Here is a 48900-nt window from a genome sequence, read left to right as displayed (position 1 = left end):
GGGGAGCGGGGTCACGGAGGTCGTCGGCCCACGCCCGCGCCTCGTCCTGGGTGCTGCCCAGGGTGCCCCGGTAGCGCAGCGCCCGCCCGAAGGTCCCCGTCACCGCGACCAGCCCCGGCGCGGGCGTGCCGGGCGCGAGGGCGTACCCGGCGCGGGTGGTGAGCACGGGCACCCCCTCCCCCTCCAGCCGCCGCGCCAGCGTGTTCACGGTGACCCGGTTCACCCCCAGCCGCGCTCCCAGGGTCTCCCCGGACTGGGGCTGGTCGGTCAGCAGGGGCAGCAGGCGTCCGGGCACGTTCAGCGTTCTAACGGATTGGCTGAACCAAAGGCAATGAACCGGGTTCAGAGATGGGGGTGGGCCAGCGGCAGGACCGGCGGCAGGGACGCGCCCGCCAACCGTGATCCCCGCGTCAGGCCCGGTCCGGGGGGTTTGCTATCTTCGGGGCATGACGATGGTCCGGCAGACCCGGCAGAGACAGGCGGTGATCGAGGTGCTGCGCGGGTCGCGGGCGCACCCCGACGCCGCGTGGATTCATGGCCGGGTGCGCGAGGCGCTGCCGCAAGTCAGCCTGGGCACGGTGTACCGCACGCTCGACGCCCTGGTGCGCGACGGGGTGGTGATCACCATCGAGCGGGCGGGACAGGCCACCCGCTACGACTACAAGCACGCGGGCCACGACCACCACCACGCGGTGTGCCGCGAGTGCGGGGCGATCTTCGACGTGGAGGCCGCCGCCGTGCCGGTGCTGCCCCCCTCGGCGCTGCCCGCAGGCTTTCAGGTGACCGACGTGCGGCTGGAGTTCATGGGCGTGTGCCCCGACTGCGGCATCAGGCCTCCGGTCACGGACTAGCCGGGAAAACCGTCCCGACCCTCCCGCGCTAGCCTGCCGGGATGACCGCTGCCCCCGCTGCCCCGCGCTCCCGCTCGCCCCTGCTCGCCTTTTTGCTGGGGTGGGGACTGGGGGCGCTGGTGCTGCTGCTGGTGCGGGGGGTGGGCTTTGCCGTGCTGGACGGTCCCTGCCAGGGCCGCACCGTGCTCGCGCTGCTGCCGCCGCTGCTGCTGGGGCCGGGGGGACTGGCCCTGACCGCCCTGAACTGGAACCGTCCCCGCCGGGCCGCGCTGTCGCTGGGGCTGGTCGTGGCCTCGCTCTTTCCGGCGCTGGCGGTGGGGGCCCGCGACATCGGCATCCTGCGGGCCTCGGGCTGCGCGGGGGGGTACGTGGTGGTGTCGCGGGGCGGAGAATCGGTGGCCGAACTCACCGTGGACGCGGGCACGACCCTCGACCTGACAGCGCGGGTGGGAGGGTACTCGGCGCAGACGCACCCCGGCGCCTTCGCCCTGAGCACCCAGACCACCGCCCCCGGCGTGAGCGCCACCTTCGGGCAGCCGCAGGCCGCCGCCGGGGAGACCGTGCCGCTGCGGGTCCTCATCTCGCCGCAGACACCCGCCAACACCTACACCCTGAACGTGCGCGGCGTGCAGCGGGGCGAGGCACAGAACTTCGAGGCGACGGGCACACTGACCCTCAATGTGCGGCGCTGATGCCCGGGGGGCGTGGCCGGGTCCGCCGGACCGGGGGCGGTAGGCTGGGGCCGTGAACGTGGCCGAACTCTCCAGCATCAGCCTCCAGACCTTCCTGACCATGCTGGTGGTGATGGACCCGATCGGCCTCGCGCCCATCTTCATCGGGCTGGCCGGAAACCGCCCCAGCTTCGAGCGGCGGCGGGTGGCGCTCAAGGCGACGCTGGTCGCGGGCGTCATCATCCTCTGCTTCGGGCTGTTCGGGCGCGAGCTGCTGGGGCACCTCGGCATCAGCCTCAGCGCGTTCCGCATCGCGGGCGGCATCCTGCTGTTCCTGATCGCGCTGGACATGGTCTTCGCCCGTCCCAGCGGCTCCAAGGAAACCCCCGAGGAGGAACAGGAGGCGCAGGAAAGGGCCGACATCAGCGTCTTTCCCCTCGCCATTCCGCTGATCGCCGGGCCCGGTACCCTCGCCAGCATCATGATTCTGGCCGGGGACGCGCACGGCAGCCTGCCGCTGCTCTCGGCGGTCTTTCTCGTGACCTTCGTGGTGCTGATGCTGTGCTACCTGGCCCTGCGCCTCTCCGGGCAGATCGCCCGCGTGATCGGCGTGACCGGCGTGCATGTGGTGACCCGCGTGCTGGGCGTGCTGCTGGGCGCCCTGGCCGTGCAGTACGTGGCCGACGGGGTGCTGGAATTCCTGCGCGGCGGCACCGAGGAGACGCTGCGCGGGTGGTGGAGCGCGAGAGGCTAACAGACTTGCGGTCACAAGGCTGAGGGGGTCGCCCTCCCCCACGCCCTAGAGCATTTGCCATAAGAATGCGGTGGGTTTCCGCATTCGTTGGCCGAGCGGACTTGCACAGCTGCGCAGCAGAGCGAGCGAAATGAAGAAGAGCATTGGGCAGTCGGGGAGGCACCTGGGGCGCCCTGCCCCGGGGGCCGTCATTCTGCCCAATGCTCTAAGCGACTTGGCGCAACATCTGCGCGGGGGGCTGACTTTAGAATGCTGCGCGTGAACCTACACACGAGCGTGACGGCAAAGGAGGCACGCGAGCTGAGGGCGGTCCCCGACCTCAACGCGCCGCGCGTGCTGGTGCTGAACGCATCCTACGAGCCCCTGCACGTCACGAGCGTCAAGCGTGCCATCACGCTCGTGCAGTACGGGGTCGCGGAGGTGCTGGAGATCGGCGGCGACGTGGTGCGCTCGCCCTCGACCGTGCTGCGGGTGCCCAGCGTGATCCGGCTGCGGCGCTACGTGCGGCGCCCGCGCGTGCATCCGGTGCCCTTCAACCGCCGCAACGTGCTGAGGCGCGACACCTACACCTGCCAGTACTGCGGCTCGGCGCAGGACCTGACCCTCGACCACGTGATGCCCCGGTCGCGCGGGGGGCGGCACGGCTGGGAAAACGTGACCACCGCCTGCCGCCCCTGCAACCAGCGCAAGGGCAACCGCACCCCCGACGAGGCCGGAATGCCCCTGCGCACCCGCCCCCGCGCCCCCACCTTCGGCGTCTACGCGCACGGGCAGTTTGCCCACTGGCAGCCCGAGTGGGCGCGGTACATCGGCCAGGGCTGAGTCGGGAGACCGGTGAGGAGGTGGGGGCCGGGGGGCCTCTGGTGCTGGTGCTCTACACACCCTCTCTCCCCGTGGGACCCGCAGAGCTGCTTGCAGAGAGGGCCCCGCACAGCGAGGGATGAGGCGGCGCGTCACCCGCCAGCCCCCCCACGCCGAGCCAGCACCCCCCGGCCTTCCGCCCTACACTGCCCCGCATGACCCGCGAAGAAGCCCTCGCGCTGATGCAGGCCCACACCCCCTCCGCGTCGCTGCGGCGCCACATGCTCAATGTGGAAGCCGCGATGCGCTGGTACGCCCGCCACTGGGACGAGGACGAGGACCTGTACGGGGTGACTGGCCTGCTCCACGACTTCGACTACGAGGCGCATCCGGACGAGCACCCAAGCTGGGGCGTGGCCTACCTGCGGGAGCACACCAGCCTGCCCGCCGAGGTGCTGGACGCGATCCTGGGGCACGCGGCGTACACGGGCGTGCCCCGCGAGACGCGGCTGGCAAAGACGCTCTTCGCGGTCGACGAACTGACCGGACTGGTGCAGGCGGCGGCCCTGATTCGCCCCGACCGGGACGTGCGCGGCGTGGAGATCGGCAGCCTGACCAAGCGTTTCAAGACGCGCTCTTTCGCGGCGGGCGTGAACCGCGAGGAGGTCGAACAGGGGGCGCGGGAGCTGGGGGTGGAGTTGAGCACCCACCTGGCCAACGTGCTGCGGGCGCTGCAGGAAGCCGCCGACTCATGAGAACTCGCCCGCACATGAAGGACTCATGGATGCGCACTCAGCGCCCGGCCATGTCTCCCGCTCAGACTGTGCTCAATTCAACTGTTGCTGACACAGCGACCTCAAGGAGACTCATGAACAAGACGCTGCTGACCCTGGCCCTGATTTTTGCCGCCCCCACTGCCCTGGCGACTGCCCCCGCGGCAGGCTACCTGCAGGTACAAGACGACACTGCCACCGATACCGGCACCACCGATGACTTCGGCGGCACCGTCGGCGAAGGCGAGGAAGGCGTGGTCGAGGACTTCGGCGAGAACGTTGATCAGGCTGCCGAGGAAACCGGCGAGGCGTTCGACACCACCGTTGAAGACGTCGACACCGCTGTGGACGAGACGGGCGACATCACCGGTGACGGTGTCGAGGACGGCATTGACCCCAACAACGACGGCGTGGTTGATGCCAACGCCGACGGTGTGGCCGATACCCGTCAGTTCCCCTGGGGCCTGCTGGGCCTCGCGGGTCTGTTTGGCCTGGCGGGCCGCAGCCGCCCCGGCCCGGTGCCCGTCGCCACCCACACCACCACCACCAGCACCACCGACCGCCGCTAACCACGGGGTCTGAAACCGCCTCCGCCTCCGGTCAGGGGGCGGTTTTTGTCCTGCTGCCCTGAGGACGTGGTGCCTGCGGGGCAGGGCCCCTCGGCAGCCTGGGGTGAGGGGGCGTGTCCAGACCTACCTGGCCGAACACCTTCTTCCGTTAGACGCTCTACACGACGAATTTGGCCTCCGGCAAGCATGTCCGGAGGCCGGGGCCTAGTTGTCCGGTCAGGCGCGGGGAGGAAACCGCACAAAGGTCATCCAGAACTCCTCGAAGGCGCGGATGGCCTGCAAGAAGTTCTCGAAGCCGACCGGCTTGACCACGTAGCCACTGGCGTGCCGGGCATAGGAGCCGCGCACGTCGTCGTCGGACTGGCTGGTGGTCAGCATGACGACCGGGATGGTGGCGAGGTCGGGATCGGCCTTGATCTCGCCGAGCACCTCCAGCCCGTTCTTGCGCGGCATGTTGATGTCCATCAGGATCACGTCGGGACGGGGAGCGCCCTCATGGTCTCCCTGGCGGCGCAGAAAATGCAGGGCCTCAACCCCGTCGCGGACCACATGCACGCGGTTGGGCACCCGCGCTCCCTCGAATGCCTCCTGGGTCAGCAGCACGTCCGGCTCGCTGTCCTCGACGAGCAGAATCTCGATGTGCGCGGCCTGGGGCGGCAGGTCGGGCGTCACGCGCTCCCCCGCCACTGCGGCAGCTGCAGATGAAAGGTCGTGCCTTCACCGGGAGCAGAACTCAGGGTGAGACGACCGCCATGCGCCTCGGCGATCTTGCGGCAGATGGCGAGGCCCATGCCGTTGCCGGGATAGGTCTCGCGGGGGTTGAGGCGCTGGAAGATCGCGAACACCCGTTCATGATACTCAGGTGCGATCCCTATTCCGTTATCTGTCACCCGAATGAGAACTTCTTCCCCCGCCAGAGCCGCAGTGACACGCACCCGGGGCGGCACGCCCTCCCGGTGGAACTTCAGACCGTTGCCCGTCAGGTTGGTCAGCAGTTGCACCAGCAGCCCCGGATGGCCCAGGACCGTCTGCGGCGCGTCCCACGTCAGCTCTCCGCCGGTCGCCTCCAGCAGCGCTCCGACATTGCCCGCCACCTGCCGCAGCGCGGCGTCGAGCGACACGGCGGTGGGCACGGCCCCGCTGCCGCCGTCACGGCCCACCCGCGCGAAGCCCAGCAGGTCCTGAATCAGCCCACGCATCCGCCCGACCGCCTCCACCATGAAGCCCAGGTACTGGTCGGCGCGGTCGTCGAGTTGCCCGTGGTAGCGCCGCGCCAGCAGTTCGGCGTAGCTGCCCAGCGTCCGCAGCGGCTCTTGCAGGTCGTGCGAGGCCACGTAGGCGAACTGTTCGAGTTCGGCGTTGCTGCGCTCGAGGTCACGCACGGCCGCCTCGAGTCCGGCGCGGGCCTGCTGGCGCTCGCTGATGTCCTGAAACATCACGACCGCCCCGCTCAGCTCTCCCGCCGCGTCATGGGTGGGGGACACCACGTAAGACACCGGGACCGCTTGGCCCCCCGCGTGCCAGAACACGTCCTCCTCGCAGCGGCGGGGCTGGCCGTCGTGCAGGGTCTGGTGGATGGGGCACTCTGCCAGCGGGTAGGCCGAGCCGTCCGCACGGCGGTGGTGGATCAGGGCGTGCTGATCGGCCCCGATCAGACGCTCGATGCTGTGGCCCAGCAGCCGCGCCGCCGCCGGGTTGACAAAGGTGGTGCGCCCCCGGCGGTCCAGCCCGAAGATGCCCTCGCCCGCCGCCGTGAGCAGCAGGGTGGAAAAGCGGGTCAGCTCGGCCAGCTCGCGGGTGCGCCCGGCCACCCGCCCCTCCAGCTCGGTGCCCCACGCCCGCAGGTGTGCCTCGGCGGCCTTGACCGCGCTGAGGTCCTGATTGACCCCCACCCACTCGCGCACCTGTCCGCCGGGAGACACCACCGGCACCCCCCGCGCCAGCATGGGCAGGTAGGTGCCGTCGGCGCGGCGCAGGCGGTACTCGGTCTCATAGAGACTGCGGGTGGACAAGGCATGCGCCCAGGCCAGCCCAGCCGCCGCCCGGTCCTCGGGGTGCAGGGCCATGAGCCAGCCCAGGCCCGCGTACTCCGGTTCCTGCTGCCCGGTAAAGGCCGTCCAGTCCGGCTGCGGCCCCCCGAAGGTGCCGTCGGCGGCGGTGGTCCAGACGATCTGCGAGGTCGCCTCCACCAGCGAGCGGTAACGCTGCTCGCTGCGTTCGAGGTCGTGGCGCAGGCTCTGCTCACGCGTCACGTCCGCGAAGACGGTCGTGACCTGCTTGGCCTGCTGGGTGCCGGGAATGTGGCGCGGCAGGGCCGTCACGTTCAGCCAGCGCGTCTCCCCCGCCTCGCCGGGCACCACGATGCCCAGCAGCACGCCCCGCTGCGGCTCACCCGTCTGCTGGGCGGCGCGGGTGGGTAGGTCTCCGGCCGAGAGGCGTTCGCCCGCCGCCGACACGACGTGCCAGTCCCCCCCCGCCGGAACCGCCCCGGTCATCTGCGCGAGGCTGAGGTCCAGCAGGCGCTGCCCCGCCGCGTTGGCCTGCAGCACCCGGCCGTCTTCCGCCTGCACCAGCAGCCCCAGGCCCAGGCCGTCCATCAGTTCCTCGGCAACTTCCAGCGGATGCCGCGAGTCACGCAGGTGCAGCAGCACGCCGCCCTCCCCGTCGGGGGTCAGGGTCGCCAGCGCCGGGGCCAGCGAGCCGGACAGGGNCGTCTTCCGCCTGCACCAGCAGCCCCAGGCCCAGGCCGTCCATCAGTTCCTCGGCAACTTCCAGCGGATGCCGCGAGTCACGCAGGTGCAGCAGCACGCCGCCCTCCCCGTCGGGGGTCAGGGTCGCCAGCGCCGGGGCCAGCGAGCCGGACAGGGCCACGCTGCGGCGCACCTCGGGCGCTCCTCCCCGCACCTGCGCGGCGGCCTCGGCCAGCAGCCCGGCCGTCTCCGGCGAGAAGAGGCCCCGCCAGCCGTCCGGCCCCGGCTCGCCCAGCCGTTCACGGGCAGCGGGGTTGAGCCACGCCGCCCTCTCCCCAGCCTCCCCAGCCAGCCGCAGCACGGGGTCTGGAAGCGCCGCGAGCAGCGCGGAGGCTCCTGCGGCTGGGATCACGGACACCGGGGCGCTCATCCGCGCAGGGCATACCCGACGCCGCGCACGGTCCGCAACAGGCCGTAGCCGTCGAGGTCGCGCAGCTTGGCCCGCAGGTTCGCCATATGCACGTCCACGACGTTGCTGCCCTCGGGAAGTCGGCCCTGCCAGATTTCCTGGCCGATCTCCTGACGCGAATAGACGCGGCCCGGCTGCCGGATCAGCAGCGCGAGGATGTCGAACTCCTTGGGCGAGAGCCGCAGTTCCTCGGCCTTGTAGGTCACCAGCCGCTTCTGGGGGTCCAGGGTCAGTTCGCCCATCGTGAGGCTCTCGGTGACCCGCTGGCGCAGCTGCACCTTGACGCGGGCCAGCAACTCGTCGGGATGGAAGGGCTTGATCAGGTAGTCGTCGGCACCGAGGCCCAGCAGCCGGACCTTCTCGTCGACCGTGTCGCGGGCGGTCAGCACGATGATGGGCACGGCGCTGTTCTTGCGCAGCCGCTGCACCACGTCGCCGCCGTCGAAGTCAGGCAGGCCGAGGTCCAGCAGGATCAGGTCCGGGTGGTCCTCGCGGGCCCGGATCAGGCCGTTCATGGCCGAGTCGGCGTGCTCCACCGCGTACCCCGCGTCCCCGAGGTCCATGCGCAGCACGTTGGCGATGTCGAGGTCGTCCTCGATCACAAGAATCCGTTGGGCACTCACCCCCTGATGATACCCGTCTTCATGGGCACTTCAGAAGAAATCGTGAGGGGGGCCGCATTCACTCCGCGCGGCTGCCGGAGGCGGGAAGCGCTGTGCTAGGCTGCGGGGACTGCGCCCCGCGCTCCCTTCTGTGGGCCGGGCCGACACAATCCGCCTCTTGTCCCTGGGCCATGCCCCGCGCCGTTTCGGTGCCTGGCCGCATCCCCTCGCCCCCGTGCCTGCGGCCCGCCGCTTTCCCAGCCTCCGCCGTGAGCCGGACCCCTTCCCGGAGACCCCATGACCAACCCCTCCCAGGGCGGCCTGCCCTCCCCCTCCCCCTCCGCTGGCCCTGCCGCTGCCCCCGCCCCGCACCTCGAAGTCATTCCGCTCGGCGGCATGGGCGAGATCGGCAAGAACATCACCGCCTACCGCTACGGCGACGAGATCATGGTCGTGGACGGCGGCCTGGCCTTTCCCGACGCCCACCAGCTCGGCATCGACCTGATCATTCCGCGCATTGACTACCTGCAGGCCAACGCCGGGCTGATCAAGGGCTGGATCCTGACCCACGGCCACGAGGACCATATCGGCGGCCTGCCGTACATCCTGCCCCGTCTGCCGAAAGTGCCGGTGTACGGCGCCCCGCTGACCCTCGGGCTGGTGCGCGAGAAGATCTCGGAATTCGGCATCAAGGACGGCGACGTGGACCTGCGCGAGGTCGACCTGAACGCCAAGGTCCGCATCGGCAAGCACTTCGGCGTCGAGTTCGTCCGCATGACCCACTCGATTCCCGACAACGCCGGGTACCTGCTGACCACGCCTGCCGGGACCGTGTTTCACACTGGGGATTTCAAACTCGACGAGCACCCCGCCGACGGCAAGCCCTCCGACCTCGCCCGCATCGAGCAGGCGGGCAAGGACGGCGTGCTGCTGCTGATCAGCGACTCGACGAACGCCGAGCGCCCGGGCCGCACCGCGAGCGAGGCCGAGGTCGCCAAGAATCTCGAAGAGCTGATCTCGGGGCTGAGGGGCCGGGTCTTCCTGACCACCTTCGCCTCGCAGGTCAACCGCATCCAGAACCTGCTGCACATCGCCCACCGCCAGGGCCGCCGGGTGGTCATGGAAGGCCGCTCGATGCTGAAATACGCCCAGGTCGCTCAGGCCACCGGGCACCTGGAAACGCCCGACCCCTTCCTGACCTCCGAGGAAGTCTCGGGGCTGCAAGACCAGCAGATCCTGTACGTCTGCACCGGCTCGCAGGGGCAGCCGATGGCGGTGCTGGGGCGGCTCGCGTTCGGCAACCACGCCAAGATCGCCCTGCGGCGCGGCGACAGCGTAATCCTCTCCAGCAACCCGATTCCCGGCAACGAGGAGGCGGTCAACCTGATCGTCAACCGCCTGTACGAGATCGGCGTGGACGTGTACTACCCGCCCACCTACCGGGTCCACGCCTCCGGGCACGGCTCGCAGGAGGAACTGGCGACCATCCTCAACCTCACGCGGCCCAAGTTCTTCCTGCCGTGGCACGGCGAACCCCGCCACCAGATCAACCACGCCAAGCTCGCGCAGACGCTGCCCCGGCCTCCCAAGCGCACCCTGATTGCCAAGAACGGCGACGTGATCCGCGTCGGCCCCGACGAGTTCAAGGTGACGGGCACGGTGCCCGCCGGAGCGGTGTACGTGGACGGCCTCGGCGTGGGCGACATCGGCGACGATGTGCTGCTCGACCGCGCCAGCATGGGACAGGAAGGCATCGTGATCATGACAGCGGTGCTGCACCCCACCCCGCACGTCGAGATCGTGTCGCGCGGCTTCGTGCGCTCCAACCGCGACCTCGACGCCCAGATTCGCAAGGTCGCGCTGGACGCCGTCGAGGGCGGCCTGCGCGAGAAGAAACGGCTGGAGGATGTCCGGGACGACATGTACGGGGCTGTGCGCCGCTTTGTCCGCAAGGCGACGGGGCGCAACCCGGTCTTGATCCCGATGATCGTGGACTGAGGGACGGGACCCCTCTCCCCGTGGCCTCGCAGCGCCCCTCTCCCCCGGGGAGAGGAGGTCTTTGCTCCACAAGCGAAGGGCCGGAGCCTCTGCCGCTCCGGCCCTTCGCCGTTCCACCTCAGTCCTGAAAGATGGTCGTTGTGGTCGTGGTCGTCGTCTCGGTTTCCACCTCGGGCTCGCGGGGGGCCTCGCCCGTCACCTCGTGGTGCTCGGTGTGGCGGTGGGTCTCGCCGCTCGGGGTCGTCACTTCGGTGGTTTCGGTGTGTTCCTCGTGTTCCCGTCGGGTCATGATCAACCTCCTGTGGAGTGGATTCGGTCTTCAGGCTAGACGGTCAGGGGCCGGGGGCGGCGGTCCTCTAAAGGCTCGCGCAAGGGCGCGGAGGAAAGCCCCCCGTCAGCGCAGTCTTGCCCACGTTCACCCCGGGAGCCCGTGCGATAATGCCGCCCATGAGCGTGATTCCCTACGTGATCGAACAGACCGGTCGGGGCGAGCGGATGTACGACATCTACTCGCGCCTCCTCAAAGACCGGATCATCTTTGTGGGCACGCCCATCGAGTCGCAGATGGCGAACACCATCGTCGCCCAGCTGCTGCTGCTCGATTCGCAGAACCCCGAGCAGGAAATCCAGATGTACATCAACTGCCCCGGCGGCGAGGTCTACGCGGGGCTGGCGATCTACGACACCATGCGCTACATCAAGGCGCCGGTCTCGACCATCTGCGTCGGCATCGCCATGAGCATGGGCAGTGTCCTCCTGATGGCCGGGGACAAGGGCAAGCGCATGGCCCTGCCCAACAGCCGCATCATGATCCACCAGGGCTCGGCGGGTTTCCGGGGCAACACGCCCGACCTGGAGGTGCAGGCCAAGGAGGTGCTGCACCTGCGCGACCGGCTGGTGTCGCTGTACCACAAGCACACCGACCTGCCGCACGAGAAGCTGCTGCGCGACATGGAACGCGACTACTTCATGTCGGCGGACGAGGCCCAGAAATACGGCCTGATCGACTCGGTGATCGAGAACACCCGCTCGCTGGAGGCCGCGCTGTGACCGGGCGCAGCAGCGGGGGCGCGGCGGGCGGGGACCGCTGCTCCTTTTGCGGGCGGCAGCACCCGCAGATCGCCCAGCTGATCGAGGCGCCGGGCCGCGCGGCCTTTATCTGCAACGAGTGCACCGACCGCGCCTTCGAGTTGGTCAAGCAGAACAAGAAGGCCGGGAGCGAGTTCACGCTTGAAGAACTGCCCACCCCGCGCGAGATCAAGGCGTACCTCGACGAGTTCGTGATCGGGCAGGACGAGGCCAAAAAAGCACTCGCGGTCGCGGTCGTGAGCCACTACCAGCGCCTCGCGCACCCCGACGTGAACCTGCAAAAAAGCAACATCCTCCTGATCGGGCCGACCGGCACGGGCAAGACGCTGCTGGCCCAGAGCCTCGCCGAGATGCTGGAAGTGCCCTTCGCCATCGCCGACGCGACCACGCTGACCGAGGCCGGGTATGTCGGCGACGACGTGGAGAACGTGATCGTGCGCCTGCTGCAAGCCGCCGAGTACGACGTCTCGGCTGCCGAGCGCGGGATCATCTACATCGACGAGATCGACAAGATTGCCCGCAAGTCCGAAGGCACCTCCATCACCCGCGACGTGAGCGGCGAGGGCGTGCAGCAGGCGCTCCTGAAAATCATCGAGGGCACGGTCGCGCAGGTGCCGCCGCAGGGGGGACGCAAGCACCCGCAGCAGGAACTGGTGCAGGTCAACACGAAAAACATCCTCTTTATCGTGGGCGGCGCCTTCGAGAGCATGGCCGAGATCGCCCGCGCCCGCACCAATGTCCGCGCGGTGGGCTTCGGGGCCGAGCACAAGGGCGAGGAGAAGGAAGAGCTGCGCTTCCTGCCGGAAGACCTCGTGAAATTCGGCCTGATTCCCGAGTTCGTGGGGCGTCTGCCGCTGGTCGTGCAGCTTCAGGACCTCGACGAGGAGGCGCTGGTCCGCATTCTCACCGAGCCGCAGGGGGCCATCGTGCGGCAGTACCAGGCCCTGTTCGGGTTTCAGGACGTGAACCTCGAATTTACCGAGGCCGCCCTGCGTGAGGTCGCCCACCGCGCCCGCGAGCGCAAGACGGGAGCGCGTGGCCTCCGCGCCGTGCTGGAAAAGGCGATGACCGACCTGCTGTTCGAGCTGCCGGTCGAGGGCCTGCGCGACCTGCGCTTCGACGCCCAGCACATCGACACTCCGCTGGCGTTGCTTGAGTCTGATGGACTCAAGAAGTCTGCCTAAACGCAAGAGAGATTACAGCGGTTTCCCGCCCACGTCCCTAGAATTCCGGGACATCGTGGGCGGGACTGTCTTTAGGGCTTCCCGCGTTAGACTCACCCAATTTCCGGTCTCCCGGCCGGTCCTAAGGAGCAAGCATGATCTGGGAACTTCCCGTTGTCGCCCTCAGAAATATGGTCATCCTGCCCGGCATCACCATGAACATCGATGTGGGGCGTCCCAAGAGCAAGCGGGCCGTGGATGAGGCGCAGAGCAGCGACCGCCGCGTCCTGCTGCTGACCCAACGCGACCCCCGCACCGACGACCCCACCCGCGCCGAGCTGTACGAGGTCGGCGTGCTGGCGGTTGTCAAGCAGGTCGTGCGGATGCCCGACAACACCTATCAGGTGCTGGTCGAGGCGCAGGAACGCGCCCGCGTGGAAGGCGAGGTGCCCAGCAGCTACCTGCGGGTCCGCGCCGAGACGCAGGCCGCTTCCCTTCCGACCGATGAAACCCAGGCCCGCGAGGTGCAGGTGATCGCCGGGGAGGTCAAGTCGGCCTTCGAGGAGTACCAGCGCCAGAACAAGAACCTGCGGCTGGACAACTACCAGCTCGAGGGCCTGAAGAACCTCACCGACGTGGGGGCGCTGGCCGACTCGGTCGCCCACCACGCCACCTGGACCCCCGAGGAAAAGCAGGAGGTCCTCTCGGCGCTGGACCTGCGGGCGAGGCTGGAGGCGGTGCTGAAGTTCCTGACCCGCGACACCGAGCGCTTCAACATGGACAAGAAGATCGCCGGGCGCGTCAAGGAGCAGATGGACGCCAACCAGCGCGAGTACTACCTGCGCGAGCAGATGAAGGCCATCGGCAAGGAACTCGGCGGCGGCGAGGATGGCCCGGCCGAGGTCGATGCCCTGCGCGAGAAGATCGAGGCCGCCGGGATGCCCGAGTCGGTCAAGGACAAGGCCCTCAAGGAGCTGGCCCGCCTGGAGCGCACCCCCGGCGGCAGCCCCGAGAGCACGGTCGTCCGCAACTACATCGACTGGCTGACCGACGTGCCCTGGAGCAAGCGCGACGAGGAGATCCTCGACATTGGGCGCACGCGCGAGATTCTGGACGCCGACCACTACGCGCTGGGCGACGTGAAGGACCGCATCCTGGAGTTCCTGGCGGTGCGCCAGCTCACCCACAAGGAAGGCGAGACCGAGGAGCAGCGCCGCGAGCGTGCCGCCGAGGAGCGCACCGACGACGCCGAGCTGCGGGCGCCCATCCTGGTGCTGGTCGGCCCTCCCGGCGTCGGCAAGACCTCGCTGGGCAAGAGCATCGCCCGCTCGCTGAACCGCAAGTTCGTCCGCATGGCCCTGGGCGGTGTGCGTGACGAGGCCGAGATTCGCGGCCACCGCCGCACCTACATCGGCTCGATGCCCGGCCGGATCATCCAGGCGATGAAGACGGCGGGCGTGACCAACCCGATCATCCTGCTCGACGAGATCGACAAGATGAGCAGCGACTGGCGCGGCGACCCCAGCAGCGCGATGCTGGAAGTCCTCGACCCCGAGCAGAACCACACCTTCCAGGACCACTACCTCGAGGTGCCCTACGACCTCTCACAGGTCATGTTCATCACGACGGCGAACACGCTCCAGACCATTCCCCGGCCCCTCCTGGACCGCATGGAGGTGATCCAGATTCCCGGCTACACCCAGCCGGAGAAGGTGGAGATCGCCAAGCGCTACCGGGTGCCCCGCCAGATCAAGTCGCACGGCCTGACCGGGCGGCTTACGATCACCGACGCGGCCCTGAACCGGATCGTGGAGGAGTACACCGCCGAGAGCGGGGTGCGGAACCTCGACCGCCAGATCAGCAAGCTGGCCCGCAAGGCCGCCCGCGAGCTGCTGGAGCAGCCCTGGGAGGGCCTGAAGGTGATCGACGCGGCGGACATTCCCGAGTACCTCGGCGTGCCGCAGCACCGCCCCGACCGGATGGAGAAAGACCCGCAGGTCGGTGTGGCGCAGGGCCTGGCCTGGACCAGCGTGGGCGGCACCATGCTGATGGTCGAGGCGCTGGCGACCCCCGGCAGCGGCAAGATCGTCATGACCGGCTCACTGGGTGACGTGATGAAGGAGAGCGTGGCCGCCGCCATCGCCTACCTGCGGGCCAACGCGAGCCGCTACGGCGCGGACCCCGACTTCCACAAGACGATGGATCTGCACGTCCACTTCCCCGACGGGGCGACCCCCAAGGACGGCCCCAGCGCGGGCATCACGATTGCCACCGCCGTGATCAGCGCGGTGACCGGACGCCCGGTGCGGCTGGACGTGGCGATGACGGGCGAGATCAGCCTGCGCGGGCGCGTGCTGCCCATCGGCGGCCTCAAGGAGAAGCTGCTGGCGGCCCACCAGGGCGGCATCCGGGAAGTCATCTTCCCGGCGGACAACGAGCCCAACCTTCAGGACGTGCCCGACTCGATCCGGGGCGACCTGCGGATTCACGCGCTGGAGCAGGTGGGGCAGGTGCTTGACCTCGTGCTGCTGCCCCAGCCTGAAGGCGAAAGCGCGACCATCCCGCCCACCCAGGGCCGGGACGTGACGCAGCCGGGAGCGTAAGCGCCTTCACAACTCAACGCACTGAGCCTCCGCTTCGGCGGGGGTTTTTTATGGGTCTTGGCGGTGGGCTTGCCACCTCTCCCGCAACGCCTCGAAATTCGCGTCGATCCTGGCCTGGGGCAGCGCCATCTGGGTGGTCGTGCCGTGTCCGATCTCGTCCCCCAGTTCGGACACCGCGCGGAGGTCGCAGACAATCCGGCGGCCCTCCATCCGGGTGAAGGTGGCGGTCACGGTGACGGTCATGCCGGGCAGCGCGGAGGCGGTGTGGGTCACGTCTATCTGGGTGCCGATGCCGCCCTCGCCGTCTTCGAGGAAGGGCAGGATGATCTTGCGCCCAGCTTCCTCGAAGTGGCGGGCCAGCCAGTAGGTCGCGTAGACCGGATGGACCGCGCCGAGTTCGGCAAACTGCACGGTCATCTCGTCCGTGACGGGCACGGTCAGGGTCTGGGTAAAACCGGGCGGGATGGGGCGCATGGGGGGAGGCTAGCAAAGCGGCGCAGGGGGGGTTGAGCGTGAAGGAATCCGCCCCGGCACGGTGTCCGGCGCTCCAGTCCCCCCCCGGTACACTGCCCGCATGATCAAGCTGCCTGACCTCTTCACCCTGATCCGGGAAGCGGCCCTGGCCTTCGGGCAGGACAAAGCACCCCGGCTGGCGGCGGCGGTGGCGTACTACTCCATCTTTGCCATCGCGCCGCTGCTGTTCTTCGCCCTCGCGGTCGCCAGCGGGCTGCTGGCCAACGTGGACGTGCAAGACCGGCTCTTCGATTTCCTGGCCGAGAACATCAACGAGAGCGCCGTGGAATTCGTGCAGGGCATCCTGCCGTCGGGCACCCAGTTGCAGCAGAGCAGCCTGATCGCCAGCGTCATCGGCTTCGGCACCCTGTTCATGGGCGCGACGGGCCTGTTCGTGCAGGTGCAAGACGCGCTGAATACACTGTGGGGCGCCGAACCCGGCCCGCTGGGTGGCCTGATGAACGTGGTCAAGGCGCGGCTCAAGGCCTTCGTGCTGATTCTGGGCTTCGGGGTGGTCATCATCGCCTTTCTGATCGGCAACACCTACCTGTCAGCCATCGCGCAGGACCTGGGCAACACCATCGGCATGGGGGCTTTTTTCGTGCGGCTGGTGACGCTGGTGGTGGCGGTGGGCGTGCTGACGCTGGTGTTCGCGGCGGTGTTCAAGGTGCTGCCCAACGTCAAGCTTCAGTGGCGCGAGGTCTGGGTGGGCAGCGCCGTGACCGCCGTGCTGTTCGGGCTGGGGCAACTGGCGATCAGCTGGTATCTGGCCCGCTTCGCGCCGGGCAGTGCCTTCGGGGCGGCGGGGGCGCTGGTGATCTTGCTGCTGTGGATCTACTACTCCGCGATGATCTTTTTCTTCGGGGCAGAGGTGACCTGGGTCTATTCGCAGAAGTACGGCTCGGGCGCGGGCGGGGCCGTCAGCGTCACCAAGAAGGAGGAGCTGATCAACAAGGGGGCCGACCTCGACCCGACCCCCTCCGAGCAGGAACTGGAGGGGCTCAAGCAGGCCGCCGAGCAGGGCAAGCCGATTCCGGGGCGCTGGGCGCGGCTGGTCCACGGGGTGCAGGAGCGCCGCGCCGACCTGCCCCCCCTGCCGCGCGTGCTGCCGCAGGTGCCCACCCACGCTGAGGGCCGGATGCTCCCTACCGTGCGCGGGGCGCTGTGGAACGCCGTGACCGCCGTGCTGGCCGTGCCCGCTGTGGTCGTGCTGCGGGTGCTGGGGCTGACGGGCGGACGGCGGAAGTAGCGGTCTGGCGGCGGGACGCGGGACGCGGGGGAGGCATCCCATCCGCGTCCCGCTCCCCTTTGCCTGTGGACTACACCCCCGGCACCGGGTAGGGCAGGGTGCCCTCGTAGATCGCGCGGCCCACGATGGCGCCGTGAATCCCCTCCTGGGCGAGGAGGCGCACGTCGTCGAGACCCGCCACGCCGCCGCCCACGATCAGGGTGTTGACCCACAGGCCGCGCACCCGGCGCATCAGCTCGCGGTCGAGGCCCTTCAATGTGCCGTCACGGGTCACGTCGGTGAAGATCAGGGTTTCCAGCCCGGCGTCGGCCAGCACCGGGGTCAGCTCGGCGACCTGCAGGCCGCTGCCCTCGGCCCAGCCGTGAATGGCGACCTCCAGCCCCCGGGCGTCGAGGCTCACGATCACCCGCTCGGGGCCGTGCGCGGCGATCAGGTCGCGAACCAGGGCCGGGTTCTTGACCGCAGCTGTGCCGATGACCACCCGCTCGACCCCCGCCTTCAGCAACTCCTCGGCGGCCTCCCGGTCGCGGAGGCCGCCGCCCACCTCCACCGGGACGCCCAGCTCGGCGGCGATCTGGTGGATGACCGTCCGGTTCTCCCCGCGCCCGGTCGCCGCGTCGAGGTCCACCAGATGCACCAGACCGGCGCCCAGGCCGACCCAGTGGCGGGCGGCCTCCAGCGGCGAGTCGAAATAGACCGTCTCGCGGTCGGGGTCGCCCTCATAGAGCCGCACGGCGCGGCCCGACTGGATGTCCACGCAGGGGATGATCAGGGGCTGGGGGCGGGCGGGGCCGGGCGTCATGCGGGTCAGGATAGCGGCCCAGGCGGGAGGCTCCGGGGGTACACTCCGGGGAATCGTGCGTATCGGGATCGTGACCGCCACCTACCTGCCGTCCCGCAACGGCGTCGCCACGAGTACCGCGCTGTATGCCCGGGGCCTGCGCGAACGCGGGCACGAGGTCCGCATCTTCACGCCGCGTCACCCCCAGGCCAGGGAACGCGAGGACGGGGTCTACCGCCTGAACTCGTCCTTTGCGGGAGCGCGGGCGCTGGGCGCTCCGGCCGACTACCCGGTGCTGCTGGCGCCGGGGCCGCTGCTGACCTCGCGGCTGCCGCTGCGGGATCTGGACGTGCTGCACACCATGCACCCCTTTCTGGCGGGGCGGCTCGCGCTGCGCTGGTCGCGCTTCTCGGGCGCCCCGGTGGTGTTCACGGCGCACACCCAGTACGACCAGTACCTGCACTACGCGCCCATGCCCGGACGGGTGGGCCGGGCGATGCTGCGCCCGCATGTGGCCGCCTTTGCTCGGCGGGTGGACACCGTGCTGGCCCCCGGCCGCGCGATGGTCGAGATGCTGCGCGAGTACGGCTTTTCCGGCGACGTGACCCTGTTTCCCAACCCGGTGGACCTCGCGGCGTTCCGGGAAGCGCGGGGGGAGGGGTTCCGCGCCGAGTACGGCGTCCCGGCGGACGTCCCGCTGGTCATGTACCTGGGCCGTCTCGCCGCCGAGAAGAATCTGGAGGCCATGCTGCGGGCCTTCGCGCAGGCGCAGGCGTCGCGGCCCGAGGTGCGGCTGCTGGTCGTGGGCGACGGGCCGGGGCGGGCGGCGGCGCAGGCGGTGGCCCCGCCCGGCGTGACCTTCACCGGACCCGTCCCCTACGCCCGCGTGCCGCAGGCGCTGGCCGCTGCCGACGCCTTTCTCACCGCCAGTACCTCCGAGGTGCTGCCCATGAGCATGATCGAGGCCCTCGCCGCCGGAGCGCCGCTGGTGGCCGCGCAGAGCCCCGCCGCGCTGGACCTCGTGCAAGAGGGCGTGAACGGCACGGTCACCGGGGCGACCCCGGACGCCCTGGCCGCCGGGCTGCTGGACGTGCTGCACCCTGCCCTGCTCCCGAAATTGCAGGCCGGAGCGCGGGCCAGCGCGGCGCAGTACGACCTGACCACCCGCGCCGCCGCGCTGGAAGCCGTGTATGAGCGGACGGTCGCGCAGGGCCGGACACGCAGCCGCCTCTGGAGCGGGCGGGGCGGCTGAGCCGCAGTCCGGGTGCCACAGTGACCAGGCCTGGCCCACACGGGCAGAGCGGGCGGGAAGAAGCGCCAGCCGGGAGAGAAGGTCGCACATCGAAGCTTCCCTGATTCGAGAACGGACCGGACGGAACCCGTCGCTTCTCCCTCTCGCCTCCGCTCGGACCCCCATCACTTCGTCAACGCTTCCATCGGAGTCCGTATCAGCCCGGCGCAACCTCTCCGCCGGGCCAGAGGAAAAACCCCCGCCTGTTCGCGGGGGTCTTGCTGGTGCCGAAGATGGGACTTGAACCCACACGCCTCGCGGCGCTAGTCCCTGAAACTAGTGCGTCTACCAATTCCGCCACCTCGGCAACCTCTTCGGTGTCTGCGCCCGCGCGGGGCGCGTTTCAGGGCTTGCTTACTTTAGCCGCGGCGGCGGGGTCTGTCAACCACTCAGGGCCGCTTCCAGAAACGCCCAGACGTCGGCCGCTTCCTCGATCACCAGCGCGGTGGGCTTGCCCGCCCCGTGCCCGGCCCGCGTCTGGATGCGCAGCAGCGTGGGCGCGTCGCCCGCCTGCACGCGCTGCAACTCGGCCCCGAACTTGAAGGAGTGGGCGGGCACCACCCGGTCGTCGTGGTCGCCGGTCGTGATGAGGGTCGCGGGGTAGGCCGTGCCCTCCTTCAGGTTGTGCAGCGGCGAGTAGGCCAGCAGGGCCTCCAGCATGGCCGGGTCGTCCGCGCGGCCGTAGTCGGACGCCCAGGCCCAGCCGATGGTGAAGTGCTGGTAGCGCAGCATGTCCAGCACGCCGACCTGCGGAATCACGGCCGCGAACAGGTCCGGCCGCTGGGTCATGCACGCGCCCACCAGCAGGCCGCCGTTGCTGCCGCCCTGAATGCCCAGGTGCGCGGGCGAGGTCACACCCGAGGCGATGAGGTGCTCGGCCACCGCGATGAAGTCGTCGAAGACGTTCTGCTTCTCGCGCAGCGTGCCCGCCCGGTGCCACTCCTCGCCGTACTCGCCGCCGCCCCGCAGGTTGGCCTGCACGTACACGCCGCCGCGCTCCAACCACGCGAGGCGCGAGGGGCTGAAAGCGGGCGTGAGGCTGATGTTGAAGCCGCCGTAGCCGTAGAGGAGGGTCGGATTCTGGCCGTCGTGGTCCAGGCCCTTTCGCGCCACGATAAAGAGCGGCACCCGCGTTCCGTCCCGGCTGGTGGCGAATTCCTGAGTGACCTCGTAGGCCGAGGCGTCGAAGGTCAGCGCAGGCTCGGCCAGCGGCTCAGGCTCGCCGCCGGGGAGGAGCAGGCGGTGGGGCGTGGTGGGGGTCAGGAAGGACGTGAAGCCGAAAAAGATCTCGGGGTCGTCCTCCTGGGTGCTCAGGCCCAGCAGCGAGCCGAGGCCGGGCAGCCCAATCTCGCGCTGGCGGGTGCCGTCGCGCCCGTACAGGGTGAGGCGGTGGCTGGCGTCCTCCAGCGTGACGGCGAGGAGGCCGCCCCGAACGGCCGCCACGTGGTCGAGCTTGTGCGGGCCTTCCGGGATGAGGTCGCGCTGCTGACCCGTGCCGAGGTCCCAGGCGATCACCTTCTCGCGCGGCGCGTTCTCGTCGGTCCTCAGCAGCAGCACGTCGCCCTCGCTGCCGACAAAACTGAAACTCGCCCGGAAGTCGGAGACGAGTTCACGCCAGGGGCCGTCCGAATCCAACGGGCGCACCCACAGCAGATTTTTGGGGTCGGTGCCCTTCCAGACGTGCAGCACGAGGAAGCGGCCGTCGTGCGTGACCTGCGGGCGGAAGCCCCAGTCGGGTTCGTCGGGGCGGGCGAGGACGAGGGTGTCCCCCGCCTGCGGAGTGCCGACGCGGTGGAACATCAGGCGCTGGTTTCTGTTCGCGCCGGTCAGGACGCCGCCCTCTCCCGGCGCGTCGTAGGCGCTGTAGTAGAAGCCGGAGCCGTCCGGGAGCCACTCGGCCCCGCTGAACTTGCTCCAGTCGAGGCGGTCCGGGAGGTCCTCACCGCTCGACACGTCGCGCACCTGCCAGGTCACCCAGTCGCTGCCGCCGCTCTGGGTGCCGTAGGCGAGCCGATTGCCGTCCTCGCTCACCGACGCCCCCGCCAGCGCCACCGTCCCGTCCGCGCTGAGGCTGTTCGGGTCCAGCAGCGTGCGCCACGGCCCGCGCGGGGTGTCGGCCACCTCCAGCACGGGCTGGTTCAGCAGGCCGGGATTGAACTGCCGGAAGTAGCGCTCGCCGCGCTTCCAGGGCGTGCCTTCCTTGGGGTAGTTCCACAGGGTGCTCAGGCGCTCTCGGTAGGCGTCGCGGGCGGGCAGGGTGTCCAGATACGCCGCCGTCACGCGGTTTTGCGCCTCCACCCAGGCGCGGGTTTCCGGGCTGTCGGGGTCCTCCAGCCAGCGGTAGGGGTCGGGCACGCGGACCTCGCGGCCCTGGGAGTCGGTGTAGACGTCCACGTGCTCGCCACGCGGGGACTGTGGGTACTGGGGGGTCACGCGGGGCATTCTGTCACGCCCGGACTGAGGTGGAATCGGCAGATGTACGGCACGGGCAAGGGGGCGAGGCCCTTAACCCCCGCCCCCTCCCCTGCTCCCGGCCTTACTTCACCAGGCCGAGCTTGCGAACCTCGTCGCGCTCCTCGATCAGTTCCTGGGCGGTCGCGTCCATCTTGCCCCGGCTGAACTCGCTGACCTCCAGACCCTGCACGATCTCGTACTTGCCGCCGCTGCAGCGCACCGGGAAGCCGTAGATCAGGCCCTCGGGGACGCCGTAGGAGCCGTCCGAGGGAATCGCCATGCTCGTCCACTCGCCTTCCGGGGTGCCCAGCGCCCAGTCGCGGATGTGGTCGATGGCCGCGCCTGCCGCCGAGGCCGCGCTGCTCGCCCCGCGCGCCTCGATAATCGCCGCGCCGCGCTTGGCGACGGTGGGAATGTAGGTGCCCTCGTACCACTCGCGCTCCACGAGGTCCAGCGCCGGCTGGCCGTTCACGGTCGCCTGCGAGAGGTCCGGGTACTGGGTCGAGGAGTGGTTGCCCCAGATGGTGAGGTTCTTGATCGCGCTGACGGGCTGCCCGGTCTTCTCGGCGAGCTGAGAAATGGCGCGGTTGTGGTCGAGGCGCACCATCGCGGTGAACTGCTTCAGATCGAGGTCGGGCGCGTTCTGCTGCGCGATCAGGGCATTGGTGTTGGCGGGGTTGCCCACGACCAGCACCTTCACGTCCCGGCTGGCGACGGCGTTCAGCGCCTCGCCCTGCGGCTTGAAGATGCCGCCGTTGGCGCTCAGCAGGTCGCCGCGCTCCATCCCGGCCTTGCGGGGCATCGCGCCGACCAGCAGCGCGTAGTCGGCGTCCTTGAAGGCGACCATCGGGTCGTCACTGGTCACGATGTCGGCCAGCAGGGGGAAGGCGCAGTCGCGCAGCTCCATCACGACGCCCTGAAGGGCCTTGAGTGCGGGCGTGATTTCCAGCAGTTGCAGGATCACGGGCTGGTCCTTGCCCAGCATGTCGCCGGACGCGATGCGGAAGAGCAGGCTGTAGCCGATCTGCCCGGCGGCGCCGGTGACGGCCACGCGGACGGGTTGCTTGGTGTTCATGGTCATGATGAATCCTCCCCAGGGTTGAAGTTTTTCGCCCAACAATAACGCGGAGGTCAGGCAAGAGGCGGGGGCGTTCCCGTGGGGGGGACAGGGGGGAGCGTTCAGGTTTCAGCCGTCAGCCGTCAGCCGAAGCTCTGCCGCTGATGGCTGATGGTTGACCGCTGAACGCTCCCCTCAAATCGGTGCGTCCTCCGCAAACCTCGGTTCTCTCTTCTCGCGCAGGCTCGCCAACCCCTCGCGCACGTCGGGGCCGGTGAAGCCCAGGAATTCGAGGGCGAGGCTGGTGTCGAAGGTCGGCCCCATCGCCCGCAGCCAGTTGTTCAGGGCGTACTTGGTCCAGCGGACGGCGGTGGGACTGCCCGCCGCGAGGGTGCGGGCGACCTTCCAGGCGCGGTCCAGCAGCTCGTCGTCGGGCACGCACAGGCTGACCAGACCGATGCGCTCGGCCTCCTCGCCGGAGACGGGCTCGCCGGTCATCAGGTGGTACTTGGCCTTGTTCAACCCGCACAGCAGGGGCCAGATCATCGCCGCGTGGTCCCCGGCGGCCACCCCCAGCCGCACGTGCCCGTCCAGAATCCGGGCCGATTTTGCGGCGATGCTCACGTCCGCGAGCAGGGCGACCGCCAGCCCCGCGCCCACGCAGGGGCCGTGGATGGCGCTCACGACCGGCTTGCCGCAGTTCACGAGGTTGTACACGAGGTCGCGGGCTTCCTTCCACACGCGGGCGAGCGCCGTGAAGTCCTGACTCATCTCCTCGATGAGCGCGAAGTCGCCGCCCGACGAAAAGCCCCGCCCCTCGCCACGCACCAGCACGCAGCGGATGCCCTCGGCGGCGTCGATATCGCGCCAGATGGAGGTCAGGGCGCGGTGGGCCCCGGCGTCCACCGAGTTGAGCGTTTTCTCGTTGCGCAAGGCGACTTCGAGGATGCCGCCTTCATGCAGGGTGAGGTGCAGGCCGGGGTAAGCGCCCGGCGCGGTGAGCTGCTGGGCAGTCAGGGAGTGGGCTGGCATGGGGGGAGGCTAACACCCCCCGGCGGCCCCCCCGAAGAGGCCACCCCGGACGGGGGAGCCAGGGCCGACGCTGGCGCTGGCTTCCCCCAAGGTGCCCCCCATGCGTATCGCCCTGCCCGCCCTGCTGCTTCCGCTCCTGCTCGCTGCCTGCGGCGAAACCCCCGCCTCAGACGCAGGTCCAGACGTGAGCGGCGTCACCCTGACGGTCCGCGACCCGGACCACGACGACACCTTCAGCCACCCGACGACCACCGACCTCCGCCCTACCCTCGGCCCTCTCGCAGGCTTTCCGCAGTCGGCCGCCGAACAGGCGGTGCTGGCGGGCCGGGGCACCCTGGACCTCCCGCACGTCACCGCTCTCAGGGCAGGCCGACCAGCCCCAGGGAATTGACCAGGGCCGTTCCCACCCCCAGTTCGGCCGCAAGCGCGGAGTCGGGGCGGCCCGGCTCGCCCGCGAACAGCAGCACCGGGCGGGCGTCCAGGCCCACGCCGCCGTGCCCGTCCAGCCGGGCCAGCACCGCCTCAAAGGACCAGTCCCGCGCCCACAGCCGCTTCAGGGCGTGCAGGGCAGCCGTGCCGGGCGCCGCCGCGGAGGCGGTTTCCGTCTCACGCTCGCCGGGCCGCCGCAGATGCAGGTTGCCCCCGGTGAGCCGGGCGTTGCCCAGCGCCCGGTAGAAGATCTGCACGGCGTCGTCCGACAGGGCACTCGTGCGAATCAGGTCGGCGGCGCGGGGGGTCAGCGTCTCCAGCAGGTCCTCGTCGAGCCGCGCCGGGTTCAGGCCCGAGAAGAGGCGCCGGAGCTGCTCGGGCAGGTTGTTCTCCCGGTAAAAGGCTTCCTCGTAGGCGGCGGGCAGCACCATTCCGGCGGGCAGGCGCCCGGCGTGCGCGGCCAGCCGGTGCGTCTCCGCGCCGACCACGGCGGCAGGCTGCCGGGCCGCCTCAGTCAGGGTCAGCATGGGCAGGAGCTTAGCAGGGCGCGGGAAAGGGGGTCAGCGGGCGCCGCGCAGAGCTTTGGGGAGGTAGCGCCATATTGGACGCAGCGACCCCAGATGCACGGTCCCTGCGCCTACAGCGACCCCGACGACGGCCGCCCAGAACGAGGAATCAGTCGAAAGCCAGATCGCATACAGGCTGAGCATGACAAACAGCGACCGGAAGGCACGCAGCAGTGCCATCACCACCCGTGCGCTGCGGGCAGGCCAGCGACGGGGAATGGCCCATTCCAGCGTGCCCAGCACCACCACTCCAGCCACATAGACTCCGTAAAGCGCCCATGAAAAGCCCCAGCCCACGAGCAGAGATACGAAGGGCAGGGACAACCCGACGAGAGCATCTAGGACGAGTCCGCCCAGCCCTCGCGAGTCTGCTTTCTGGTAGGCGCGGTTTGAGTGCAGCTCCTCCTCCTCCAACCGCGTGAAATGCGTCTGCATCAGCGCGTGCTGCACTTGCCCCACCGACCCCAGCGCAGTCAGCGCCGCGCCCTCCGGGTCAGGGTGCCCCGCTTCTCGCAGGGCGTCGGCGTGGGCGAGCGCGTGTTCCTCCAGTTCGCGGCGGATGCGGCGGGCGGTGTCGGGCGGGAAGGGGGCGGTTACGGCGCCGAGGTAGCGGTCGAGCGCTGGCGTGGTCATGGGCGAAGCTCCTTCAGGGCGAGGGTGCGGCGCAGGCGTCGGTCTTCCCAGGCGGTCCAGAGGAGGCCACCGAAGAGCAGCAGGCCCCACAGCGGGACGAACCAGGGCAGCGGGAGGTCGGCGCCCCACCACAGTTGCAGCGCATTGCCCATCCACAACATGAATCCGATGCTCCAGCCGGCCCACACGCCGCGCCAGAGCCTGCGGCGCTCGTCGGGCAGGTGGGCCGTCACGAGCCACACCAGCGCATTCAGCAGGAGCGTCAGCCCCGGCCCGACGAGCCGCCAGAGGGGGAAGGGGGCGGCATCCGCAAAATTCCAGGCGGTGAAGACCCCGTACAGCAGCGGCATGGCCCAGACGAAGACCAGGACACCCCGGCGCAGCGGTTCGTCTGCCAGCGTCTCCAGCCGCGCCGCACTCAGGTACGTTCGCCCCAGTGCCCGGCGCACGCGCTCCGGCTCGCCCAGTGCGGCAACCGCCTCGGCTTCGGGCTGCCCGGAATCCTGAATGTGGGCGGCGTACTCGGCCCGCACCCGCTGGGCGACCTCGGGCGGGAGGCCAGCGGTGGCAGCGGCGAGCCACTCGTCAAGGGTCATGCCCGGCCCTCCCCGGCCAGCAGAGTGCGGCGCAATCGGGCGTCGCGCTTGAGGAAATTGACTGCGGAATAAAGCAGCAGACCGGAAGCCAGCAGCCATCCAGCGGGTGTGCCAGTCACCTCCACCAACGTTTCCGGCACAAAGACGCTGAACACGAACAGGCTGAACAACCATCCCTGCCAGTGCCGACGCCGCAGTGAATGGAGCCGCTGCACCAGAATGAGGGCGGGGACATACAGCGCCAGCGGCCACCACTGGCTCGTCTCGCCCCAGAAGGCCAGCACCCAGAACACCGGAAGAAGCCTCGGCAGCCACTCGGACAGATTCCAGCCTGTCCGCAAGCTCCCCCCCGTCGCCACCTCCTCCAGTTCCTTCGCCGTCAGGTACAGCCGCCGCAGCCCGTCGTTGGTCGTCTCCGGGTCGCCCAGCACCGCCCGCACGTCTGCGCCTTCAGGCACTCCGGCGTCCTGAAGGTGCGCCCGCGTCTCCTGCTCCACGCGCCCGGCCACACCCTCCGGCAGCTCGCGGGTGGCCCGGTCCAGCCACTGATGCGCGTTCACGACGTGCCTCCCAGCACCGCGCCGACCGCCCGCACCCGCTGCTGCCAGTCGCCCCGCGCCTTCGCCAGCACCTTGCCGCCCTTCTCGGTCAGGCGGTACTCGCGCCGCACACGCCCGCCCGCCTCGCGCTCCTCGCTCTCGACCAGCCCCTCGGCCTCCAGCGCGTGCAGGGCCGGGTAGAGGGTGCCTTCCCTGGCGGTCAGCAGCCCCTCCGAGCGGGCCTTGATCGCCTGCGCGATGGCGTAGCCGTGTTCGGGCTGCCGCTCCAGCACGGCCAGAATCAGCATCCGGAGCTGCTCGCGGGTGTTCATGGGGACAGTATACCTCTCAACCCGATGTATCGGAATGAGAGGTACTCTGGAGGCGAATACTGCGGGCATGACCACGGACGACCGCCGCTTTCCCATCGGCCCCATTCAGGACCTGCCCGCGCGGGACCGGGCGGCGCTGGAGGCCGTCGCCGCGCGGATGGAGGCGACCGGGCGCGAGTGGCGCGAGGCCGTGTCGGGGCTGGACGCCGCCGGGCTGGCCCGCAGCTACCGCCCCGGAGGCTGGACGGTGGCCCAGCTCGCGCACCACGCGGCCGACGCCCATGTCCACGGCCTGAATCGGCTGAAATACGCGCTGACGGTGGAGGGGTACGTGATCCAGCCCTTCGCGCAGGAGGCATGGCTGACCCTGGCCGACGCGGCGCTGCCCGTGGAGGAAGCGCTGGCGCTGATGGACGCTGCGAATGTGCGCTGGGCGGCCCTGCTGCGCGGCACCGACGTGGCCCAGTTCGACCGCCGCGTCACCCACCCGCAGGAGGGCGGGCAGGACCTGTGGCGGCTGGTCGCCAAGCACGACTGGCACCTGCGTCACCACCTCGCGCAGGCGAGGCTGGCTCTGGCGGACTGAACCTCATTCCTCCAGGTGGGCGTGGTCGTTGTAGACGTGCAGGGTCCATGCGCCGCCGCGCCGCTCCAGCCGGGTTAGCCCGGTGTGCGCGTGGCGGTAGGGAAAGGGCAGGACGTAGCCGGGCTGCGGGGTCGCGGGCCAGCCGAAGAGGGTGCACAGCAGTGCCCGCAGCGCCCCCCCGTGGGTGAAAGCGGTGACGGTCCCGCCGGGCAATCCTTCGGCCCAGCCGCGCATCCGCTCGCCCACCGCCTCCAGACTCTCGCCGCCGCCGGGGGCAGGCAGGCGCCAGGGGTCGCGCTGCCACGCGGCGTACTCGGGGTCGTGCAGCACCTGTTGCGAGGTCGCGCCCTCGTAGCGCCCGAAGTGCAGCTCGCGCAGTCGGGCGTCGAGGGTCAGCGCCGTGCCGGGCAGGGCGAGGCGGGCCGTGTCTACGGCGCGGCGCAGGTCGCTGGCGTAGACGAGGCCGGGATCGCGCCCGGCCAGGCGCCGCCCCAGCCGCCGCGCCTGCTCCCGCCCCATCTCGCCCAGCGGGGTGTCGGTCCAGCCCTGCCAGCGGCCCTCACCGTTCCACGCGGTCGTGCCGTGGCGAATCAGGCGGAGCTGGAGGGCGCCAGGAGTCAGGGCCGGGCCTCCGAGTCGGGGTGGGCGCTGGCGGTGTCCAGGCCCTCGGCCAGCGCGGGCACGGGGCGGGGGGTACCGTCCTCGTCGATCGCCACAAAGACGAACAGGCCCGTGGTGGCGAGTTCCTGCTCGCCCGAGGCCATGTGCTCGCGGTACACGTCCACCTGAATGGTCATGGACGACCGCCCCACCCGCACCACGCGGGCGTCGAGGGCCACCGCGTCCCCCACCCGGATGGGCGTGCGGAAGTCCACGCCGTCCATCCGGGCCGTGACCACCGCGCCGCCGGGCCCCGCGTGCCGCACCGCCGCGACACTGGCCGCCTTGTCCATCAGCGACAGCACGAAGCCCCCGAAGGCCGTGCCCAGGTAGTTGGTGTCCTTGGGAAAGACCAGTTCCAGCATGCGGGCGCGGCTGCGCGGCGCGGGCGTTCGGGGCTGGGGCTGCGCGGGGGTCGGCTGGTCGGTCATCGCGCCCGAGTGTAGCGGCCGGGGGCACCGAACACGCTCAGCGGTGTGAACAGCAGTGTGAACGAATTGGGGGGTGGACAATTGACACCCCCCCGGCCCCGTGCCAGCATGCGGGCACCCACAACTTTGCGCGGTTCGGCGGCCAGGCCTCCTGGCAAACGCAAACTCGTGTCCTGCTCGCGGCAGCGGCACCGGAGGTTTTCCCTATGAAGAAGCGTCTTCTGGTTTCTCTGGCCCTCGCGCTCTCGGCAGCTCCTGCCCTGGCGCAGAAGGTGGTCAGCATCGGCTACAGCGGTCCCCTGTCGGGCGGCGCGGCCTTTTACGGCAAGGATGTCCAGAGCGGCATCGAGATGGCCATCAATGAGCTGAACAAGGCCGGGGGCATCACCGTGAAGGGTGAAAAGGTCACCTTCCGGCTGGTGTCGCTCGACGACCGCTACCTTCCCAACGAGACGGCCACCAACGTGCGGCGCCTGACCTCGCAGGGCATCGACGTGATCTTCGTGCCGCACGCGGGCGGGATTCAGGCGGTGCAACCGCTGGCGGTGCGCGACCCCAGCTTCCTGCTGGCGGCCTACTCCAGCGAGCCCGCGATTCTGGCCGCCAAGAGCCCGATGACCTTCATGCTGCCGCCGCGCTACGACAACTACGTGCAGCCCTTTGTGCAGACGCAGATGAAGGCCTTCGGCAAGCGGCTCGGGCTGATCGGCACCTCGAGCGCCTACGGCAAGCAGTGGACCGACGCGATCAGCGACGAGTGGAAGAAGCAGGGCGGCACGGTGGGTCGTGACAACGGCGTGGACTACAACACCACCGTGGACTACTCCAGCGCCGTGACCAAGGCCCTGGCCGAGCGCCCCGACGTGCTGTTCGTGGGCGGCCCCTCGCAACCCACCGCGCAGGTCATCAAGGCCGCGCGGGAACAGGGCTTCAAGGGCGGCTTTATCGTGATGGACCAGGCCAAGTTTGAGCAGATGGACGACGTGATTCCGCGCTCGTACCTCGACGGCAGCGTGGGCGTGCTGCCCACCATCGAGTATCCCGGCACCCAGGTGTTCCGCACCCAGTACGTGCGGGCCTACCGCAAGGACCCCACCAGCGAGGCCGCGCTGAACTACATGGGCATGAACATCATCGCCCGCGCGATGACCCTGGCCGGAACCACCGACGATCCCCGGGCCATCCGCGCCCAGCTCAACGCGGCCGCCAAGGCCCTGCCGCAGCGCCAGACGGTCTACCGGCTCGCGGGCGTGACCGCCGGGGGCCACGTGGACGCCGAGTTCGTGATCGCCAGTGTCAAGGGCGGCAAGTACAACCGCCTGCGCGTGACCAAGGTCTACAAGTAAGCCGCGTGGGGAGAAGCGGCCCGGACCCACACCCCCAGGTGCCTCTCCCCCGCCCTGCCCCGGCCGCGCCCTCCGCCCAGCGGAACGCGGCCCTTTTTGCTTCTCTCGCCTCCGTTCTGACCTCCCAGGAGACCCCACCTTGACCATCCTGTTTCAACAACTCTCCAACGCGCTGGCGCTGGGCGGCGTGTACGCCCTCGTCGCGCTGGGGCTCACGCTGGTGTACGGCGTGATGCGGGTGCCCAACTTCGCGCACGGCGGGCTGTATATGCTGGGGGCCTATTTCGCCTACGCGGCCCTGAACAGCCTGGGCGTGGGCTACGTGCCCGCGCTGATTCTCGCGGCGGTGGCGGTCGCCGGGCTCGCGGCGCTGCTCGAACGGCTGGTGTTCTACCCGCTGCGCAACGCCCCGCACGTCCACGCGATGATCGCGGCGATCGGGGTGCTGTTCTTCTTCGAGGCGGTCGTGCAACTGATCTGGGGCGCGGATTTCAAGCAAATCGCCGAACCCGTGCCCGGCATCCTGAATCTGGGCGGCGTGGTGATCACCTGGCAACGGCTGATCGTGATCGCGGCCTCGGTGCTGGTCATGCTGGGGCTGAACTTCTTCCTCAAGCGCACGCTGACGGGCGCGACCATCGAGGCGATGTCCCAGAACCGCGAGGGCGCCCGGCTGGTCGGCATCAACGTGAACCGGGTGGGCATGCTGACCTTCGCCATCTCGGGGGCACTCGCGGCAGTCGCGGCGGCCCTGATCGCGCCCATCGTGTCGGTCGCGCCGTCAATGGGCGAGGTGATGAACCTCAAGGTCTTCGCCATCATCATCCTGGGCGGCATGGGCAGCGTGCCGGGGGCCATCGTGGGGGCCTTCTTGCTGGCCTTCGCGGAGGTGTTCGGCGGCTTTTACATCAACCTCGACTTCGCAGACGTGATCGGGTTCGCGGCGCTGGTGATCGTGCTGGCGATTCGCCCGCAGGGGCTGTTCCGGAGGGGGACGTGATACGGGTGAGCAGAACTCTTAACGGGGAGGGCACCCGATGACCCGCTCCGGCTTCAAACCCGGCCCCCTGGTGTGGGTCGCCGTCTTCGCCCTCGCGGCGCTGCTGCCGCTGCTGCAGCCCGGCGGCTTCGTCCTCGACGTGGCGATCAACGTGATGATCTGGTCGATGGTCGCCTACGGCCTGAACGTGATGCTGGGGTACACCGGGCAGCTTCCGCTGGCGCACGCGGGTTTTTTCGGCATCGGGGCCTACACGGTGGGCATCCTGACCCTCAAGCAGGGGTGGAACTTCTGGCTGGCGTGGCCCGCCGCCATCGTCATCTGTGCGCTGGGGGGGCTGCTGCTGGGGCTGGTGGCCTTCCGGACGAAGGGCGACGCCTTCTCGATCTTCACGCTGGGCGTCGGCGTGATCATCGCGCTGGTCATCAACAAGTGGGACAGCCTGACCGGGGGCAATGACGGCCTGAACGGAGTGCCGCCCGCTTCGAGCCTGTTTGGAATCGACTTTTCCAGATCGGCCAACTTCTACTACGTGGCGCTGGCGGCCCTCGCCCTGACGGTCCTGATCGTGGCCCGGACCCGCCAGAGCGTCTTCGGGCGCTCGCTGGTGGCCATCCGGGGCGGCGAGGACCTCGCCCGGAGTGCAGGCATCGACGTCTACTCGCATAAACTCCGGGCGCTGATGCTCTCGACGGCGATCGCGGGGCTGGCGGGCGGCGTGTACGCGGCGTACGTGGGCTTCCTGGGCTCGGCGGTGGCCGGGCCGACGACCACCTTCACCGTGCTGCTGTACCTGCTGGTCGGCGGGGTGGGCACGCTGGCGGGGCCGCTGCTGGGCACCGGGATCGTGTACGTGGCGCTGCAATTTCTGAAGGGATTGCAGGACTACCAGTACATCGTGTTCGGGCCGCTGCTGGTGCTGCTGGTGCTGTTCGCGCCGCAGGGGCTGGCCGGGCTGTGGGACCGCGCGCAGGCGCGGCGGGTGCAGGCCCGCGCGGAACGGGCGGTGGACCATGCCTGAGCACCCGGGCACCCCCCTGCTGGAAGTCGAGGGACTGGGCATCCGCTTCGGCGGCCTCCACGCCGTGCGCGACGTGACCGCCAGCCTGCCGCCGGAGCGCATCACGGCGATCATCGGGCCGAACGGGGCGGGCAAGAGCACCTTCTTCAACCTGATCTCGGGGTTCTACGCGCCGACCTCGGGGCGCATCCGCTTTCAGGGCGAGGACATCACCCGCCTGAAGACCCATCAGGTCGTGGGGCGCGGCATCGCCCGCACCTTCCAGACGACCACCATCTACAAGGAACTCAGCGTGCTGGACAACGCGATGATCGGCCACCGGGTCCGCACCCGCTCCGGCCTGTGGGACGCCCTGCTGCGCACGGGCCGCGAACAACGTGACGAACGCGAGAGCCGCGACGGCGCGATGCGGGCGCTGGAGCGGGTGGGGCTGGCGGGCCAGGCGGGGCGCCCCGCCGGAGCGCTGACCCAGGAGGGCCAGAAGCGCGTCGGCATCGCGATGGCGCTGTCCAGTGACCCCCGGCTGCTGCTGCTGGACGAACCCGCCGCCGGAATGAACCCCGAGGAGACGGTCAACCTGATGGGCCTGATTCGCGAACTGGTGGGGGGCGGCCTGACGGTCGCCCTGGTCGAGCACAAGATGAGCCTCGTGATGGGCCTTGCCGACGAGATCGTGGTGCTGCACCACGGCCAGAAGATCGCGCAGGGCACGCCGGGCGAGGTCAGCCGCGACCCCGCCGTGATCGAGGCGTATCTGGGCGGACACGCGCACGGCGGGCAGATGGGGCAACCCGGCGCCGCCGGAAGCGGGGCCAGCGGGACGGAGGAGGGTGCCCATGCTTGAGGTGAGTCGGCTCAGCGTGAACTACGGCCCCTTCCGGGCGCTGCACGACGTGGACCTGACCGTGCAGGAGGGCGAGATCGTGGTGCTGCTGGGGGCGAACGGGGCGGGCAAGAGCACCCTGTTCCGGACGCTGAGCGGGATGCAGCGCCCCTCGGCGGGCACGGCGACGTGGCGCGGGCAGCCGCTCACGGGCGGGCGCCCCGAGTACAACGTGTCGCACGGGGTCTCGCAGTGCCCCGAGGGCCGCCTGCTGTTTCCCGACCTCAGCGTGGAGAAAAACCTGCGGCTGGGGGCCTTTGTGCACCGCCGGGACGCGGCGGGCACGGCGCGGGAGCTGGAGCGGGTCTATTCCCTCTTTCCCGATCTGGTGGGCAAGCGCAATGCCCCGGCCGGGAGCCTGTCGGGTGGGCAGCAGCAGATGGTCGCCATCGCGCGGTCCCTGATGGCCCGCCCCCAGCTGCTGCTGCTCGACGAGCCGTCGCTGGGACTGGCCCCGATGGTCGTCGAGCAGGTCTTTCAGGCCGTGCAGCGCGTGAACGAGGCCGGGGTCAGCGTGCTGCTGGCCGAGCAGAACGCCTTCGCCGCGCTGGGCATCGCGCACCGGGGCTACGTGCTGGAGGGAGGCCGCGTCTCGCTGCAAGGCTCGCAACAGGCGCTGCTGGGCGACGACCGCGTGCGGAGCGCGTACCTGGGGGTCTAGCGGCCAGCGTCCAGTCGCCAGTCGCCAGCAGGAGCGGCGCGTAACCTCCCCGTTACGCGCCGCTCCTCGTTTGCTGACACAGAGCCAGTACACTGTTTCTCAGTCGCCCCTCTCCGCGGATGCAGGATGGGGGGGGCTGAACTCCGGACGAGAGCACCGCCGTACCCGGTCACGACAAGACGGCGCAGGAGGTGTTCTGTGGCATGGATTTTGCTGGTGATCGCGGGACTGCTGGAAATCGGCTGGGCGATCGGCCTCAAGTACACCGAGGGCTTTACCCGGCCCGTTCCCACCGTGCTCACCATTCTGAGCATGGTCGCCAGCATGGGACTGCTGGGGCTGGCGGCCAAGACGCTGCCCATCGGCACGGCGTACGGGGTGTGGGTCGGGATCGGGGCGGTGGGCGCGGCGATTCTGGGCATCGTGCTGTTCAAGGAACCCGTCACCCTGGCCCGCCTGCTGTTCCTGGGCATGATGGTCGCGGCGATTATCGGGCTCAAGGTGACGAGCGGGCACTGAGCGGGCACGGGCACTGAGCACGGCCCGCCGCCTCTGCCCCCTGCCCTACCCCGCCAGCCGCAGGATCAGCTGCGCGAGCAGGATCTTGCCGATCAACGCGGCGGGGTACACCGAGGCGTAGCCCAGTTCGGGGACCTCGCTGCGGGTGCGTTCAGTGGCGTAGCCCAGCACGGCAGGCTGCGTGTTCAGCCCCGCCGTGAGGCCGGAGAGCAGGCTGTAGGGCAAGCGCAGCAGCCGGTAGCCGGTCCACAGCAGGGCGCTCGTCACGCCGAGGGTGATGGCGGCTCCCGCAAGCAGCAGGGCGAGGCCCTCGGCGCTGGCGAGCTGCGCGGCGAACCGGCCCCCGCTGCGCAGGCCCACCCCCGCCAGAAAGAGGGCCAGCCCGAACTGCCGCAGGGTCAGGTTGGCGCTGTAGGGAATGTTCCACACGGCGCGTCCGCTGCGGCCCAGCGCCCCCAGCGCCAGCCCCACCAGCAGCGGCCCGCCCGCGACCCCCAGCCGGAAGGTGCCGCCTCCCGGCAGCGGCAGCGGCAGGCTGCCCAGCACCAGCCCCAGCACCAGCCCCAGGCTGAAGGTCAGCAGGTTGATCTCGGAGAGGTGGCGGTAGGAGTCCCCGAAAAAGCGGGTCACCTCTGCCATCTGCCCACGCGGGGCCAGCACGCGCACCCGGTCCCCGAGTTCCAGCACCGTGCGGCCACTGGGCACGATGTCGCGGTCGCCCCGGCGCACACGGGTGACGGTGGCGCCCAGCCGCTCGTTGACCCGCAGCTCGGAGAGGCGCCGCCCCGCCACCCGTGGGCTGGACACGAAGATGCGCCGGAAATCCAGCACCGAACGGTCCTCGCTGAGAGACGGCCCCGCCTCCTCGCCCAGCACCCGGATCACGGCGGCCACGTCGGCGGGGGCGCCCGTCACCGACACGAGGTCTCCCACCCGCAGCACCGACCCCGCCTCGGCGGTTTCGAGGTGCCCGCCGTGCAGCCAGCGCCCGAACACCACCCGCCCGCCGTGCGCCCGGGCGAAGGCTTCCACTGTGAGGCCGCGCCCGTCGGTGACCCGCAGGGTCCGGGTGACGGGTTCCTCGCCCGAGACGCCCAGCGCCCGCGCCTCGGCGGCGTAGTCGGGCCGGAAGCGGCGCTCGAAGAAAAAGAGGGCCAGCATCACCCCGACCACGCCCACCGGGTAGGCGATGGAGTAGGCCACCACCGGGTCGCCCGCGCCGGGCTGCCCGGCGACCGCCTCGATCACGCCCGCGAGGGCCGGGGTACTGGTCAGCGCCCCGGTGTACAGCCCCGCTGTGAGCGCGGGGTCCAGGCCCAGCAGACGGCCCAGCGCCAGCGTCAGTCCCGCCCCCAGCGTGAGCAGGCCCAGCACCAGCCCATTGCGAATCAGCCCGGCCCGCCCGAAGGAGGCCAGCACGTGCCCGCCGCTCGCCAGCGCGATGGCGTACACGAACACGGCCAGCCCCAGTTCGTACACGGCGGGGTCGAGGGCGATGCGCGGGTCGAGCGCACTCACGAACAGGCCCGCGAACAGCACCCCGGCCACGCCCAAGCTGAAGCCCAGCACCCGCACGCCCCCCAGCGCGAACCCCAGCAGCAGCACCGTGAACAGGGTCAGGACCGGATTCTGGGCCAGCAGGTCGAGCAGGGCGGTCATGGGGCCACCCTACCGCGCAGGAGTGGCGAATCAGGAATCAGGAAAGGGGCCGCCGGACGCTTCACGCGGTCCGGCGGCCCCCCAGCCACGGGCGTCACTCCTCCCGGAAAGACCCCAGCGCCCGGAAGCGGGCCGAGCGCTCCGCCTTCAGCTCGTCCGGCCCCAGCGCCGACAGCTGCGCGAGGTGCCGCGAAACCGCCTCGCCCAGCGCCGCCGCCGCCGCGTCGGGGTCGAGGTGGGCGCCGCCGAGGGGTTCGGGCACGACCTCCTCGACCAGCCCCAGCTCCAGCAGATCGGGAGCGGTCAGGCGCAGGGCCTCGGCCGCCTCGGGAGCCTTGGCCGCGTCCTTCCAGATGATGCTGGCCGCGCCCTCGGGCGAGATCACCGAGTACCAGGCGTTCTCCTGCACGAGCACCCGGTTGCCCACCCCGATGGCGAGCGCCCCGCCCGAGCCGCCCTCCCCGATCACCACGCAGACGGCAGGCACCCGCAGGCGCACCATCCGCTGAATGCTCTCGGCGATGGCCCAGCCCTGCCCGCGTTCCTCGGCCTCGATACCGGGGTAGGCGCCGGGCGTGTCGATCAGGGTGACGACAGGCAGCCCGAAGCGGTCGGCGAGGTCCATCAGCCGGACCGCCTTGCGGTAGCCTTCGGGGTTGCTCATGCCGAAGCGGCGGCGGATCTTGCTCTTGGTGTCGCGTCCCTTTTGCCCCATCAGCAGCATCACGGGCACCCCACCCCAGCGGGCCGGGCCGCCGATCAGGGCCGGGTCGTCGCCGTAGGCCCGGTCGCCGTGCAACTCGGTGAAGTCGGTGCAGAGGCGCTCCACGTAGTCGAGGGCGGTGGGACGGCCCGGCGCCCGCGCGAGTGCCACCCGTTCCCAGCGGGTCAGGCGGGCATGGCCCTCGCCGCGCAGCCGCTCGACCTCGGCCCGCAGCGGGGCCAGCGCCGCGTCGAGGTTCTGCCCGGTGCGCTGCGCCGTGCCCTCTAGGTCGCGCAGCCGGGCTTCGAGTTCGCGCAGGGTGTCGGCCGGAGCGCTCACGCGCCCACCTCCGGGGCGGGTTGCCGGGTCAGCACGCCCAGCAGCGAGCGCAGGTAGGCCCGGTGCTCGCGGCGGTCCACGACCGCGTCCACCATGCCGTGTTCCAGCAGAAACTCCGAACGCTGAAAGCCCTCGGGCAGGTGCTGGCGGATGGTCTGCTGAATCACGCGCGGTCCCGCGAAGCCGATCAGGGCCCCCGGCTCGGCCACGATCACGTCCGCGACCGTGGCGAAGGAGGCCGTCACCCCCCCGGTCGTGGGGTCGCTCAGGATGGACACGTACGGGATGCCCCGCTCGGCCAGCCCCTCGAGCGCCACCGTCGTCTTCGCCATCTGCATCAGCGACAGCGCCCCTTCCTGCATCCGGGCGCCGCCGCTGGCCGCGACCAGGACAAAGGGCGTCCCGGCCCCGGCCGCGTGCTCGGCGGCCCGCGCGATCTCCTCGCCCACCACGCTGCCCATGCTGCCGCCCGAAAAGGCGAAGTCCATCGCGGCGACGGTCACGGGCAGGCCCAGGATGGTTCCGCTGCCGGTCAGGACCGCGTCGGGGCGGCCCGTCTTCTGCTGGGCCCGCGCCAGCCGCGCCGGGTAGGGCTCGGTGTCCTCGAAGGCCAGGGGGTCGACAGGCCACACCCGGCCCGATTGCCGCTGAAAGCTGCCCTCGTCGAGCAGCACCGCCAGCCGCTGCCCCGCGTCCAGCCGCAGGTGGTGGCCGCAGCGGGGGCAGACGTGGGCACTGAGTTCAAGGTCACGGTTGTACACGCCCTCCTTGCAGCGGGGGCACTGGGTCCACAGGTCCGGCATCTCCGCCCCGGGTTGCTGCTGCGGGCGGCGCCTGCGAAAGAAACGGTCGAGCGCCATAGCCTTTTCACTCCTCTTTGGGGAAAAACCAGCTTCCCGGCGCATTCTAGACGCGCCGGGAAGGGACTGGCCCCAGTTCTGAACCGGGTGCAAGGAGGCCGGGGGGCCGCCGTTACTGCAAGCGCCGCTTGAGGTAATCGTCCATCTGCGCGAGTTGCAGGTTCAGGTCGCGTTGCAGGGCGTCGAGGCGGGCATTCGTCTCCGCGAGGTCGGAAGAAGGCAGCGCCGGGCGGCTGACGCTCTGGCCCAGCGTCTCGAAGCGCTCGTCGATGTACGCCTGAAGTTGCGCGAAGCGGCTGCCCTCCTGCGCGTCGAGGTTGGTCCGCAGCGCCTCCATGTCGCGCAGCAGCCGGGCGCTGTCGGCCTGCCCACGCAGCCGCTCGACGTTGGCCCACAGGAAGAACAGCAGCGCCAGAAAGAGGCCAAACAGCAGCAGGATCAACCCCAGCGGCACGCCCCGGTAGGTCACGAAGCCCAGGTTCAGGGTGTGCCCGAACATCAGCGCGTGACGGTTGAGCACCGCGAAGACGGCCGCGAGCACGACGATGACGATCAGGACGATTGTCCGCATGGCTTGAGGGTAACACCCCCTCCCCGCCGCACGGCAGAGGGGGAACATTCACCTGACGGTGGTCAGTTCACCCGGTCCAGGATCAGCGGCTGGGGCTGCGGGGCCGCTGCCGTCACGCTCAGGCCCGCTTCCAGCAGGGCGCGGGCGGCGTCCAGCCCACGCCCATCCCGGTGGTAGAGGCGCAGCACCGGCTCGCCCGCCTCCACCGCCTTCCCGGGTTTTTTCAGCAGCTCGACACCGACCCCGTGGTCGATGGCCTCGCCCTTGCGTTCGCGCCCGCCGCCCAGCACCAGGACCGCGCGGCCCACCGCGAGCGCGTCGAGGCGCTCCACGAAGCCGGAGGCCGGAGCCACCACGTCCAGACGGCCCGGCGCCACGTCCAGCCGCTCGGGGTGGTCCACCAGGGAAGCGTCCCCGCCCTGCGCCTCCACGAAGGCGCGGAACTTCGCCAGGGCCGAGCCGTCTGTCAGGGTCGCGCGGGCACGGGCCTCGGCCGCTGCGGAGTCCTCGCCGTGGGCCGCGAGCGCCTCCACCGCCAGAGCGACGCACAGCTCGGTCAGGTCCTCAGGGCCCTCGCCGCGCAGGGTGCTCAGGGCTTCTTGCACCTCCAGGCTGTTGCCCGCCATGTGGCCCAGCGGCGTGTCCATGTCGGTCAGGACGGCCCTCACCAACCGGGACGCCCGCGTGCCGATGTCCACCATCGCGCGGGCGAGGCCCCGGCCGTCCTCCAGCGTCCGCATGAAGGCCCCGGCCCCCACCTTCACGTCCAGCACGACCGTGTGCGCTCCGGACGCCAGCTTCTTGCTCATGATGGAGGAGGCGATCAGCGGCAGGCAGTCCACGGTCGCGGTCACGTCGCGCAGGGCGTAGAGCTTGCCGTCGGCGGGCGCGAGGTCTTTCGTCTGCCCGACGAGCGCGAGGCCGATCTCGCTTGCCTGGGCCAGAAAGCGGTCCTCGGGGAGTTCGGGACTCCAGCCGGGAAAGCTCTCGAGCTTGTCGATGGTGCCGCCCGTGTGCGCCAGGCCGCGCCCGCTCATCTTGGCGACGGTGAGGCCGAGGGCCGCGAGCATCGGCGTCAGGATCAGGCTGGTCTTGTCGCCCACGCCGCCGGTCGAGTGCTTGTCCACCGTACGCGGCAGCCCCGCGAGGTCCATCTGGTCGCCCGAGTCGGCCATCACCAGCGTCAGGTCCGCCGTCTCCTGGGGCGTCATGCCGCGCAGGTAGACGGCCATCAGCCACGCGCTGATCTGGTAGTCGGGCACCTCGCCCCGGGTGTAGCCCAGGATCAGCCCTTCGAGTTCGGCGCGGGAGTGCTCTTCGCCGTCGCGCTTCTTGCGGATCAGGTCGGGAATGTTCAGGGCGGTGGTCATACGGCAGTTTAGCGGGCGTGCCATCCTCGGCCATGACCTCCCCGGCCCGCCCCCGCCTCACGCTCTCGGTCCTGGGAGGCGCCGCGCCCACCGAGCTCGCCGTCGCCCAGCTTCCGCCGGGGGCTCCCCTGCCGACGCTCGGCGGAGTCCTGTTCAGCCTGACGCGCACCCCGGACGAGCTTTCGCTGGTGTGTGAGGCCGCGCACCTCCCGCCCGGCGTCCGGCACCAGGCGGGGTGGGCCGCGCTGAAACTGCACGGTCCCTTCGACTTCGGCCTGACCGGCATCCTGGCGGCGGTGCTGGAGCCACTGCGGAAGGCCGGGGTGGGTATTTTTGCGCTGAGCACCTTCGACACCGATGACGTGCTGGTCCCGGCGGCGCGGTTGCCGGACGCGCTGGCCGCGCTGCGGGGGGCCGGGCACACCGTCGCGGATTAGAGCATTTGACAGAATTACGGCCCCCGGGGGACAGCACCCCAGGTGCCTCCATTCTGCCCAATGCTCCTGTCCCATTCACTCGCTCTGCTGCGCAGCCCAGCAAGTCCGCTCGGCCAACGAAGGCGGAACGGCACCGCCTTCTTATGGCAAATGCTCTAGCCCGGCCGCGCCCCGTCCGCCTGCTGGCCTTCCTCCGGGTGGCCGTCGCCGCGCTGATCGGGGGTGGCCTGACCGCCGGGCTGGTCACTCTTCCAGCCAATGCGGGCGTGGGTGCCGTCGCAAAAGGGCTTGTTGCCGCTCGCCCCGCAGCGGCACAGGGCGGCGCGGACCTCGCGCAGCTCGCCCGCCGGGGTCTGGATCACGAGGTCACCGCGCAGGGTCAGGGGGCCGTCGGTGACCGGGGTGATCGTGGTCGGGACGGCGGGGGCCTCCGGGGGTGCGCCGTGCAGGGCGTAGTGCAAGGCCCCCGTCGGGCAGGTCCGCACGACCTCGGCCACCCGGGCGGCGTCCGCCTCGTTCCACAGCTGAATCCAGGGGCGCTCCCCCGGCCGGAAGACGGCGGGCAGGCCGCGCACGCAGTTGGCGACGTGGGTGCAGCGGGGGGCGTCGTAGGAGACGGTCACGCCATCGCCTGCATACGCCTTGCCACGCAGCAGGTCGTCATGGGGCAGCGGGTGCTGGGTCATGGACCAGTGTACCCCCGGCCCCGGCGACCGCGCAGCGCCCGGCCAGCCGTCCGAAGACCTCCCGCAACTCGGGCGGGCCGTCCACCCGGAACGCGCAGCCCAGCCCCAGCAGGAAGGCGGCGAAGCCCTCCAGGTCCTCGCGCTGGGCTTCCAGGCGCAGGCCGCCGCCCTCGGGCCTGAGGTCGGTGTGCCACTGAGACACGCGGCCTCTCAGCTCTTCCGGCGGAGCGTCCAGCCACACGCTGATCTGGTGGGTGGGAGGCAGGTCCGTCAGGGTGGTCCGCAGGTACGCGAGCGCGTCGAAGGCCTCGGGCGGGATGAATCCGGCTTCCAGCACGCTCAGGCCGCGCATCCGGTCGAGCCGGAAGCAGCGCCGCGCCCCACGCAGGTGGCACCAGCCCACCGCGTACCAGCGCCCGCCCAGGTGAACGGCGCGGTACACGTCCACGTCGCGCGAGGTCGCCTCCCCCCGCGGCGAGACGTACCCGAAGTGCACGGTCCGCGTCCCCCGCACCGCCTCCAGCAGCCGCGCGAGCAGCGCCGCGTCGGTCGGGACCACCCAGGGCGAGGCGTCGAGCTGCACGGCGCCCTCCAGCGCCTGCACGCTCTCGCGCAGGGCGTGGGGCAGCGTGCGGCCCAGCTTGGCGCTCGCCGCCTGCGCCGCCGGAGCCAGCGCGGTCAGGCCCAGGTGCCGCAGCGCCTGCAAGCCCAGCGCCAGACTCAGGGCCTCCTCGCCCGTGAACATCAGCGGCGGCAGCCGGAAGCCGGGTTTCAGGCGGTACGCGCCGCCCACTCCCCGCCGTCCCTCGACCGGGATGCCGAGGTCTTGCAGCCGCGCCACGTATCGCTGCACGGTGCGCGGGCTGACTTCCAGCCGCCGGGCCAGCTCCGCGCCGGTCACGGTTTCCCGCGCCTGCAGCAATTCCAGCACGGTCAGCACCCGCATGGAGGGGTCGTACATGGGAGACAGCATAGGCCCGAAATGCGCCAGCTCCTGACGGGAATCGCCTTTACGCTGGGAACGTAACACCCTCACAGGAGGAGGCACCATGACCAACACCGCGACCGCCGCCATCGTCTCGCCGCAGGACTTTCTGGCCCACTGGCAGGGGCACCGCGCCCTGACTCGCCGGGTGATCGAGGCCTTCGCGGAAGACCAGCTGTTCACCTTTGCCGCCGCGCCGCCCATGCGCCCGTTCGGGGAGATGGCCTGGGAGATTCATCAGGTTAGCGAATTGACCCTGAATGGCCTGCTGACCGGCGAGTGGCCCGAACCCGACTGGCGGGAGGGCGTGGCTCATGACCGGGCCGAGCTGTTGAAAGCCTGGGACGCCCTTTCCAGGCGGCTGGAGCGCGAGTTTCCGAGAGTGGACCTCGCCTTCTTCCCGCAGACGCACACGCTTCCCTGGGGTGAGATGACCGGCTGGGCCGCCACCATCTACACCATCGACAACGAGATTCACCACCGGGGCCAGGGCTACGTGTACCTGCGGGCGCTGGGAACGGAGCCGCCCGCCTTCTACGAGCGGTGAAGGGAGACGCATGAACGAACTGACCCTGCTGCTCGACTCCTTTCGCCGCAACGGGCGCGTCAATGGGGTGCTGCTCGGCACCCTGACGCCCACCGACTTCGAGCTCAGCGACGGCCGGGGCGGCTGGACGGTCGAGCGGCACCTGCGGCACATGGCGGGCTTCCGTGTCGGCTGGCTGTGGAGCCTGTCGCGCGACCACGCTGGCCCGCTGGTCGACCCCACCCGGCAGGACGCGGACGGCGATCCCCTGTGGCGCTGGCAGGAGAGTCCGCCCGGCGAGCTGGCCGCCGCCTTCGCAGCGGGCGACGAGGCCGCCGTGGGCGCGGTGCAGGCCCATCTGGACTCAGGCGAACCCTTCGCCGACCCCTGGAACGAGGGGAGCTACCGCTCCAGCCCCGCCCACTTTCTCCAGCACACCATCGTCCACGACAGCCACCACCGGGGCCAGATCATGGCCCTGCTGCGCCTGGGCGGGCGGACGAAGGAGCAGATGGACGCGCTGGAGGGGCACTGGGCGATCTGGCGAGAATAGACGCAGCCGGGGAAAACGGCCTGGTCGGGGGTCCACTGGGGGAAGGGGGCGTCATGTCTCCGTCAGTGCCGGAGGTTACACTGGGCCATGTCACGTTTCTGGCTTCCGCTGCTCCCGGCCCTGCTGCTTTCCACCGCCGGGGCCGAGAGCAGCGACTTCAGCTACGCGCCCGCCCAGTGGCCGCTGCTGCTGCGGCTGTCGGCTGGATTCCCGGAGTTCGCGGGCCTGACCCACCCGACCACGCCACTGACGGGCCGCCCGGTCCCCGCCCTCACCGACGTGACGCGGGCCGAGCAGGTGAGCGGACGGATGGCGGCGGACCCCTACTGGCAGCGCTACGTCCGCTGGGACGGGCAAGCCGTGAAGGTCCGGTACAGTGCCGCCGAGCTCGTGCGGGCCGCGCAGGCAGTGAAGAGGGTCCGGCCCCAGACCACCGTGCGGGTGGATACCGGGCTCACCCGGGTGGTGGTGAACATCTCGGTCGCGGACACGGCGCGGGTGGGGCGGGCAGCGGGGGTGCCCGGCCTGGTCCTCTCGCAGCACGAGCGGCCCCGGCTGCGGGCGGAGATCACGCCCCGGACACTCAGCCTCCCGGAGGTCCGCGAACGGGAACAGGCGCCTTTTGGCCAGGTGACCCTGGAGGTCAGGCTGACCAACCCGCTGGACCGCCCGGTGTGGTGGCGCTACGGCTGCGGCGGCAACGTGCTGGTCGGGGTGCTCACGGCGACAGGCGGGGAGGTTGCCCCAGCTTCCGGGGAACGCCCCGGAGGAGTCCGGTTCACCTGTACGGCCGAGGAACGGGTGGCGGTGCTCCAGCCGGGCGAGTCTCTTACCCTACCGGGAGTGCTCGCCTCCGGGCTGAGGCTGGGGGACCTTGCCCCCGGACGCTACTTCTGGCATGTGGAGGAAAGCCGAATTCCTTTTACCCTGACTCCCTGAGTGCCCACAGCAAAATCCCCCGCCACTCGGACGGGGGGCTGACTTACGTCGGGTCTACATCGTCGGCTGCGGGGTCGGCGTTCCGGCCTGCGGGCTGCCGCCCACGCGCGAGACGGCCTCGCGGACCACGTCGCCCGTGATCAGTTCCTGCGAGAGCAGGGCCTCGGCGACCTCGTGCATGGCTGCCCCGTACTCGGTGACGAGGCCCTTGGCCCGCTCGTAGGCGCGGTGCAGGATGCGCTTGACATCCTCGTCCACCAGCTGCGAGGTGTGCTCGGAGAACATCTTGGGCTTGGCCATGTCCTCGCCCAGGAAGACCGGGCCGGAGTCGGTGGTCAGGGCCATGTTCTTGAAGTTGTCGCCCATGCCCCACTCCAGCACCATCTTCCTTGCGATGTTGGTTGCCTTGCGGAAGTCGTCGGCGGCGCCCGAGGTCACGTTGCCCATAAAGACCTCCTCGGCGGCGCGGCCCCCCAGCGCGACCACCAGCTGGTTTTCCAGCCGCTCCTTGCTCATCAGCACCTGCTCCTCGGGCAGGTAGAAGGCCGCGCCCAGCGCCCGCCCACGCGGAATGATGCTGACCTTCTGGAGCTTGTCGCTGCCGGGAATCACGGCGGAGGTCACGGCGTGCCCGGCCTCGTGGTAGGCGATGGCCTTCTTTTCCTCGGGGCTGATGGTCAGCGAGCCGTTTTCCAGACCCAGCGTGATCTTGTCGAGCGCCCGGTAAAAGTCGCTCATGTCGATCTGGGTCTTGCCCAGCCGGGCGGCCTCCAGCGCGGCCTCGTTGGTGACGTTCTTGAGGTCCGCGCCCGAGAAGTAGGGCGTGCTCTTGGCGACCTCGGGCACGTCCACGCCCGGCGCCATCGGCTTGTTGCGCAGGTGGACCTTGAGGATCGCCTCGCGCTCCTTGAGGTTCGGCAGGTCGATGGTGACCTGACGGTCGAAGCGGCCGGGGCGCAGCAGCGCGGGGTCGAGCACGTCGGGGCGGTTGGTCGCGCCCAGCACGATCACGCTGCTCGACTTGTCGAAACCGTCCATCTCGGAGAGGATCTGGTTCAGCGTCTGCTCGCGCTCGTCGTGGCCGCCGCCGATGCCTGCGCCGCGCTTGCGCCCGATGGAGTCGATCTCGTCGATGAACATGATCGCCGGGGCCGACTTGCGGGCATCCTCGAACAGGGTGCGCACGCGGCTGGCGCCGACCCCCACGAACATCTCCATGAACTCCGACGCGCTGACCGAGAAGAACGGCACGTCGGCCTCGCCCGCGATGGCGCGGGCCAGCAGCGTCTTCCCCGTTCCGGGAGGGCCCACCAGCAGCACGCCCTTGGGAATCTCCGCGCCGATCTGGTGGTACTTGGCGGGGTTTTTCAGGAAGTCCACGACCTCAATCAGCTCGCGCTTGGCTTCCTCGGGGCCCGCCACGTCGGTGAACTTGGTCTGGACGCGGTTTTCCTTGCCGTACTTCTTGGCCTTGCTCTGCCCGAACTGCATGACCCCGCTCTGGCCGCCCTGGGCCCGCATGAAGAAGAAGTACATCAGGCCGATCAGGAGCAGGATAGGCAGGAAGTTCAGCAGGATGGCGAGCCACTGGCTGGGCGCGTCGAAGCGGTAATTCACGCCCTGCGCCTCCAGCTGCGAGATCAGCGTGGGGTCGGGCGTGGCCTGACTGCCGGGCAGGCGCACGGTCACGCGTTCGGCCCGCACCGGCTGCTGCGCCCCCACGACCGGGACCTCGGTGGGCTCGGTCAGCGTCACGGTCGCCACGCTGTCCCGCACGATCACCTGCTCGACCCGGTCCTGAGCGAGCAGATCTTTGAACACGTTGTAACCGACCGTGGCCCGCGCACCGCCAGGGGCCTGAGAAAACATCAGGAACAGAGCCAGAACGAACAGGACGATCAGCCAGGGATTGAGCCGCCTCAAGAGTGGTGCCTCCAGAAAGAAATAGAACGATTGGGACGGCATCCGCCCCGCTGAAGTTGAGTGTACCAGACTCAAGATGTGTGGGCGTATCCGGCATCACACCCGTACTTCATTGAGGGGCGGTTAAGGCGTTCGGGGTCGCCCGCGCCGCGCCAGCACGACGAGCAGGACGGCAAAGAGAGTTACCGGTAGCAGGAAAAACAGCAGCGCGGGCAGGAAGTTCAACAGGATGGGAAGCCACTGATTCGGCGCCTCGAAACGGGAGGCCATCCCCTGCTGCTCCAGTTGCGAGATCAGGCCAGGGTCGGGCGTGGCCTGACCGCCGGGCAGCCGCACAGCCACCTGTCCCGGCCCGGGCAGCCCCAGCGTGACCTCGGCCCGCTCGCCGCGAACCACGACCCGCTCGACCCGGCCCGCCTCCAGCAGCCGGGTGAAGTCGGCATAGGGTCGGCATGGGCCAGGGCGGGGGAGGTCAGGACAGTCGTTCGCAGCCGCCACCGGCCGAACCACAGGCCGAAGAGGATGAAGACGGGGAGGGGTAGGGCGAGGGCGAGGAGCCTGGGCAAGCGGGTCCGTGACATGGGGGGGACAACCTCCGGGGGTCGGGCCGAGTTCAGCGCACGCCGGGCAGGAGTGTGGTCCGCCGAAAGGTGACACCCCCGCCCTCCGCGCACCCGCGCTATCCTGGGGGGTGATGATCGATGTCGCCACCACCTGGCAGCAGGCTTGCACGGCGCTCGCGGGGGACGACTACGACACGGCCTTCAGCGTGCTGGAGGGGGCCCTGCACGAGGCCGACCGCCCCCGGAGGGCGCGGCTCTCCTTGTACCTCGCCAGCGTGCAGGCCCTCTACGGCGACCCCACCACCACCGAGGTCGGCGCCGCGCTGCGCGAGGCCCGCACCCTGGACCCGGCGACCTGCACCGACCCCCTCTACGTGGCCCTGAGTGCCGAACTCGACGCCCGGCTGCGCGGCCCGGACGCGGCCCCGCCCCCCCCGGAGGTCCGGGAAGCCGCCGATCCGGTCGCCCGCTACCACGCCCTCGCCGCGCTGTCGCTGGCCGGGAAGTCGCAGGAGGCGCTGGAACTTCACCTGCCCCTCGCGGAGTTGCCCGCGCACCTGCGCTGGCGCCTGCGCAGCTGGCAGGCCGACGCCGAGGAGAATCTCGGGCACACGCTGGAAGCCCGGCACCTCTATGCGGAAGCGGCCCACCACGCCCCGGGCCTCAACCGGGCGGTGATGCTGCAAGAAGGCGCGGCGCTGGAATTGCAACTCGGGGACATGGACGCGGCGCTGTCGCTGCTGGGACAGGCCCGGCTCCTCTACAGCGGGCAGAACGCGGAGGAGGAGGGCCTGAACCTCGCCACCTGGCACTACCTCCAGGCCCAGGCGCTGCTCCAGACGGGCAAACCCGAGGAGGCGCTGGAAAGCATCCGCGAGGCCGAGCGGCTGGAGCGGGAGCACGGCGACCCCAGCTACGGGGTGGCGCTGGTGTGGGGGCAGGTGCTGACCCACCTGGGCCGTCACGATGAGGCGCTGGCGCAATTCGGGCGGGCGCTGGTGCTGGCGGGTGACGGCGACCGTCCCTATGCCCAGCACGAACTCGGGGTGGCCCTGCTGGACCTCGACCGCCCGCTGGAGGCCCGCGAGCATCTGGAAGCGGCCCTCGCGGACCCCGAGTACCCCTACCGCCCCGAGGTGCTGGCCGACCTCGCGGAGTGCGACTACCGCCTGGGCCGCTTGCAGGAGGCCCAGACCGCCGCCGAGCAGGCGCTGGCGCAGGGCGCGGTGATTCCGGCGAGCATGGTGCTGGGCAACGTGGCGCTGGAGTACTACCACCTCGACGAGGCGCTCGACCACTTCGAGCGGGTGGTGCGCGAATCCGCCCAGGGCACCCGCGACTGGGTGATGGGCCACCAGATGGCCGCCGACGTGATGGCCCAGCAGGGCTTCCGCGACCCCGCCGCCGCCTACGCCCACGCCCAGCAGGCGCTGGAATTCACCCCCGAGAGCGACGACTGGCGCGGCACGCTGGAAGACCACCTCCGCAAGGCCGAGACGCTGATGGGCCAGGGGGGCGGGCGCACGCTGAACTAGCGGGGGGGCGACGACACAGAGCAAAGAGCAGGGAGCCCCAGCGCCCTCTGCTCTTTGCATAGCACTGGATTTACTTGCAGCGAATGTCTTCCCCGAAGTATTTCGCCGAAATCTTCTTGTAGCTGCCGTCGGCCATCACATCGCGTAGGGCGGCATTGACGGCGTTTCGCAGCGGCGTATTGCCCTTCTTCACGGCGATGCCGATCTTCTCCTGAAAGAGCATCTCGCCCAGCTTGAGCCCCGCTTTGGGGAACTTCTTGCGGGCCTCCAGCGCCACGAAGCGGTCGGTGACAAAGGCGTTCACCCGGCCGTTCAGCAGCATCTGGAGGGCGTCGGCGTTGGTGGGGTAGGTCTTGACGCTGCCCAGGCCGGGGAGTTTCTGCGCCCGCTGCGCGTAGGTGGTGCCCAGTTGCACCCCGACCGCCTTCCCCCTGAGCGCCGCGACGGTGAGGGGACCGTTCGACCTGGCGAGTACCACGCCGCCCGAGCAGTAGTGGGGATTGGCGAAATCCACCGCTTTCTGCCGCTCCGGGGTGATGCCGTGGCTGGACACCACGAGGTCGAAGCGGTCCTGGTTCAGCCCGATCAGCAGCGCGTCGAAGCCGCTGGGCCGCCACTCCACCTTGACGCCGAGTTTGCGGGCGATCGCCTCGGCGAGTTCGGCCTCGAAGCCCACGACCTTCTTGCCCTGGGTGTAGGTGAAGGGCGCGTAGGTGGGCTCGGTGCCTACATACAGCACTCCCGACGCCTTGATCGCCGCGAGGTCGCGGGCCGAGGCAGTGCCGAGGGCGCCAGTGAGCAGGGTCAGGGAGGCGAGCGCATACTTATGCATCAGTGGAGGGTTATAGCGCATGGGGCTGATGAGTCCATGTGAGGGGTCGGGTAGGCAGGACGGGGTGTAGAGTGCGGTCACCATGAAACTAACGATTTTGCCGCTGGTGGCGGCGCTGCTGGTGGGCTGCGGCCAGAAACCCGTGAATGTCCCGGTACCGCATGGACCGTCAATCCTGCACGGCAGTTACTCCGGGGAGGCTATCGAGTACAGGGGCCAGGAGCCGACAGGAAGGCGACTCCCTGCGTCACTACGCGCCACGGCAACCTACGTCTCAGCCAAGGAGTACCACTCAAGCGGCACACTGATGTTGGGTGAGACGACCTACAGCTTTGCAGGCCAGGGACAGGGGAATTCCCTGGTACGGTTTACCCCACAGTACACACCCCACTATCCCACCATCTACTTCGCTGGCGATGTGCTCTTGGGCACTCGCAAGGCTGGCCGTTTGCGGTGGGGGAGCGGGCAGGGGGTCCGCACCACGGACCAAGCCCTCGTGCTGGAATTGGAAGATGACGCAGACTCCAGATACTTGCTGCTCCTGAAACACTGACCCTCACCCGCCGCTGAGCGCCTCCCGCAGCGCCACCGCCACCTTGGCGGGGTCGGCCTTGCCCCCGGTGGCCCGCATGACTTGCCCGGTGAAGAAACCCATCAGCGCGGTCTTGCCGCCCCGGTACGCCTCCACCTTGTCGGGGTTGGCGGCCAGCACGTCGGCCACCGCCCCCGCCAACGCCTCGTCGCTGAGGCCCGCGCCCAGGCCCTCGCGCTCGACCATCGCCAGCGGTGCCTCGCCGGAGGCCGCCG

The 48900-nt window shown here is 70.2% G+C and carries 52 protein-coding genes, 1 tRNA gene, 1 pseudogene and 1 riboswitch; of the genes and pseudogenes, 25 read left to right on the top strand and 29 right to left on the bottom strand.

Annotated features, from left to right (window positions below; translation table 11 throughout):
* Positions 1-295, bottom strand: a 295-nt coding sequence (locus tag QOL99_RS01605) for a biotin operon repressor (protein ID WP_285520864.1), incomplete at its 3' end; no start/stop codon positions are given.
* A 151-nt stretch (positions 296-446) separates the two neighbouring features.
* Between QOL99_RS01605 and QOL99_RS01600 the strand changes: the two genes are divergently transcribed.
* The 6 genes from QOL99_RS01600 (at position 447) to QOL99_RS01575 (ending at position 4419) form a co-directional block, all read left to right on the top strand.
* On the top strand, positions 447-851 hold the full coding sequence (locus QOL99_RS01600) for a Fur family transcriptional regulator (RefSeq protein WP_285520863.1): 405 nt from the start codon (positions 447-449) through the stop codon (positions 849-851).
* 41 nt (positions 852-892) lie between these two features.
* Positions 893-1543: a hypothetical protein gene (locus QOL99_RS01595; RefSeq protein WP_285520862.1), complete on the top strand. Its 651-nt coding sequence runs from the start codon at positions 893-895 to the stop codon at positions 1541-1543.
* Between the two features lie 52 nt (positions 1544-1595).
* Positions 1596-2276 (top strand): MarC family protein, encoded by a 681-nt coding sequence (locus tag QOL99_RS01590; RefSeq protein ID WP_285520861.1) that lies wholly within the window; start codon positions 1596-1598, stop codon positions 2274-2276.
* Positions 2277-2534: 258 nt separating this feature from the next.
* A complete protein-coding gene (locus QOL99_RS01585; RefSeq protein WP_285520860.1) occupies positions 2535-3098 on the top strand; it encodes an HNH endonuclease in 564 nt (187 codons plus the stop codon).
* Between the two features lie 194 nt (positions 3099-3292).
* Positions 3293-3832 (top strand): HD domain-containing protein, encoded by a 540-nt coding sequence (locus QOL99_RS01580; protein ID WP_285520859.1) that lies wholly within the window; start codon positions 3293-3295, stop codon positions 3830-3832.
* A 113-nt stretch (positions 3833-3945) separates the two neighbouring features.
* Positions 3946-4419: a WGxxGxxG-CTERM domain-containing protein gene (locus QOL99_RS01575; protein WP_285520858.1), complete on the top strand. Its 474-nt coding sequence runs from the start codon at positions 3946-3948 to the stop codon at positions 4417-4419.
* A 216-nt stretch (positions 4420-4635) separates the two neighbouring features.
* On the opposite strand, the gene QOL99_RS01570 is transcribed toward QOL99_RS01575, so the two are convergent.
* From QOL99_RS01570 to QOL99_RS01560, 3 genes are all read right to left on the bottom strand, one after another.
* The gene (locus QOL99_RS01570; protein ID WP_285520857.1) at positions 4636-5091 is read right to left on the bottom strand and encodes a response regulator; all 456 of its coding nucleotides are present in this window, start codon (positions 5089-5091) and stop codon (positions 4636-4638) included.
* Entirely contained in the window at positions 5088-7070 is a 1983-nt protein-coding gene (locus QOL99_RS01565) for a PAS domain-containing sensor histidine kinase (RefSeq protein ID WP_285520856.1), read from the bottom strand. Before QOL99_RS01565 ends, QOL99_RS01570 begins: the two co-directional genes overlap by 4 nt.
* A gap of 465 nt (positions 7071-7535) precedes the next feature.
* Positions 7536-8201, bottom strand: coding sequence for a response regulator transcription factor (locus tag QOL99_RS01560; protein WP_285520855.1), 666 nt, complete (start codon positions 8199-8201; stop codon positions 7536-7538).
* A gap of 276 nt (positions 8202-8477) precedes the next feature.
* On the opposite strand from QOL99_RS01560, the gene QOL99_RS01555 reads away from it, so the two are divergent.
* Positions 8478-10178 carry a ribonuclease J gene (locus tag QOL99_RS01555; protein ID WP_285520854.1) on the top strand — a complete coding sequence of 567 codons (1701 nt, stop codon included), beginning with the start codon at positions 8478-8480 and terminating at the stop codon, positions 10176-10178.
* Between the two features lie 118 nt (positions 10179-10296).
* On the opposite strand, the gene QOL99_RS01550 is transcribed toward QOL99_RS01555, so the two are convergent.
* Positions 10297-10467 carry a hypothetical protein gene (locus QOL99_RS01550; protein WP_285520853.1) on the bottom strand — a complete coding sequence of 57 codons (171 nt, stop codon included), beginning with the start codon at positions 10465-10467 and terminating at the stop codon, positions 10297-10299.
* Positions 10468-10616: 149 nt separating this feature from the next.
* On the opposite strand from QOL99_RS01550, the gene clpP reads away from it, so the two are divergent.
* The 3 genes from clpP to lon all read left to right on the top strand — a co-directional run bounded on the left by clpP (position 10617) and on the right by lon (position 15033).
* The gene (gene clpP, locus QOL99_RS01545) at positions 10617-11228 is read left to right on the top strand and encodes an ATP-dependent Clp protease proteolytic subunit (RefSeq protein ID WP_285520852.1); all 612 of its coding nucleotides are present in this window, start codon (positions 10617-10619) and stop codon (positions 11226-11228) included.
* Positions 11225-12451, top strand: a complete 1227-nt coding sequence (clpX, locus tag QOL99_RS01540) for an ATP-dependent Clp protease ATP-binding subunit ClpX (protein ID WP_285520851.1) — start codon at positions 11225-11227, stop codon at positions 12449-12451. The genes clpP and clpX overlap by 4 nt, the downstream gene beginning before the upstream one ends.
* 134 nt (positions 12452-12585) lie before the next feature.
* Positions 12586-15033 carry an endopeptidase La gene (gene lon, locus QOL99_RS01535; protein WP_285520850.1) on the top strand — a complete coding sequence of 816 codons (2448 nt, stop codon included), beginning with the start codon at positions 12586-12588 and terminating at the stop codon, positions 15031-15033.
* 48 nt (positions 15034-15081) lie between these two features.
* On the opposite strand, the gene QOL99_RS01530 is transcribed toward lon, so the two are convergent.
* The gene (locus QOL99_RS01530) at positions 15082-15507 is read right to left on the bottom strand and encodes a thioesterase family protein (RefSeq protein ID WP_285520849.1); all 426 of its coding nucleotides are present in this window, start codon (positions 15505-15507) and stop codon (positions 15082-15084) included.
* A 100-nt stretch (positions 15508-15607) separates the two neighbouring features.
* On the opposite strand from QOL99_RS01530, the gene QOL99_RS01525 reads away from it, so the two are divergent.
* Positions 15608-16795: a YihY/virulence factor BrkB family protein gene (locus tag QOL99_RS01525; protein WP_285520848.1), complete on the top strand. Its 1188-nt coding sequence runs from the start codon at positions 15608-15610 to the stop codon at positions 16793-16795.
* 70 nt (positions 16796-16865) lie between these two features.
* Here QOL99_RS01525 and hisA read toward each other — a convergent pair whose 3' ends face one another.
* Positions 16866-17597: a 1-(5-phosphoribosyl)-5-[(5-phosphoribosylamino)methylideneamino]imidazole-4-carboxamide isomerase gene (hisA, locus tag QOL99_RS01520; RefSeq protein ID WP_285520847.1), complete on the bottom strand. Its 732-nt coding sequence runs from the start codon at positions 17595-17597 to the stop codon at positions 16866-16868.
* A gap of 55 nt (positions 17598-17652) precedes the next feature.
* Here hisA and QOL99_RS01515 point away from each other — a divergent pair, with 55 nt between their 5' ends.
* Positions 17653-18828: a glycosyltransferase family 4 protein gene (locus tag QOL99_RS01515; RefSeq protein WP_285520846.1), complete on the top strand. Its 1176-nt coding sequence runs from the start codon at positions 17653-17655 to the stop codon at positions 18826-18828.
* Positions 18829-19089: 261 nt separating this feature from the next.
* Here QOL99_RS01515 and QOL99_RS01510 read toward each other — a convergent pair.
* The 4 genes from QOL99_RS01510 to QOL99_RS01495 form a co-directional block, all read right to left on the bottom strand.
* Positions 19090-19174: transfer RNA gene (locus QOL99_RS01510), tRNA-Leu, on the bottom strand.
* Between the two features lie 74 nt (positions 19175-19248).
* Positions 19249-21309, bottom strand: a complete 2061-nt coding sequence (locus QOL99_RS01505; RefSeq protein WP_285520845.1) for a prolyl oligopeptidase family serine peptidase — start codon at positions 21307-21309, stop codon at positions 19249-19251.
* A 94-nt stretch (positions 21310-21403) separates the two neighbouring features.
* Positions 21404-22396, bottom strand: a complete 993-nt coding sequence (locus tag QOL99_RS01500) for a malate dehydrogenase (RefSeq protein ID WP_285520866.1) — start codon at positions 22394-22396, stop codon at positions 21404-21406.
* A gap of 177 nt (positions 22397-22573) precedes the next feature.
* Positions 22574-23410 (bottom strand): enoyl-CoA hydratase/isomerase family protein, encoded by an 837-nt coding sequence (locus QOL99_RS01495; RefSeq protein ID WP_285520844.1) that lies wholly within the window; start codon positions 23408-23410, stop codon positions 22574-22576.
* A 100-nt stretch (positions 23411-23510) separates the two neighbouring features.
* On the opposite strand from QOL99_RS01495, the gene QOL99_RS01490 reads away from it, so the two are divergent.
* Positions 23511-23801, top strand: coding sequence for a hypothetical protein (locus QOL99_RS01490; protein WP_285520843.1), 291 nt, complete (start codon positions 23511-23513; stop codon positions 23799-23801).
* Here QOL99_RS01490 and QOL99_RS01485 read toward each other — a convergent pair.
* The 5 genes from QOL99_RS01485 to QOL99_RS01465 are packed head-to-tail and all read right to left on the bottom strand — an operon-like array spanning position 23770 to position 26505.
* The gene (locus tag QOL99_RS01485; RefSeq protein WP_285520842.1) at positions 23770-24366 is read right to left on the bottom strand and encodes a hypothetical protein; all 597 of its coding nucleotides are present in this window, start codon (positions 24364-24366) and stop codon (positions 23770-23772) included. The two genes, QOL99_RS01490 and QOL99_RS01485, sit on opposite strands and share 32 nt — an antisense overlap.
* Before the next feature lie 33 nt (positions 24367-24399).
* Positions 24400-25038, bottom strand: a complete 639-nt coding sequence (locus QOL99_RS01480) for a hypothetical protein (RefSeq protein WP_285520841.1) — start codon at positions 25036-25038, stop codon at positions 24400-24402.
* Positions 25035-25634: an HAAS signaling domain-containing protein gene (locus QOL99_RS01475; RefSeq protein ID WP_285520840.1), complete on the bottom strand. Its 600-nt coding sequence runs from the start codon at positions 25632-25634 to the stop codon at positions 25035-25037. The genes QOL99_RS01480 and QOL99_RS01475 overlap by 4 nt, the downstream gene beginning before the upstream one ends.
* Positions 25631-26194: a hypothetical protein gene (locus tag QOL99_RS01470; RefSeq protein WP_285520839.1), complete on the bottom strand. Its 564-nt coding sequence runs from the start codon at positions 26192-26194 to the stop codon at positions 25631-25633. The genes QOL99_RS01475 and QOL99_RS01470 overlap by 4 nt, the downstream gene beginning before the upstream one ends.
* Entirely contained in the window at positions 26191-26505 is a 315-nt protein-coding gene (locus QOL99_RS01465; RefSeq protein WP_285520838.1) for a helix-turn-helix transcriptional regulator, read from the bottom strand. Before QOL99_RS01465 ends, QOL99_RS01470 begins: the two co-directional genes overlap by 4 nt.
* 67 nt (positions 26506-26572) lie before the next feature.
* Here QOL99_RS01465 and QOL99_RS01460 point away from each other — a divergent pair, with 67 nt between their 5' ends.
* On the top strand, positions 26573-27091 hold the full coding sequence (locus tag QOL99_RS01460) for a DinB family protein (RefSeq protein WP_285520837.1): 519 nt from the start codon (positions 26573-26575) through the stop codon (positions 27089-27091).
* Between the two features lie 3 nt (positions 27092-27094).
* Here the strand turns inward: QOL99_RS01460 and QOL99_RS01455 are convergent, their stop codons facing one another.
* Positions 27095-27682, bottom strand: a complete 588-nt coding sequence (locus QOL99_RS01455; protein WP_285520865.1) for a histidine phosphatase family protein — start codon at positions 27680-27682, stop codon at positions 27095-27097.
* Positions 27683-27708: 26 nt separating this feature from the next.
* The gene (locus tag QOL99_RS01450; RefSeq protein ID WP_285520836.1) at positions 27709-28182 is read right to left on the bottom strand and encodes an acyl-CoA thioesterase; all 474 of its coding nucleotides are present in this window, start codon (positions 28180-28182) and stop codon (positions 27709-27711) included.
* A gap of 206 nt (positions 28183-28388) precedes the next feature.
* Between QOL99_RS01450 and QOL99_RS01445 the strand changes: the two genes are divergently transcribed.
* The 6 genes from QOL99_RS01445 (at position 28389) to sugE (ending at position 33612) form a co-directional block, all read left to right on the top strand.
* Complete coding sequence (locus QOL99_RS01445) at positions 28389-29528, top strand: ABC transporter substrate-binding protein (RefSeq protein WP_285520835.1); 1140 nt, start codon at positions 28389-28391, stop codon at positions 29526-29528.
* Between the two features lie 139 nt (positions 29529-29667).
* The gene (locus tag QOL99_RS01440; RefSeq protein WP_285520834.1) at positions 29668-30528 is read left to right on the top strand and encodes a branched-chain amino acid ABC transporter permease; all 861 of its coding nucleotides are present in this window, start codon (positions 29668-29670) and stop codon (positions 30526-30528) included.
* Positions 30529-30565: 37 nt separating this feature from the next.
* A complete protein-coding gene (locus tag QOL99_RS01435; RefSeq protein ID WP_285520833.1) occupies positions 30566-31549 on the top strand; it encodes a branched-chain amino acid ABC transporter permease in 984 nt (327 codons plus the stop codon).
* Positions 31542-32393 (top strand): ABC transporter ATP-binding protein, encoded by an 852-nt coding sequence (locus QOL99_RS01430; protein ID WP_285520832.1) that lies wholly within the window; start codon positions 31542-31544, stop codon positions 32391-32393. Before QOL99_RS01435 ends, QOL99_RS01430 begins: the two co-directional genes overlap by 8 nt.
* Positions 32386-33093 carry an ABC transporter ATP-binding protein gene (locus tag QOL99_RS01425; protein WP_285520831.1) on the top strand — a complete coding sequence of 236 codons (708 nt, stop codon included), beginning with the start codon at positions 32386-32388 and terminating at the stop codon, positions 33091-33093. Before QOL99_RS01430 ends, QOL99_RS01425 begins: the two co-directional genes overlap by 8 nt.
* 130 nt (positions 33094-33223) lie before the next feature.
* A riboswitch (guanidine-III (ykkC-III) riboswitch) is annotated at positions 33224-33282 on the top strand.
* Between the two features lie 9 nt (positions 33283-33291).
* Positions 33292-33612 carry a quaternary ammonium compound efflux SMR transporter SugE gene (sugE, locus tag QOL99_RS01420; protein WP_285520830.1) on the top strand — a complete coding sequence of 107 codons (321 nt, stop codon included), beginning with the start codon at positions 33292-33294 and terminating at the stop codon, positions 33610-33612.
* Positions 33613-33657: 45 nt separating this feature from the next.
* On the opposite strand, the gene QOL99_RS01415 is transcribed toward sugE, so the two are convergent.
* From QOL99_RS01415 to QOL99_RS01395, 5 genes are all read right to left on the bottom strand, one after another.
* Entirely contained in the window at positions 33658-35271 is a 1614-nt protein-coding gene (locus tag QOL99_RS01415; protein WP_285520829.1) for an aspartate:alanine exchanger family transporter, read from the bottom strand.
* Positions 35272-35365: 94 nt separating this feature from the next.
* Positions 35366-36313: an acetyl-CoA carboxylase carboxyltransferase subunit alpha gene (locus QOL99_RS01410; RefSeq protein WP_285520828.1), complete on the bottom strand. Its 948-nt coding sequence runs from the start codon at positions 36311-36313 to the stop codon at positions 35366-35368.
* Complete coding sequence (gene accD / locus QOL99_RS01405) at positions 36310-37173, bottom strand: acetyl-CoA carboxylase, carboxyltransferase subunit beta (RefSeq protein WP_285520827.1); 864 nt, start codon at positions 37171-37173, stop codon at positions 36310-36312. The genes QOL99_RS01410 and accD overlap by 4 nt, the downstream gene beginning before the upstream one ends.
* 112 nt (positions 37174-37285) lie before the next feature.
* Positions 37286-37744 (bottom strand): LapA family protein, encoded by a 459-nt coding sequence (locus QOL99_RS01400; protein WP_285520826.1) that lies wholly within the window; start codon positions 37742-37744, stop codon positions 37286-37288.
* Between the two features lie 62 nt (positions 37745-37806).
* Positions 37807-39114: a thymidine phosphorylase gene (locus tag QOL99_RS01395; protein ID WP_285520825.1), complete on the bottom strand. Its 1308-nt coding sequence runs from the start codon at positions 39112-39114 to the stop codon at positions 37807-37809.
* A 32-nt stretch (positions 39115-39146) separates the two neighbouring features.
* Between QOL99_RS01395 and QOL99_RS01390 the strand changes: the two genes are divergently transcribed.
* The gene (locus QOL99_RS01390) at positions 39147-39551 is read left to right on the top strand and encodes an ACT domain-containing protein (RefSeq protein WP_285520824.1); all 405 of its coding nucleotides are present in this window, start codon (positions 39147-39149) and stop codon (positions 39549-39551) included.
* 155 nt (positions 39552-39706) lie between these two features.
* Here the strand turns inward: QOL99_RS01390 and QOL99_RS01385 are convergent, their stop codons facing one another.
* Both QOL99_RS01385 and QOL99_RS01380 read right to left on the bottom strand, forming a co-directional pair.
* Entirely contained in the window at positions 39707-40237 is a 531-nt protein-coding gene (locus QOL99_RS01385; protein WP_285520823.1) for a (4Fe-4S)-binding protein, read from the bottom strand.
* On the bottom strand, positions 40212-41198 hold the full coding sequence (locus QOL99_RS01380; RefSeq protein ID WP_285520822.1) for a helix-turn-helix transcriptional regulator: 987 nt from the start codon (positions 41196-41198) through the stop codon (positions 40212-40214). The genes QOL99_RS01385 and QOL99_RS01380 overlap by 26 nt, the downstream gene beginning before the upstream one ends.
* A gap of 88 nt (positions 41199-41286) precedes the next feature.
* Between QOL99_RS01380 and QOL99_RS01375 the strand changes: the two genes are divergently transcribed.
* From QOL99_RS01375 to QOL99_RS01365, 3 genes are all read left to right on the top strand, one after another.
* Entirely contained in the window at positions 41287-41769 is a 483-nt protein-coding gene (locus QOL99_RS01375; protein WP_285520821.1) for a DinB family protein, read from the top strand.
* A 10-nt stretch (positions 41770-41779) separates the two neighbouring features.
* Positions 41780-42301 carry a DinB family protein gene (locus QOL99_RS01370; RefSeq protein WP_285520820.1) on the top strand — a complete coding sequence of 174 codons (522 nt, stop codon included), beginning with the start codon at positions 41780-41782 and terminating at the stop codon, positions 42299-42301.
* Between the two features lie 87 nt (positions 42302-42388).
* Positions 42389-43240: a hypothetical protein gene (locus QOL99_RS01365; RefSeq protein WP_285520819.1), complete on the top strand. Its 852-nt coding sequence runs from the start codon at positions 42389-42391 to the stop codon at positions 43238-43240.
* Between the two features lie 54 nt (positions 43241-43294).
* On the opposite strand, the gene ftsH is transcribed toward QOL99_RS01365, so the two are convergent.
* A complete protein-coding gene (gene ftsH / locus QOL99_RS01360; protein WP_285520818.1) occupies positions 43295-45163 on the bottom strand; it encodes an ATP-dependent zinc metalloprotease FtsH in 1869 nt (622 codons plus the stop codon).
* A gap of 123 nt (positions 45164-45286) precedes the next feature.
* Positions 45287-45673, bottom strand: a complete 387-nt coding sequence (locus QOL99_RS01355) for a hypothetical protein (protein ID WP_285520817.1) — start codon at positions 45671-45673, stop codon at positions 45287-45289.
* A gap of 184 nt (positions 45674-45857) precedes the next feature.
* Here QOL99_RS01355 and QOL99_RS01350 point away from each other — a divergent pair, with 184 nt between their 5' ends.
* Complete coding sequence (locus QOL99_RS01350) at positions 45858-47261, top strand: tetratricopeptide repeat protein (RefSeq protein WP_285520816.1); 1404 nt, start codon at positions 45858-45860, stop codon at positions 47259-47261.
* A gap of 70 nt (positions 47262-47331) precedes the next feature.
* Here QOL99_RS01350 and QOL99_RS01345 read toward each other — a convergent pair whose 3' ends face one another.
* Both QOL99_RS01345 and QOL99_RS01340 read right to left on the bottom strand, forming a co-directional pair.
* Complete coding sequence (locus QOL99_RS01345) at positions 47332-48093, bottom strand: ABC transporter substrate-binding protein (RefSeq protein ID WP_285520815.1); 762 nt, start codon at positions 48091-48093, stop codon at positions 47332-47334.
* A gap of 556 nt (positions 48094-48649) precedes the next feature.
* Positions 48650-48900: pseudogene (locus tag QOL99_RS01340) on the bottom strand (glutamine--tRNA ligase/YqeY domain fusion protein); the annotation flags it as partial.

It is taken from the genome of Deinococcus rhizophilus, from assembly GCF_030271215.1.
Lineage (GTDB): Bacteria > Deinococcota > Deinococci > Deinococcales > Deinococcaceae > Deinococcus > Deinococcus rhizophilus.
This window is presented reverse-complemented; position numbering and strand designations above follow the sequence as displayed.

What these genes read in the sequence shown, in the direction of transcription:
- QOL99_RS01600 (WP_285520863.1), top strand. Translation starts at nt 447, where the DNA reads ATGACGATGGTCCGGCAGACCCGGCAGAGACAGGCGGTGATCGAGGTG.
- QOL99_RS01595 (WP_285520862.1), top strand. Translation starts at nt 893, where the DNA reads ATGACCGCTGCCCCCGCTGCCCCGCGCTCCCGCTCGCCCCTGCTCGCC.
- QOL99_RS01580 (WP_285520859.1), top strand. Translation starts at nt 3,293, where the DNA reads ATGACCCGCGAAGAAGCCCTCGCGCTGATGCAGGCCCACACCCCCTCC.
- QOL99_RS01575 (WP_285520858.1), top strand. Translation starts at nt 3,946, where the DNA reads ATGAACAAGACGCTGCTGACCCTGGCCCTGATTTTTGCCGCCCCCACT.
- QOL99_RS01555 (WP_285520854.1), top strand. Translation starts at nt 8,478, where the DNA reads ATGACCAACCCCTCCCAGGGCGGCCTGCCCTCCCCCTCCCCCTCCGCT.
- QOL99_RS01550 (WP_285520853.1), bottom strand. Translation starts at nt 10,467, where the DNA reads ATGACCCGACGGGAACACGAGGAACACACCGAAACCACCGAAGTGACG.
- clpP (WP_285520852.1), top strand. Translation starts at nt 10,617, where the DNA reads ATGCCGCCCATGAGCGTGATTCCCTACGTGATCGAACAGACCGGTCGG.
- lon (WP_285520850.1), top strand. Translation starts at nt 12,586, where the DNA reads ATGATCTGGGAACTTCCCGTTGTCGCCCTCAGAAATATGGTCATCCTG.
- QOL99_RS01530 (WP_285520849.1), bottom strand. Translation starts at nt 15,507, where the DNA reads ATGCGCCCCATCCCGCCCGGTTTTACCCAGACCCTGACCGTGCCCGTC.
- QOL99_RS01525 (WP_285520848.1), top strand. Translation starts at nt 15,608, where the DNA reads ATGATCAAGCTGCCTGACCTCTTCACCCTGATCCGGGAAGCGGCCCTG.
- hisA (WP_285520847.1), bottom strand. Translation starts at nt 17,597, where the DNA reads ATGACGCCCGGCCCCGCCCGCCCCCAGCCCCTGATCATCCCCTGCGTG.
- QOL99_RS01505 (WP_285520845.1), bottom strand. Translation starts at nt 21,309, where the DNA reads ATGCCCCGCGTGACCCCCCAGTACCCACAGTCCCCGCGTGGCGAGCAC.
- QOL99_RS01500 (WP_285520866.1), bottom strand. Translation starts at nt 22,396, where the DNA reads ATGAACACCAAGCAACCCGTCCGCGTGGCCGTCACCGGCGCCGCCGGG.
- QOL99_RS01495 (WP_285520844.1), bottom strand. Translation starts at nt 23,410, where the DNA reads ATGCCAGCCCACTCCCTGACTGCCCAGCAGCTCACCGCGCCGGGCGCT.
- QOL99_RS01490 (WP_285520843.1), top strand. Translation starts at nt 23,511, where the DNA reads ATGCGTATCGCCCTGCCCGCCCTGCTGCTTCCGCTCCTGCTCGCTGCC.
- QOL99_RS01485 (WP_285520842.1), bottom strand. Translation starts at nt 24,366, where the DNA reads ATGCTGACCCTGACTGAGGCGGCCCGGCAGCCTGCCGCCGTGGTCGGC.
- QOL99_RS01480 (WP_285520841.1), bottom strand. Translation starts at nt 25,038, where the DNA reads ATGACCACGCCAGCGCTCGACCGCTACCTCGGCGCCGTAACCGCCCCC.
- QOL99_RS01475 (WP_285520840.1), bottom strand. Translation starts at nt 25,634, where the DNA reads ATGACCCTTGACGAGTGGCTCGCCGCTGCCACCGCTGGCCTCCCGCCC.
- QOL99_RS01465 (WP_285520838.1), bottom strand. Translation starts at nt 26,505, where the DNA reads ATGAACACCCGCGAGCAGCTCCGGATGCTGATTCTGGCCGTGCTGGAG.
- QOL99_RS01460 (WP_285520837.1), top strand. Translation starts at nt 26,573, where the DNA reads ATGACCACGGACGACCGCCGCTTTCCCATCGGCCCCATTCAGGACCTG.
- QOL99_RS01450 (WP_285520836.1), bottom strand. Translation starts at nt 28,182, where the DNA reads ATGACCGACCAGCCGACCCCCGCGCAGCCCCAGCCCCGAACGCCCGCG.
- QOL99_RS01445 (WP_285520835.1), top strand. Translation starts at nt 28,389, where the DNA reads ATGAAGAAGCGTCTTCTGGTTTCTCTGGCCCTCGCGCTCTCGGCAGCT.
- QOL99_RS01435 (WP_285520833.1), top strand. Translation starts at nt 30,566, where the DNA reads ATGACCCGCTCCGGCTTCAAACCCGGCCCCCTGGTGTGGGTCGCCGTC.
- QOL99_RS01430 (WP_285520832.1), top strand. Translation starts at nt 31,542, where the DNA reads ATGCCTGAGCACCCGGGCACCCCCCTGCTGGAAGTCGAGGGACTGGGC.
- QOL99_RS01425 (WP_285520831.1), top strand. Translation starts at nt 32,386, where the DNA reads ATGCTTGAGGTGAGTCGGCTCAGCGTGAACTACGGCCCCTTCCGGGCG.
- QOL99_RS01415 (WP_285520829.1), bottom strand. Translation starts at nt 35,271, where the DNA reads ATGACCGCCCTGCTCGACCTGCTGGCCCAGAATCCGGTCCTGACCCTG.
- accD (WP_285520827.1), bottom strand. Translation starts at nt 37,173, where the DNA reads ATGGCGCTCGACCGTTTCTTTCGCAGGCGCCGCCCGCAGCAGCAACCC.
- QOL99_RS01400 (WP_285520826.1), bottom strand. Translation starts at nt 37,744, where the DNA reads ATGCGGACAATCGTCCTGATCGTCATCGTCGTGCTCGCGGCCGTCTTC.
- QOL99_RS01395 (WP_285520825.1), bottom strand. Translation starts at nt 39,114, where the DNA reads ATGACCACCGCCCTGAACATTCCCGACCTGATCCGCAAGAAGCGCGAC.
- QOL99_RS01390 (WP_285520824.1), top strand. Translation starts at nt 39,147, where the DNA reads ATGACCTCCCCGGCCCGCCCCCGCCTCACGCTCTCGGTCCTGGGAGGC.
- QOL99_RS01385 (WP_285520823.1), bottom strand. Translation starts at nt 40,237, where the DNA reads ATGACCCAGCACCCGCTGCCCCATGACGACCTGCTGCGTGGCAAGGCG.
- QOL99_RS01380 (WP_285520822.1), bottom strand. Translation starts at nt 41,198, where the DNA reads ATGTACGACCCCTCCATGCGGGTGCTGACCGTGCTGGAATTGCTGCAG.
- QOL99_RS01375 (WP_285520821.1), top strand. Translation starts at nt 41,287, where the DNA reads ATGACCAACACCGCGACCGCCGCCATCGTCTCGCCGCAGGACTTTCTG.
- QOL99_RS01370 (WP_285520820.1), top strand. Translation starts at nt 41,780, where the DNA reads ATGAACGAACTGACCCTGCTGCTCGACTCCTTTCGCCGCAACGGGCGC.
- QOL99_RS01365 (WP_285520819.1), top strand. Translation starts at nt 42,389, where the DNA reads ATGTCACGTTTCTGGCTTCCGCTGCTCCCGGCCCTGCTGCTTTCCACC.
- QOL99_RS01350 (WP_285520816.1), top strand. Translation starts at nt 45,858, where the DNA reads ATGATCGATGTCGCCACCACCTGGCAGCAGGCTTGCACGGCGCTCGCG.
- QOL99_RS01345 (WP_285520815.1), bottom strand. Translation starts at nt 48,093, where the DNA reads ATGCATAAGTATGCGCTCGCCTCCCTGACCCTGCTCACTGGCGCCCTC.